At 68.2% G+C, this 55,435-nt stretch carries 55 protein-coding genes, 1 pseudogene and 1 riboswitch (2 of these 57 only partly in view); of the genes and pseudogenes, 25 read left to right on the forward strand and 31 right to left on the reverse strand.

The window, feature by feature from the left end; translation table 11 throughout:
• The 5 genes from OHB49_RS37470 to OHB49_RS37490 all read right to left on the reverse strand — a co-directional run.
• Positions 1 to 843, reverse strand: the beginning of a protein-coding gene (locus OHB49_RS37470; protein WP_329165344.1) for a maleylacetate reductase and hydroxyquinol 1,2-dioxygenase domain-containing protein. It extends 1,119 nt beyond the left edge of the window; 843 of the gene's 1,962 nt are visible here — the first part of the coding sequence; its start codon is at positions 841 to 843; its stop codon lies off the left edge, out of view.
• A gap of 235 nt (positions 844 to 1,078) precedes the next feature.
• Positions 1,079 to 1,981 (reverse strand): AraC family transcriptional regulator, encoded by a 903-nt coding sequence (locus OHB49_RS37475; protein ID WP_329165345.1) that lies wholly within the window; start codon positions 1,979 to 1,981, stop codon positions 1,079 to 1,081.
• Between the two features lie 500 nt (positions 1,982 to 2,481).
• The gene (gene dacB, locus OHB49_RS37480; protein ID WP_443079603.1) at positions 2,482 to 4,104 is read right to left on the reverse strand and encodes a D-alanyl-D-alanine carboxypeptidase/D-alanyl-D-alanine endopeptidase; all 1,623 of its coding nucleotides are present in this window, start codon (positions 4,102 to 4,104) and stop codon (positions 2,482 to 2,484) included.
• Between the two features lie 270 nt (positions 4,105 to 4,374).
• Entirely contained in the window at positions 4,375 to 4,794 is a 420-nt protein-coding gene (locus tag OHB49_RS37485; protein WP_329165348.1) for a hypothetical protein, read from the reverse strand.
• Positions 4,791 to 4,991 carry a hypothetical protein gene (locus OHB49_RS37490; RefSeq protein WP_329165349.1) on the reverse strand — a complete coding sequence of 67 codons (201 nt, stop codon included), beginning with the start codon at positions 4,989 to 4,991 and terminating at the stop codon, positions 4,791 to 4,793. Before OHB49_RS37490 ends, OHB49_RS37485 begins: the two co-directional genes overlap by 4 nt.
• A gap of 391 nt (positions 4,992 to 5,382) precedes the next feature.
• Between OHB49_RS37490 and OHB49_RS37500 the strand changes: the two genes are divergently transcribed.
• From OHB49_RS37500 to OHB49_RS37510, 3 genes are all read left to right on the forward strand, one after another.
• Entirely contained in the window at positions 5,383 to 5,598 is a 216-nt protein-coding gene (locus OHB49_RS37500) for a hypothetical protein (RefSeq protein ID WP_324608694.1), read from the forward strand.
• A 675-nt stretch (positions 5,599 to 6,273) separates the two neighbouring features.
• Positions 6,274 to 6,429, forward strand: coding sequence for a hypothetical protein (locus OHB49_RS37505; protein WP_329165350.1), 156 nt, complete (start codon positions 6,274 to 6,276; stop codon positions 6,427 to 6,429).
• A 634-nt stretch (positions 6,430 to 7,063) separates the two neighbouring features.
• Positions 7,064 to 7,251, forward strand: a riboswitch (cyclic di-AMP (ydaO/yuaA leader).
• Between the two features lie 2 nt (positions 7,252 to 7,253).
• The gene (locus tag OHB49_RS37510; protein ID WP_329165352.1) at positions 7,254 to 8,021 is read left to right on the forward strand and encodes a transglycosylase SLT domain-containing protein; all 768 of its coding nucleotides are present in this window, start codon (positions 7,254 to 7,256) and stop codon (positions 8,019 to 8,021) included.
• Between the two features lie 133 nt (positions 8,022 to 8,154).
• Here OHB49_RS37510 and OHB49_RS37515 read toward each other — a convergent pair whose 3' ends face one another.
• Together OHB49_RS37515 and OHB49_RS37520 are read right to left on the reverse strand one after the other, a co-directional pair.
• Positions 8,155 to 8,769 (reverse strand): GNAT family N-acetyltransferase, encoded by a 615-nt coding sequence (locus OHB49_RS37515; protein WP_329165353.1) that lies wholly within the window; start codon positions 8,767 to 8,769, stop codon positions 8,155 to 8,157.
• A gap of 58 nt (positions 8,770 to 8,827) precedes the next feature.
• A complete protein-coding gene (locus tag OHB49_RS37520; protein ID WP_329165354.1) occupies positions 8,828 to 9,379 on the reverse strand; it encodes a DinB family protein in 552 nt (183 codons plus the stop codon).
• Between the two features lie 381 nt (positions 9,380 to 9,760).
• Between OHB49_RS37520 and OHB49_RS37525 the strand changes: the two genes are divergently transcribed.
• The gene (locus OHB49_RS37525; RefSeq protein ID WP_443079686.1) at positions 9,761 to 11,389 is read left to right on the forward strand and encodes a GMC oxidoreductase; all 1,629 of its coding nucleotides are present in this window, start codon (positions 9,761 to 9,763) and stop codon (positions 11,387 to 11,389) included.
• A gap of 3 nt (positions 11,390 to 11,392) precedes the next feature.
• On the opposite strand, the gene OHB49_RS37530 is transcribed toward OHB49_RS37525, so the two are convergent.
• The 3 genes from OHB49_RS37530 to OHB49_RS37540 form a co-directional block, all read right to left on the reverse strand.
• Complete coding sequence (locus tag OHB49_RS37530; RefSeq protein ID WP_329165357.1) at positions 11,393 to 11,872, reverse strand: carboxymuconolactone decarboxylase family protein; 480 nt, start codon at positions 11,870 to 11,872, stop codon at positions 11,393 to 11,395.
• On the reverse strand, positions 11,869 to 12,948 hold the full coding sequence (locus tag OHB49_RS37535) for an NAD(P)H-dependent amine dehydrogenase family protein (protein WP_329165358.1): 1,080 nt from the start codon (positions 12,946 to 12,948) through the stop codon (positions 11,869 to 11,871). Before OHB49_RS37535 ends, OHB49_RS37530 begins: the two co-directional genes overlap by 4 nt.
• A 182-nt stretch (positions 12,949 to 13,130) precedes the next feature.
• Positions 13,131 to 14,327, reverse strand: coding sequence for an MFS transporter (locus OHB49_RS37540; RefSeq protein WP_329165359.1), 1,197 nt, complete (start codon positions 14,325 to 14,327; stop codon positions 13,131 to 13,133).
• Between the two features lie 74 nt (positions 14,328 to 14,401).
• On the opposite strand from OHB49_RS37540, the gene OHB49_RS37545 reads away from it, so the two are divergent.
• Positions 14,402 to 15,160 (forward strand): DeoR/GlpR family DNA-binding transcription regulator, encoded by a 759-nt coding sequence (locus tag OHB49_RS37545; RefSeq protein ID WP_329165360.1) that lies wholly within the window; start codon positions 14,402 to 14,404, stop codon positions 15,158 to 15,160.
• A 142-nt stretch (positions 15,161 to 15,302) separates the two neighbouring features.
• Here OHB49_RS37545 and OHB49_RS37550 read toward each other — a convergent pair whose 3' ends face one another.
• The gene (locus OHB49_RS37550; RefSeq protein WP_329165361.1) at positions 15,303 to 16,364 is read right to left on the reverse strand and encodes a winged helix-turn-helix transcriptional regulator; all 1,062 of its coding nucleotides are present in this window, start codon (positions 16,362 to 16,364) and stop codon (positions 15,303 to 15,305) included.
• 160 nt (positions 16,365 to 16,524) lie between these two features.
• Between OHB49_RS37550 and OHB49_RS37555 the strand changes: the two genes are divergently transcribed.
• On the forward strand, positions 16,525 to 16,899 hold the full coding sequence (locus OHB49_RS37555; protein WP_329165362.1) for a peptidase inhibitor family I36 protein: 375 nt from the start codon (positions 16,525 to 16,527) through the stop codon (positions 16,897 to 16,899).
• Between the two features lie 242 nt (positions 16,900 to 17,141).
• Positions 17,142 to 17,912: a hypothetical protein gene (locus OHB49_RS37560; RefSeq protein WP_329165363.1), complete on the forward strand. Its 771-nt coding sequence runs from the start codon at positions 17,142 to 17,144 to the stop codon at positions 17,910 to 17,912.
• Positions 17,913 to 18,033: 121 nt separating this feature from the next.
• Here the strand turns inward: OHB49_RS37560 and OHB49_RS45930 are convergent, their stop codons facing one another.
• The 8 genes and pseudogenes from OHB49_RS45930 to OHB49_RS37600 form a co-directional block, all read right to left on the reverse strand.
• Positions 18,034 to 18,657 (reverse strand): LLM class flavin-dependent oxidoreductase, encoded by a 624-nt coding sequence (locus OHB49_RS45930; RefSeq protein WP_443079687.1) that lies wholly within the window; start codon positions 18,655 to 18,657, stop codon positions 18,034 to 18,036.
• Positions 18,602 to 19,264 (reverse strand): annotated as a pseudogene (locus OHB49_RS37565) (transposase family protein); the annotation flags it as partial. The pseudogene OHB49_RS37565 and the gene OHB49_RS45930, both read right to left, overlap by 56 nt.
• 865 nt (positions 19,265 to 20,129) lie before the next feature.
• On the reverse strand, positions 20,130 to 21,707 hold the full coding sequence (locus OHB49_RS37570; protein WP_329165364.1) for a hypothetical protein: 1,578 nt from the start codon (positions 21,705 to 21,707) through the stop codon (positions 20,130 to 20,132).
• Positions 21,708 to 22,287: 580 nt separating this feature from the next.
• Positions 22,288 to 22,506: a hypothetical protein gene (locus OHB49_RS37580; protein WP_030973091.1), complete on the reverse strand. Its 219-nt coding sequence runs from the start codon at positions 22,504 to 22,506 to the stop codon at positions 22,288 to 22,290.
• On the reverse strand, positions 22,506 to 22,904 hold the full coding sequence (locus OHB49_RS37585) for a hypothetical protein (protein WP_030973092.1): 399 nt from the start codon (positions 22,902 to 22,904) through the stop codon (positions 22,506 to 22,508). Before OHB49_RS37585 ends, OHB49_RS37580 begins: the two co-directional genes overlap by 1 nt.
• A gap of 57 nt (positions 22,905 to 22,961) precedes the next feature.
• Positions 22,962 to 24,455, reverse strand: a complete 1,494-nt coding sequence (locus OHB49_RS37590) for a sensor histidine kinase (RefSeq protein WP_329165365.1) — start codon at positions 24,453 to 24,455, stop codon at positions 22,962 to 22,964.
• Complete coding sequence (locus OHB49_RS37595; RefSeq protein WP_329165366.1) at positions 24,452 to 25,159, reverse strand: response regulator transcription factor; 708 nt, start codon at positions 25,157 to 25,159, stop codon at positions 24,452 to 24,454. Before OHB49_RS37595 ends, OHB49_RS37590 begins: the two co-directional genes overlap by 4 nt.
• 202 nt (positions 25,160 to 25,361) lie before the next feature.
• On the reverse strand, positions 25,362 to 27,497 hold the full coding sequence (locus OHB49_RS37600; RefSeq protein WP_329165367.1) for an FUSC family protein: 2,136 nt from the start codon (positions 27,495 to 27,497) through the stop codon (positions 25,362 to 25,364).
• Positions 27,498 to 28,084: 587 nt separating this feature from the next.
• Between OHB49_RS37600 and OHB49_RS37605 the strand changes: the two genes are divergently transcribed.
• Complete coding sequence (locus OHB49_RS37605) at positions 28,085 to 28,864, forward strand: hypothetical protein (RefSeq protein ID WP_329165369.1); 780 nt, start codon at positions 28,085 to 28,087, stop codon at positions 28,862 to 28,864.
• A 179-nt stretch (positions 28,865 to 29,043) separates the two neighbouring features.
• Here the strand turns inward: OHB49_RS37605 and OHB49_RS37610 are convergent, their stop codons facing one another.
• Positions 29,044 to 29,631 carry a TetR family transcriptional regulator gene (locus OHB49_RS37610; protein WP_329165371.1) on the reverse strand — a complete coding sequence of 196 codons (588 nt, stop codon included), beginning with the start codon at positions 29,629 to 29,631 and terminating at the stop codon, positions 29,044 to 29,046.
• Positions 29,632 to 29,728: 97 nt separating this feature from the next.
• On the opposite strand from OHB49_RS37610, the gene OHB49_RS37615 reads away from it, so the two are divergent.
• Positions 29,729 to 30,772: an NAD(P)-dependent alcohol dehydrogenase gene (locus tag OHB49_RS37615; RefSeq protein ID WP_030973104.1), complete on the forward strand. Its 1,044-nt coding sequence runs from the start codon at positions 29,729 to 29,731 to the stop codon at positions 30,770 to 30,772.
• Between the two features lie 46 nt (positions 30,773 to 30,818).
• On the opposite strand, the gene OHB49_RS37620 is transcribed toward OHB49_RS37615, so the two are convergent.
• Positions 30,819 to 31,079: a hypothetical protein gene (locus tag OHB49_RS37620; RefSeq protein WP_329165373.1), complete on the reverse strand. Its 261-nt coding sequence runs from the start codon at positions 31,077 to 31,079 to the stop codon at positions 30,819 to 30,821.
• Between the two features lie 123 nt (positions 31,080 to 31,202).
• Between OHB49_RS37620 and OHB49_RS37625 the strand changes: the two genes are divergently transcribed.
• The 4 genes from OHB49_RS37625 (at position 31,203) to OHB49_RS37640 (ending at position 34,007) form a co-directional block, all read left to right on the forward strand.
• Positions 31,203 to 31,718, forward strand: a complete 516-nt coding sequence (locus OHB49_RS37625) for a GNAT family N-acetyltransferase (RefSeq protein ID WP_329165374.1) — start codon at positions 31,203 to 31,205, stop codon at positions 31,716 to 31,718.
• Between the two features lie 92 nt (positions 31,719 to 31,810).
• On the forward strand, positions 31,811 to 32,308 hold the full coding sequence (locus OHB49_RS37630) for a winged helix-turn-helix transcriptional regulator (RefSeq protein ID WP_329165376.1): 498 nt from the start codon (positions 31,811 to 31,813) through the stop codon (positions 32,306 to 32,308).
• Between the two features lie 119 nt (positions 32,309 to 32,427).
• Entirely contained in the window at positions 32,428 to 32,952 is a 525-nt protein-coding gene (locus OHB49_RS37635) for an SRPBCC family protein (protein WP_329165378.1), read from the forward strand.
• Positions 32,952 to 34,007 carry an LLM class flavin-dependent oxidoreductase gene (locus tag OHB49_RS37640; protein ID WP_329165379.1) on the forward strand — a complete coding sequence of 352 codons (1,056 nt, stop codon included), beginning with the start codon at positions 32,952 to 32,954 and terminating at the stop codon, positions 34,005 to 34,007. The genes OHB49_RS37635 and OHB49_RS37640 overlap by 1 nt, the downstream gene beginning before the upstream one ends.
• A 175-nt stretch (positions 34,008 to 34,182) precedes the next feature.
• Here the strand turns inward: OHB49_RS37640 and OHB49_RS37645 are convergent, their stop codons facing one another.
• The 5 genes from OHB49_RS37645 to OHB49_RS37665 all read right to left on the reverse strand — a co-directional run bounded on the left by OHB49_RS37645 (position 34,183) and on the right by OHB49_RS37665 (position 39,384).
• Positions 34,183 to 35,088 (reverse strand): hypothetical protein, encoded by a 906-nt coding sequence (locus OHB49_RS37645; RefSeq protein ID WP_030973115.1) that lies wholly within the window; start codon positions 35,086 to 35,088, stop codon positions 34,183 to 34,185.
• Positions 35,085 to 36,074 (reverse strand): 3-hydroxyacyl-CoA dehydrogenase NAD-binding domain-containing protein, encoded by a 990-nt coding sequence (locus OHB49_RS37650; protein WP_329165380.1) that lies wholly within the window; start codon positions 36,072 to 36,074, stop codon positions 35,085 to 35,087. The genes OHB49_RS37645 and OHB49_RS37650 overlap by 4 nt, the downstream gene beginning before the upstream one ends.
• Positions 36,075 to 36,140: 66 nt before the next feature.
• Complete coding sequence (locus tag OHB49_RS37655) at positions 36,141 to 36,923, reverse strand: crotonase/enoyl-CoA hydratase family protein (protein WP_329165382.1); 783 nt, start codon at positions 36,921 to 36,923, stop codon at positions 36,141 to 36,143.
• A complete protein-coding gene (locus tag OHB49_RS37660) occupies positions 36,920 to 38,152 on the reverse strand; it encodes a CaiB/BaiF CoA transferase family protein (RefSeq protein WP_030973118.1) in 1,233 nt (410 codons plus the stop codon). The genes OHB49_RS37655 and OHB49_RS37660 overlap by 4 nt, the downstream gene beginning before the upstream one ends.
• A gap of 5 nt (positions 38,153 to 38,157) precedes the next feature.
• A complete protein-coding gene (locus OHB49_RS37665; RefSeq protein ID WP_329165385.1) occupies positions 38,158 to 39,384 on the reverse strand; it encodes an acyl-CoA dehydrogenase family protein in 1,227 nt (408 codons plus the stop codon).
• 458 nt (positions 39,385 to 39,842) lie between these two features.
• Between OHB49_RS37665 and OHB49_RS37670 the strand changes: the two genes are divergently transcribed.
• The 7 genes from OHB49_RS37670 (at position 39,843) to OHB49_RS37705 (ending at position 48,049) form a co-directional block, all read left to right on the forward strand.
• Complete coding sequence (locus OHB49_RS37670) at positions 39,843 to 43,871, forward strand: CHAT domain-containing protein (protein ID WP_329165387.1); 4,029 nt, start codon at positions 39,843 to 39,845, stop codon at positions 43,869 to 43,871.
• Between the two features lie 81 nt (positions 43,872 to 43,952).
• Positions 43,953 to 44,210, forward strand: a complete 258-nt coding sequence (locus tag OHB49_RS37675) for a hypothetical protein (RefSeq protein ID WP_329165388.1) — start codon at positions 43,953 to 43,955, stop codon at positions 44,208 to 44,210.
• A 6-nt stretch (positions 44,211 to 44,216) separates the two neighbouring features.
• A complete protein-coding gene (locus OHB49_RS37680) occupies positions 44,217 to 44,981 on the forward strand; it encodes a DUF6338 family protein (RefSeq protein ID WP_329165389.1) in 765 nt (254 codons plus the stop codon).
• A gap of 294 nt (positions 44,982 to 45,275) precedes the next feature.
• Complete coding sequence (map, locus tag OHB49_RS37690; protein ID WP_329165391.1) at positions 45,276 to 46,043, forward strand: type I methionyl aminopeptidase; 768 nt, start codon at positions 45,276 to 45,278, stop codon at positions 46,041 to 46,043.
• Positions 46,044 to 46,468: 425 nt separating this feature from the next.
• Positions 46,469 to 46,882, forward strand: coding sequence for a hypothetical protein (locus OHB49_RS37695; protein ID WP_329165392.1), 414 nt, complete (start codon positions 46,469 to 46,471; stop codon positions 46,880 to 46,882).
• A gap of 218 nt (positions 46,883 to 47,100) precedes the next feature.
• On the forward strand, positions 47,101 to 47,565 hold the full coding sequence (locus tag OHB49_RS37700; RefSeq protein ID WP_329165393.1) for a hypothetical protein: 465 nt from the start codon (positions 47,101 to 47,103) through the stop codon (positions 47,563 to 47,565).
• A 301-nt stretch (positions 47,566 to 47,866) separates the two neighbouring features.
• Positions 47,867 to 48,049, forward strand: a complete 183-nt coding sequence (locus tag OHB49_RS37705; protein ID WP_030973133.1) for a DUF6381 family protein — start codon at positions 47,867 to 47,869, stop codon at positions 48,047 to 48,049.
• 150 nt (positions 48,050 to 48,199) lie between these two features.
• On the opposite strand, the gene OHB49_RS37710 is transcribed toward OHB49_RS37705, so the two are convergent.
• Together OHB49_RS37710 and OHB49_RS37715 are read right to left on the reverse strand one after the other, a co-directional pair.
• On the reverse strand, positions 48,200 to 48,559 hold the full coding sequence (locus OHB49_RS37710) for a peptidoglycan-binding domain-containing protein (RefSeq protein ID WP_329165394.1): 360 nt from the start codon (positions 48,557 to 48,559) through the stop codon (positions 48,200 to 48,202).
• A gap of 141 nt (positions 48,560 to 48,700) precedes the next feature.
• Complete coding sequence (locus OHB49_RS37715) at positions 48,701 to 49,258, reverse strand: TetR/AcrR family transcriptional regulator (protein WP_030973136.1); 558 nt, start codon at positions 49,256 to 49,258, stop codon at positions 48,701 to 48,703.
• 127 nt (positions 49,259 to 49,385) lie between these two features.
• Between OHB49_RS37715 and OHB49_RS37720 the strand changes: the two genes are divergently transcribed.
• Both OHB49_RS37720 and OHB49_RS37725 read left to right on the forward strand, forming a co-directional pair.
• A complete protein-coding gene (locus OHB49_RS37720) occupies positions 49,386 to 49,697 on the forward strand; it encodes a hypothetical protein (RefSeq protein ID WP_052189678.1) in 312 nt (103 codons plus the stop codon).
• Between the two features lie 54 nt (positions 49,698 to 49,751).
• On the forward strand, positions 49,752 to 50,813 hold the full coding sequence (locus OHB49_RS37725; protein ID WP_329165396.1) for an ABC transporter permease: 1,062 nt from the start codon (positions 49,752 to 49,754) through the stop codon (positions 50,811 to 50,813).
• Positions 50,814 to 51,056: 243 nt separating this feature from the next.
• Here the strand turns inward: OHB49_RS37725 and OHB49_RS37730 are convergent, their stop codons facing one another.
• From OHB49_RS37730 to OHB49_RS37740, 3 genes are all read right to left on the reverse strand, one after another.
• Positions 51,057 to 51,791, reverse strand: a complete 735-nt coding sequence (locus OHB49_RS37730) for an HAD family hydrolase (RefSeq protein WP_329165397.1) — start codon at positions 51,789 to 51,791, stop codon at positions 51,057 to 51,059.
• Between the two features lie 65 nt (positions 51,792 to 51,856).
• Positions 51,857 to 52,297: a CBS domain-containing protein gene (locus OHB49_RS37735; RefSeq protein WP_030973145.1), complete on the reverse strand. Its 441-nt coding sequence runs from the start codon at positions 52,295 to 52,297 to the stop codon at positions 51,857 to 51,859.
• Between the two features lie 184 nt (positions 52,298 to 52,481).
• A complete protein-coding gene (locus tag OHB49_RS37740; protein WP_030973147.1) occupies positions 52,482 to 52,784 on the reverse strand; it encodes a hypothetical protein in 303 nt (100 codons plus the stop codon).
• A gap of 286 nt (positions 52,785 to 53,070) precedes the next feature.
• On the opposite strand from OHB49_RS37740, the gene OHB49_RS37745 reads away from it, so the two are divergent.
• The 3 genes in view from OHB49_RS37745 to OHB49_RS37755 are tightly spaced (at most 46 nt apart) and all read left to right on the forward strand, a layout consistent with a single transcriptional unit that may run on beyond the window.
• Complete coding sequence (locus OHB49_RS37745) at positions 53,071 to 53,808, forward strand: DUF1684 domain-containing protein (RefSeq protein WP_329165398.1); 738 nt, start codon at positions 53,071 to 53,073, stop codon at positions 53,806 to 53,808.
• A gap of 46 nt (positions 53,809 to 53,854) precedes the next feature.
• Positions 53,855 to 55,372 (forward strand): ABC transporter substrate-binding protein, encoded by a 1,518-nt coding sequence (locus OHB49_RS37750; protein WP_030973151.1) that lies wholly within the window; start codon positions 53,855 to 53,857, stop codon positions 55,370 to 55,372.
• Positions 55,372 to 55,435 carry the 5' end (the start) of an ABC transporter permease gene (locus tag OHB49_RS37755; RefSeq protein ID WP_329165401.1) on the forward strand. 902 nt of this gene lie beyond the right edge of the window, so only the first 64 of its 966 coding nucleotides appear in the window; it begins with the start codon at positions 55,372 to 55,374; its stop codon lies beyond the right edge, outside the window. Before OHB49_RS37750 ends, OHB49_RS37755 begins: the two co-directional genes overlap by 1 nt.

Genomic DNA, 55,435 nt, shown 5'->3' on the forward strand with positions numbered 1-55,435 from the left:
CTCGGCGATCCGGCTCATGACGTCCCTGGCCGCAGGGGCGTTGTAGGCCATGGCGTGCGGCAGGATCACCGTGTGTGTTTCGGCGTGCGGCAGGCCGAACGTACCGCCCAGTGTGTGGCACAGCTTGTGGTGGAGTCCCATGCCGACGGAGGCGAGGCAGGTACCGGCCAGCCATGCGGCATGGAGAAGGTCGGCACGTGCCGCGGTGTCGGACGGCTCGGCGACGAGAGCCGGCAGGGCGCGGGCGATCCTGCCGACCGCGTCGAGCGCCATGCCGTCGATCACCGGGTTCGCCTGCGGCGAGTACAAGGCCTCCACTGCGTGGGCGAGGGCGTTGACTCCGCTGGTGACCGACATGCCCACCGGCAGGTCACGGGTGAACTCGACGTCGTAGACGACGGTCTCGGGCAGAATCGCGGGCGAGGACTGGGTGACCTTGCGTCCGCCGTGCGTCTCACCCAGCACGGGGGTGACCTCGGAGCCCGCGTATGTGGTGGGAAGGATCAGCTGCGGGAGATCGGTGCGCAGCGCGAGTGCTTTGGCCAGCCCTGTCGTGGAACCGCCGCCGACAGCCACCAGACAGTCGGCGGAGTGTTCCCGGAGCACGTCGAGCGCTCGCTCGGTCACCTCCACCGGGGTGTGCATCGCGGCACCGTCGAACTCCGCCACGGTGAGGTCTCCGAGGACATCACGCACGCGGGCGGCGGCCTTGGCCACCGCCGGGCCGGCCAGGAGCAGGACGCGGGAGCAGCCGAGCCGCTCGACTTCGTCGCGGACCTGACCGACCGTTCCGGTGCCGAAGATGACCCGCGAGGGGTGGGAGGTGTGGACGAAGTTCCTCATCGCTTTCCGCCTTCGCATGTGCCGTGGGGGTCCTTGGACGTCTGCCACCGAGTGTCGGGGCTGTGGACATCCCGTTTCCTGCACGTTTCGCGCGTATCTTCTGCCGGATCGGCGCGGCGCCATGGTCGTGAGAGGGGCCGCGGACGGGTTTGCGCCACATCGGGAGGCGGAGCAGGGCGCGTACGGTGGGGGCGGGCCGGAGTGAATGCGGCGGCGCGGGACTTGGAATCGAAGGTCAGCAAGCCCGGCGGAAGGCAGCAGGGGTCGTGCCCAGCTTGGCGCGCATCACGCGGGTCAGGTGCTCCTGATGGGAGAAGCCGCAGTGGGCGGCCAGGTCGGCTATGGGCAGCGTTGTGGTGCGCAGCAGCCGACGTGCGTGGTCCAGCCGCAGTTGGAGCAGGAACTGGTGGGGTGACTTACCGGTGCTGGCTCTGAACTGCCTGCTGAACTGGCTCGCGCTCAGACCGGTGACCGAGGCCAACTCGGCTACGGGCAGCGGCTCGGAGAGCCGTGTCTCCATCAACTCACGTGCGGACATGAGCTGTCCGCTCGTCAGTCCTGATGACGCGCTGTCGCGGTCCACGGACCGGCCGGCCGCGTGTGTCCGGGCGAGCTGAGCAGCGAGTGTCCCCAAAAGGTGATCCACGTAGGTACGGGCGGAGGGCTCCCGGAGCCGCACGACGCCGTCCAGAGCCAGGACGAGTTGCTCGATCAGCGGATCGGAGCTGCCCAGCTCCTCGGCGAGTTCCACCGTCCCGCCCTCACCGTGTGCTTCCTGCAGGACCGAGTCGCTGAGATACAGGTGGACGGTGTCGAGTCCCCCTTGGAGCTCGACGTCCAGCGCGCGGCCCGCGGGGTGGAGGAAGATCCCCCCGGCCGGGATCCGCTGGGCCCGCATCGACCGGCTGATGCGGCGCCGGACGGTCACCGGGCCGCCCAGGTGCAGGATCAGCAGGTGGGTGGGTGCAGCCTCGAATGTCGCGTGATACGGCTGTTCCCGCTGGGTGGAGACGTAGGCGTGCTCCCAGCCCAGTCCTGAGCTGGTCCGCTCCGGGCTCACCCCTGGCCGGCGCAGGATGCCGGCGGTGTCGAGGAGCCCCAGCTCAGGCATGGTTTCGCCCGAGGTCGAAAGTCCCATGCGATTCTCCCGTGCGGTCCGCGCCATATCATTTTATTGAATGTTGGATCATTGTGATGTATTCCCTGCCGGGCCGCCAGGGCCTGCCCACTGATCCGGCCGGCCTTCGGCGAGCGTCTGCCTAAGGGCTGTCCCGTAATCCCCGGCGGGCGCGCGACGACGGCCACGGCACCTCGCCGCGTTGTCAGAACGCCCGAATACGACCGGTATGAGGACGCCCCTCCGCCTTGCGATGCACCGCATCCGACGCCAAGCGCCGATCCACCAGGGATTACGGGACAGCCCTTGGTCGCGCGGGTTGCCGTAGGCGGCGGCCCCTTCCGACCTGAACCCGACATCAGCACCCCTGATCACCTCGCGCGTGCTGAGCCGCGCGGGCGGCCGGCAACGGCGCCAGGTGAGGGGCGGGGTGCGCCCCCGCCCCTCACGGTCGACCTCCGGCCGGACCAGACCGGCGCCTCGCGGAGCCGTGCGCTGTCCTGGAGTACTCCGACCGTCGCTCAGCAGCTCACAGGCTTCGTCCAGGAGCATTCGAGGTCGGTGCGCCCGGACTGCGCATCCCTGGCAGTGGGCGTATCGGTCGAGGGACGATCGGACCGGGCCGTACCTTGCGGCTGCTGTGCGCCCTTCACGCTGTAACCCGCGAGCGCCGCTCCGACCGCATCCTCGATGTTCTTGACCGAGCTCGCGACGTAGTTGTTGCTGACGAAGCTGAAGACGAGCTTGCGGCCGTCGGCGTCCGTGACATAGCCGGAGAGCCCCGAGACGCCGGTCAGCGAGCCGGTCTTGCCGTGCAGATTGCCCGCAGCCGAGGTCCCGCACATGCGGGAGCGCAGCGTCCCGCCGGCCATCCGGTCGGACACGCAGGCGATCGGCAGGGCGTCGTACCACTCCTGGAACCACGGTTGATGGCGTGCGGCGACCAGCAGTTCGGTGAACTGCTCGGTGGACACCACGTCCATCCTCGACAGGCCGGAGCCGTCCATCTGACGCAGGTCAGCGGGGTCCAATCCGAGGGTACGCAGGTGGTCAGCGATCGCCGACAGCCCGGCCGACCAGGTGCCGCTGCCCTTCACCTCGTAACCGATGGTCTTGACCAGCACCTCGGCATGGTTGTTGTTGGACAGCTTCAGAAACGGGGTCAGCAGGTCCTTCAGCGGCATCGACGGATGGGACGCCAAAGTCGTGGCACCCTGCGGAACGGCCTTGCCCAGCACCGTCCCCCGGGTCACCTTCACTCCGTGTGCGGCCAGCGCGTCCGCGAAGACGGCGGTCGCATAGCCTGTGGGCTCCCAGACGCTGGTCCACGACGTGGCGGGTGCGCTCTCGACGGGGATCTTGCCGCTGACCACGATGGTGTTGCTGCCATGCATGCGATCGACGGTGATTGTACGACTCTCACCGGCGGCGACCGTGGTGGCACGGTTGTCGATGCGGACGTAGTCGTTGGACGGGGTGGCTTTCACCGCGGGCGCTGCGCCGGGCGCGGAGCCCGGGGTCACCGAGAGGAGCACGGTGCCCGCGTCGTAGTCGGTGTCCGGGGCCACCGTCAGTGGAGAGATCTGCGACGAGTAGTAGGCGGACTCGTCGTCGGCCGCCCAGGACGCGCCCAGCCGGTTGCTGTCGAACCGGGTGTCGTCAGCGACCAGTCGGCCGGTGATCCGGCGGATCCCGGATGCGGCGACCGTGGCGGCCAGCCGGTCGTAGTCCTCGGCCAGCATCGTGGGGTCGCCGGTGCCGCGAAGATACAGGTCGCCCTGGATCACGGACCCGTGTCGGGAGCCGTCCGCGAGTACATCGGTACTGAACCGGTAGTCGGGGCCGAGCAGCGCCATGGCCGCGGTCGACGTCAGAAGCTTCGTACTGGATGCGGGGACCAGACGCCCGTCGCCGTTGTGTTGATAGAGCGTCTGCCCGGTTTCGGCGTCGCTGACGACGACTCCGACCTGGGCGCCGTTCAGCCGGGTGTCGCTGAGGATGTGGTCAAGGGTTTGCGACAGGCCGGGCGCCGGGGTGTCTGCCCCGGCCGGGGCTCCTGAGGTGGCGGTGAGAGTCAGGCTCGCGGCGACGGCCCAGAGCAAGGCCCGATGGCGGAATCTTCGGTGAATCGTTGGCATGCGCATGGAAAGAGATCATCAGGCATCCGGATCCTCGGCGGAAGGCCTACGTCGTTCGGATCCGAGGGCGGCCGGGCCGGGGTGCCAAGGCGTGGCGGTGGGCCGGAGCTGTACTCCTGTCCGCCTGCCCTGGACGACCTTCAGCGGAGGTCCTTCTTCCTGGCCCGTGCCCAACGATGGTCTTGGACGAGCAGCGTCACAGGCTTCTCGGCTGAGCGAAATCAGGGGGGGTGTCGCTGGTTGCCGGGCGGGGACTTCGCCCCCGCCCGGCATGGTTCAGCGCACGTCCTTCAACTTACCGTCTGTGGTGAGTTGCAACGCCCCGGTCAGGGCTTGGTCGCAGCCGTCTTCGGCCTGTTTCAGAGTGATTGTGTGTGAGGCGTTCAGGATTGGCGTGCCCGAATCGTCCGACAGCCGAAGTGTCACACGTGGTGTCCGGTCGTTGAAGCTCTTCGGGAGATCCACCGAGACGTGCACCTGGTCGCCGTACACCCGCAGTGCACCCGTCGTGCAGTGTTTTGCGGCGCACAACCGGTACGTGGTGGCCGTGTCGTAGGGCAGGGATTCGGCCCGCCAGGACACGCCAACCGTCGGGATGAGGTCGAGCGCTGGGCACGGTTCCGGACGCCCACCGCAAGCAGTGAGCGTGGCCAGGGCTGCGAGTGTGACCCCGGCGCAGCGCAGTGCGCGGGTCAATACTTCTTCACCAGGCCGGGCAGTGCGTCCTCGGCCAGCTTGATGTCGGTAAACAGAATCCGGGCCTCGGACTCATTGGCGGCCTCGGCCGGCCCGAGGTCGGGCGCCGGCGGCACGGCCGACGCTGACACTGGCTCGGTGTCCGCCTGTGCTTCGTAGTTGGCCGCTGCTGCGAAGCCACCGGTGAGGGTCAGCACCAACATGGCGGCGGCGGCCCGTTGCCCACTTCGCCATCGGGGTCTTCGCCTGTTGTGTACGTTCGTCGGCGGCATTGTGCCCCTCCCCAATTTGTCCCGAGCAAGATCGCTGGGAGCATGAGTATGCAGGAGTCCCCAGCGTTCATGGACAGGTCAACTGAAGAAGCGACACCGACCTGAGAGGGCGTTTGCGCAGGTAAGTTCCAGAAGGCGGCTTTGCTCATTGTCCTTCTTGCTCAGGTTCGGGGAGTACGCGAACTTCGTCGCCTCCTGCCGTGCAGGCCCTGCAGTCCGTTTCGCTCGCTTCTGTCCGACGCCCGATGGACCCTGATCGAGCCGCCCCTGACGGCGTGGCGGAAAGCCCGGCTCCAGGGCCTCGGCGTGAAAGCGAATGAGTGGGTTCACGGCACTGCACCACGTCAGAGACACCACCTTCGCCGAGGACGCCTCACAGCTCCGGACGGGCAACGGGCCCCGCGCCATGGCTACCTGGCGCAACCTCGTCATCGGAGCCCTTCTCCTTACCGGCCGCCACGGCATCGCCGCCGCCCTCAGAAGGAACACCCGCGACGCCACCCGGCCGCTGCACATCCTGGACATTCCATGATCAGAAAGCGGTCGAACCGGCTTCACGCCGAGGCCCTGTGTCCGCAACCGGTACAACTTCCCGTTCATGTGGTGAACATGGTGGATCTGGAGGGCAGCTGATCGGGATTCAGGTGACATCGGCTGATTCAATCGGTTCGGAATAGACCTTGCCCCGACTCCGTCACGACGCACCTGATACGCGACGTAATTCTTGCCGGATCGAATCGATTACGAGGGCCGCGCAACGTGGGAACACACCAGGCGCCAAGGGGTGCACGCGAGCGCATGCCGACTTGCAGGGTTTGCTTCAACACGGCGTCTCCTCTGATGAATGGATGGAGTTGGACAGGGTTGTGGTGGAAGGAATCGAAGGGTGGAATGCTTGCCTCTCGACTCCGTGGCACTTCCCCTTCTTCCAGCGGTCGCTGGATCAACGCCAACGCAAGGCGGAAAGTGGGGCGTTACCGTATTGCATCCGGAGCAGGCGTGCGCACTGCCGGTTTCGACGCGCAGGATGAGGACGGATTCGCATGATCAGCCGAGGCACTGACTGCCGTCGAAGGCTGTCCCGCATCGCCGAGCAGAGGCCTCGCTGCATTGCTCCGGCCTGTCGTGCGACCGATTCCGAATTCCTCCGCGAACCGGGCGGGCCCGAGGAGTACTCGTCCGAAGGGGCGAAGAGAAGGATCTTGCGGTGTGCTCCCGCATTGCCGAGAAGCTGAAGAAGGTCGATCCGGCAGCCTTCGAAGGCCGCGTCGGGTTCATCCGGCCGGAGCTCCTCGACCGCCGGCTCAGCGATGGTGATCACGATGCGCCTCGTCCGGACGGCTGGTGTGCGGCAAGCCGGTGACCGGGCGATGGTCGCGCGGCGAGAGCGACGCAGCGACACGATGATCAGCACCCCGGGCTCCCCATGGCCATCACTTCTCTCGTGCTGCCGGACGGCCCCGGCGGGCGGGTAGGGCGTTTGCGCACCGTGACAGCCATGCCGATGGGGCGTACGGCACCTCCTGCGCCCATCGGGACCGTCGTTCGCGTGAGCCTGCGCGCCCCGGCCGGTGCGCGGCCGCTCGTGTGCCGCAGCCGGTGGAGCGCGTGACGCGCTGCCGCATCAGCTGTCGCCTCCCGCGGGGGGACGCCCGTCCCGACGAGTCGATGGACGGTCGCCCGCCCATAGATGTCTTAAATGTCGGAATTCTGGCAATGAATAGGAATTGCTCGCTTTGCCAGTGAATGCATGATCCGCACAGGTCGAGGTCCTGCCTGCCGGGCAAATCGCCCATTTCGGGCCGAGTGGTGAGAGTCACTTTCCCGGCCCGCGGACGCAACGGCGTACCGCTCGGTTCCCTTCCCCGCAAAGAAAGTTGGCTTCGCGGGCGGGTGTGGATTGCGGATAATTCCCCGACTCGATCTTGTAAATGAATTGTGATCGAAAAGTGGGGGCTTGTTCAGGTCGGAGTTTCTCGCTTACGGTCACCGTCAATCCGGATGGAACGCCGAATCCTGCCGCCGTCCGGGAATCCGACCACCCACGTACGGCAGGAGCGGGGGACCCAGGTAAGCAGCCGATCCGGTATCCGGAACGGCTAGGGGTGAAGCCGTATTCCCATACGGCCAGGCAACTCCAGCCTGAACCCGACAGCTCACCTCGTAGGCGACGGAGAGGAATGCATCATGCCCGCAACGGGTAACCACCGTCGTCGTAAGTCCAGTTCGCTGAGTCGCGGTTTCATCGCCGTGACCGCGGGCGGAGCCGCTCTCGCACTTCCTGTGATCGGTGCGACCACTGCTTCGGCAGCGCCGGCACAGTCCGTCGCCACCGTCACAAAGACTGTGGCGCCCGCTGTGGCCCCGGCCAAGGGAATTTCCGCTGTGAAGGCCACGCCCTCCGTCTATTCCGTGATAGCCGGTGACACTCTTTACAAGATCGCCACTGGACATTCCGTGAGTGGTGGCTGGCAGCAGCTGTACCAGGACAATCGCGAGGTCATCGGAGCCAACCCCGCCCTGATCAGCCCGGGCATGAAGCTGACCCTCGGTGCCAAGGCTGAGACCCCGGCTGTCGAGTCCAAGCCCGCCGCGAGCAGTGCCACTCCCGCCGCCGCGAAGCCCACGACGTACACGAACGACCTCGACGGCTGGATCAAGGAGTCGCTGGCTGTCATGGCGCAGCACGGCATCCCCGGCAGCTACGACGGCATCCACCGCAACATCATGCGCGAGTCCTCGGGCAACCCCAAGGCCATCAACAACTGGGACTCGAACGCCGCCAAGGGCACGCCGTCCAAGGGGCTCCTGCAGGTCATCGACCCCACGTTCAAGGCCTACCACGTGTCCGGCACGTCGATGGACCCCTACGACCCGGTCGCCAACATCACGGCTGCGTGCAACTACGCCGCCGCCAAGTACGGTTCGATCGACAACGTGTTCGGGGCGTACTGACGCCCGGTTGCGTTGATACCGGTTCAGGAGTGACGGGTGGCGAGGGTCCGAGGGGGCCTCGCCACCCGTTCCTGTCTCTGCTCGATGGATTCACATGTCGACCGCCGCGATCAGCAGGGGCGCGGGGCGACGATCAGAAGTCGATCCGCATGACGGCCCGCCTGGGTGTGGGCCTGCTCACCTCGACGAACCCTGCGTCGGCGAAGACGTCACGGCTGCCGACGTGGAGTTCGCCCCAGGTGATTTCCACCCCTGGCCGCGTGATCATCGGGTAGCCCTCGACCGCGCGGGCCCCGCGGTCGCGCGCGAAGCCGATCGTGGCGCGCGCGAGTGCGTACGTGATGCCGCGCAGACGGAAGCCCTTGCGGGTGACGAAACAGGTCACGGCCCAGACGCTGTCGTCGGTCCTGTCCTCCTGCCGTCCGGTCCAGGGGACGCGGGCGCGGAGCAGGCGGGGGTAGGACGTCCGGGGCTCGATCGCGCACCATCCGACCGGCTCGTCGTCCAGATAGGCGACGAGACCGCTTGTCGAAGGCGCACCGGCATTTCCGCAACCGGTCTGCTCACGCAGGCGCTCGGCCCGTTCGGCCAGGGGGACCGAACCCCACTGGGAGCCCGTGATCTTGAAGCGCTGGCACTGGCACATGGACGGATAGTCCGTGGTGCCGAAGATCGTCTGCAGGTCGTCCCACGATGCTTCTTCGGCGGGGACGATCGCGAGCTGATCATCCGGGATCGGCTGGGCCATGCCTGGCATCATCACCGCCCCGCCGCTACCGGAACCGGCCTGTCCGAGAGTGTCGGTCTCATCGTGGCGGGTCCTCCCCGACGAGCCCGTCGATGGATTCGCGGATGAGGTCGGCGTGTCCGACATGGCGTGCGTACTCCTCGATGAGGTCGATCAGCAGACGCCGGAGACTGGGTGACTGCCCGCGGGAGTTGGTGAACGCCGCGAGGTGTCCGACGCCACCCTCGGCCAGCGCCTGCCGGACGTTGGCGCGGGAGCGGGCCGCAGTGTCCTGCCAGAGCGCCATGAGTTGCTCGGGGGTGTCCCCGGCGGCCGAGGACCACTCCCAGTCGGGATCGGCGTCCCAGTCCACCGTGTCCCACGGGGGAGCCGGCTCCCGCCCGAGCAGCTTCTGGGACAAGACGTCGTCCTCCACGAGGGCCAGGTGCTTGAGCAGCCCGCCCAGGCTGATCTTCGAGGCGGCGGCCGTCGTCCGCAGGCCGGCCGCGTCCAGACCCGCGCACTTCCACGCCAGCGTCCTGCGCTGGCGTTCCAGGGAACCCACCAGGGTGTCGATCTCGTTGCCCGCGACCGGTGGTTCCTCGAGCAACGGCTCGTTGTTCTCGCTCATGGCGGGCAGGCTACGGCCAATTCCGGTCGATCTGCTTCCGGAATATGGGGAGTTGTTGTCGGAGCGTGAGGAGTCACGATCGAATCCGTCCGAACACCTCATGGGGCTACCGCATCGGCCGTGGATTCCAGCTTCCTCGCCTGATGTTCGCGACCCGTCACCGGGCCCTGCTGCCTGAGTCGCTGCTTGGCGCTCGGCGGCGGTCGAGCGGCACCGAGCCGGGACCGGCCCGCTGTGCGCTGACGCACGGCGTGGTGTGTCCGGGGCGTGCCGTGAGTGGGCGCAAGTTACCCACAGGTATGTAGTGACTTGACACGCAAACGGCAGTAGAACCAGTTTCACTCTGTCGAGAGTGAGGCGTGTCACATGAGTGACTCTACCATGCGTGATGTAGGCCCCAAGGGCGTATCGCGTCGAAGATTCATCACAGGAACTGGTTCTATTTTAGGAGCCGTGGCCCTCGCGGGTCACAGCACCCCGGCCCAGGCCGGGCTCGGTTCCGCAGCCGCTCCGATCGACTCCGGGGCCCATGTCCCGGCCCTCGTGATCGGCACCGGATACGGCGGATCCGTCGCCGCTCTGCGTCTCGCCCAGTCAGGCGTCGACGTGCACATGATCGAAATGGGGATGGCCTGGGACACCGCGGGCCCGGACGGCAAGATCTTCTCCAACACGACATCCCCGGACAGCCGGTCGTACTGGCTCCGCACCAGGACCAAGCAGCCCCTCAGCAACTTCCTCGGTTTCCCCATCGACAAGGACGTCACCCGCAGCACCGGAATCCTCGACGCCGAGGAGTTCGACGGGATCACGGTCTACCAGGGCCGCGGCGTCGGCGGCGGCTCGCTGGTCAACGGTGGCATGGCCGTCACCCCCAAGCGCGAGAACTTCGGAGCCGTACTCCCGTCGGTGGACGCCGACGAGATGTACGGGATCTACTACCCGCGCGCCAATGCCGGCCTCGGGGTCGGCATCATCGATCCAGCCTGGTTCGAGACCGCCGCGTGCTACCAGTACGCCCGGGTCGGGCGTAAGCACGCCCAGCGTGCCGGCTTCCCGTTCGTCTTCGTGCCCACGGTGTACGACTGGGACTACATGAAGCAGGAGGAGGCCGGAACCGTTCCCAGGTCGGCGCTGGCCGGCGAGATCCTGTACGGCAACAACTACGGCAAGAAATCGCTGCAGAAGACGTACATCGACCGGATCAGGGCCACCGGCAGGGTCGCCATCTCGCCGCTGCACAAGGTCACTTCGGTCGCACCGGTGACAGGCGGCGGCTACACGGTCGTCATCGACCAGCTCGACACCGGCGGTGCCACCACGGCCACCAAGACGGTGACCGCGGACCGGGTGTTCTTCGCGGCCGGCAGCGTGGGCACCAGCAAGCTGCTGGTCAAGCTGAAGGCCACCGGCGCGCTCCCCGGCCTGAACAACGAGATCGGCAAAGGGTGGGGCGACAACGGCAACGTCATGTGCGGCCGGGCCAACCACCTGTGGGACCCGACCGGCAGCCTCCAGGCTTCCATCCCCACGGGCGGTATCGACAACTGGGCCGCCGGTGGTGCGTTCGCCGAGGTCGCCCCGCTGCCTACCGGGATCGAGACGTTCGCCTCGTTCTACCTGTCCATCACCAAGAACCCGAACCGGGCCGAGTTCGCCTGGAACGCTGCGACGGGCAAGGTCGACCTGAACTGGCAGACCGCCTGGAAGCAGCCGTCCATCGACGCCGCCAGGACGATCTTCGACAGGATCAACCAGAAGGAGGGGACGATCTACCGGACCGATCTCTTCGGTACCTACAAGATCTGGGGCGACCACCTGACGTACCACCCGCTCGGCGGCGCGGTGCTGAACCGGGCCACCGACAACTACGGCCGCCTGCACGGCTACTCCGGCCTGTATGTCATCGACGGCTCGCTGATCCCCGGCAACACCAGCGTCAATCCGTTCGTCACCATCACCGCGCTCGCCGAACGGAACATCGAGAAGATCATCGCCACCGACCTGTGACGATCAACGGCCGGGCAGCGCGCACACGGTGTCGAGGCCCAGCACATGGTTGAGCCGGCCGAACGCCAGCCATGATCCGATGCTCATGCTCAGCTCCACGATCTCGAGCTGGCTGTAGTGCGCGCTCATCCGGGACCAGAACGTTTCGTCGAGGTTGTGGTGATCGAGGGCGTACCGCTCGGCGTATTCGGCGGCCAACCGGGTCCGGTCGTCGAAGACGTCGGTGGTACGCCACTGGGTCACCGCGTCGGCGAAATCCTCCTCGACCTTCACGCCGTCCCGTTCGGTCCGCCAGTCGAGACAGAAGACGCACCCGTTGATCTGGGCGATCCGCAAACGCGCGGCTTCGAACTCGCGTAGTCCCAGGGTCGTATGGGCGTACACCGCCAGCGAGAAGTTCGATGCGGCGATCCCGATCCCGGGCACCATCTCGCCCCACACGTACTCGATCGCGTCCTTGCCGTCGGGGATGTCGATGTTCATGGTTCTCTCCTTCCGAGCCTGCCGACTGCGGGGCGCAGCGGGACGTCGAGCGCGTCGTAGAGTCCTGGTTCCGCGTTCACGAGCCAGTCGATGGCGTTCACGAGCCGGCCCACCGCGGTGGCGTTCCCGCCCGCGGATCTGTTCTCGCCCTCGTCGGTGGCTTCGACCGTGACCTCGATGCGCGGGCGACCCTCGATGATCACTCGATGCGCACCGTCGCCGTCGGGCGGTGTCGGCCAGTCCGGTGCGCAGGAGGGGTGAATGCGCGTGATGTGCTCGATGACGATGCGGGGTTCGCCTCCGACGATGCCCTGCACTTCGAACCGCACCGCGCCCTGGGTGCCGCCCTCGAACGAGCCCATCGTCCTGGTGCTCACCGTGGCGTCCAGCGGGCGCCGTTCCAACGTCTCCCGGATGTCGTCGAGTTCGGCTCCCAGGGCTCTGGCCATCAGCCGTATCTGCCCACCCCACACCATGGTCGGGACGGTCGGTGCGAGCATCAGTGGCTCGTACTCCATCGGCTGGCCCATGCCGACCAGGTACCGGACCGATTCCTCCTGCTCGTAGGTGGAGTAGTCGAAGATCTCCTGGCAGCGGATCACGTCCACGGAGGTGCCGAGTCCGCTGATCAGCAACGGGAGTACGTCATTGCCCCAGCCGGGGTCGACACCGGAGACGAACAGTGAACCGCCACCGTCCGCGATGGCGGCCAGCACCGGATCCCGCAGCTCAGGCGGGGCGCCCAACTGGTCGTACAGGGCGTACAGCGCCGGGGTGACGACCACGGCCCCCGCCCGGATCGCCCTGCTGATGTCGGCGAGGGCGTCGTCGGGGCGGATGTCGCCGGACGCGGCGTACACCACGGCCCGGGGGCCGGTGGCCAGCACGGCACCGACGTCGTCGTTCGCCACGACCCCCAGCGGACGACCGAGTCCACCGAGCTCGCCCGCGTCACGTCCCACCTTGTCCGGGTTGTGGACGAGCACGGCCGTGAGCTCGAGCGCCGGATGGGCCTCGACAGCGCGGATTGCGGCGCGGCCGACGTTGCCCGTGCCCCAGACCACCGTGGAAATCATGCGCGGAGGGTAGCGAGAGGGCCTATCAGTTCCTAGTGCCGTGACGCGACGAGTTTGCCGGGCGCGGACAGGGGAGGCGGCTCCACCGGCACGTGGCTCGGGCTGCGCGCTACGTCGTCAGGGCGATGGATACACCGCGGCACCGGGTGTGCTGCGCACCGGGCTCGCGGGGTTGGTTCCGGTCATGCTGCCTCGGCCTCCAGACGACTGGGAGCGGCGTGCGGCGAGCGGAGTATGTGGGCCGAGCACGCGGCCACGACGCAGAACCCGAGAGGCAGCAGGAAAGTCAGGTTGAGCGGCATGAAGTGCGTCAGCGGTCCGATGACGGCGGGGCCGGCGAGCATGCCGAGGTAGCCCAGGCCGGCGACGCGCGAGACGTTCGTTCCGGCGGCGCTCGGATCGGCGTGGCCGGCGGCGCTGAAGAGCTGGGGGATGCAGCCGGACAGCCCGGCCCCGAACACGGCCCAGCCGGCCAGGGCCAGCGGGATCCACGTGGAGAAGGTGGCCGTCGTCAGACCGACCGCGGCCAGGGCCGCCCCGTAGCGGAGGATGGCCACCGGCCCGAAGCGCATGGCCACTCGGTCGGCCAGCAGTCGACCGATCGTCATGGCGGTCGAGAACGCACCGTAGGCGAGAGCTGCGACGGCGGCGGAAGCGTTCAGGACATCCCGCAGATGCAGAGTGCTCCAGTCGTTGGCGACGCCTTCGCAGAGCATGAGCATCAGCGCGAGCGCGGCCAGCGCCCAGATGCGGCGGGATGTCCGGTGCGCCGGCTTCGTCGTCACACCGGCGGGAGCCTTCGCGGCAGGGGAGGGGGCGTGTGCGGCAGGCAGGAGCCCGCGGGCGGCGAGCGCGGCGACGGCGAGACCGAGCACGGCCACTGAGCCGAGGGTCACCGCCGGGCTCCAGCCCCAGCTGAGCGTGCGCGCGCCGAGCAGCGCGGCAAGGACGCCGCCGATGGAGAACGTGGCATGGAAGGCGGACATGACGGGGCGTCCGTAACCCCGCTCGACCTGGATGGCGTGCGCGTTCATGCTGACGTCCAGACAGCCGTTGCCGAGTCCGAGCAGCGCAAGTGCCGCTCCCAGCGTCCACGCGTCCGTGGCCAGGCCCGGCAGGACCACGGCTGCGCTGCACAGCGCCGCGCTCAGCGGTACGACGGTGCGGGCGCCCCACCTGTCGGTGAGCGGGCCCGTGATCCGCATCCCCGCGAAGGCTCCCGCGCCGAGGAGCAGCAGCAGCCAGCCGAGCACGGCGTGGCTGATGCCCACGTGGCGCTCGACGGCAGGGATGTGGACGACCCACATCCCCAGGACGAAGCCGTTCAGGGCGAAGTAGGCGGTAGTGACCAGTCGGCCGGTCCGCAGCGATCTCTCCATGCCGATGAACATAACGAACATCTTTGATGTTTGAAAGATTGCATTTTGAACATCAATGGTGTTCTATCGCTGATGTGGCAAGTACGGATCGACTGAGACGGATCACCGAGGCGGTACGCGACGCGGGCAGTGCCGGCGTCGCGGAGCTGGCTGCCCTGACCGGCGCGTCGGAGATGACCATTCGCCGCGACCTGGAGACCCTGGCCGGGCAGGGCATCCTGGAGCGGTACCGCGGAGGAGCGAGGAGCCTGCTGCTGCGCGGCGACGAACCGCCCTTCGGGCTGCGGGCGACGGAGGGACTGGAGGCCAAGCGGCGCATTGCCTCCGAGGTCGCCGGGCTGATCGCCGACGGGGAGTCCGTGGTCCTCGACAGCGGTACCACCTGCCTGGAGGTGGCCCGGGCGCTGGAGCACCGGCGCCTGACGGTCATGCCGCTCTCCCTGCACGCGGTGAACGCGCTGACCGGAGCGCCGGACCTCACGCTTCTGGTGCCGGGCGGCCGCCCCCGGCGGGGCGAGCTCGCACTCACCGGCCCGCTCGCCGAGGCATCGCTGGCCGCCCTGCGTTTCGACACCGCGGTCATCGGCTGCTGCGGACTGAACGCGGCGAACGGCCTGACCGCGTACGACTTGGACGACGCCGCCACCAAGCGGGCCGCGATCGCATCGGCCCGCCGGGTCATCGCGGTCACGGACGGCGCGAAGTTGTCCCGTACCGCCCTTGCCTTCGTCGCGCCCGCCACCGCACTGCACGCCGTTGTCACCGACGAGACCGCGCCCGAGGACGAGGTCGACGCATTGGCTGCCGCGGGCGTGCATGTGCGACAGGTATGACCTGTGCGTCAGTTGAACGGCACGCGCCCCGGCGTTCCGTGCTGATGCTGTCCAGATGTGAGTGCTCGCCGCGGTGAGCGCGCTGCGGAGCAGCAGCCTCCGCTGCCCGGTGGGCCGGTCGCCGCTGCTCCACCGCACATGGTTATTCGTGATCGAGATCCATTCCTGCGGCAGGCCGCGAGGGTCGACGACCGCCGCTATTGGCCCTGGTCCGCGTGGCGTTGGCGGCGAGCAGGGCCAAGCCGAGCGGCGTGAGTGTGTGCAGCACGCTGGTCGCGTAGCGGACGCTGGCGATCAGCTGCGAGTCGCGCAGCGCCTTGGTGTGGAAGGTGACGGTGCCAGGGGATATGCCGAGAGAACGGGCCAGTTCACTGCCGGTGGCCCCGGTGGCGGAGGCACGCAGTACAAGTGCACGAGTGCGGCCCAGCAGCGTGGTCAGCGGGACCGCGTCGGCGTCGGCGATGTCTGCCGTTGCGGCCGCTCGCTCGTGGCGCATGGGGTAGACCAGCACGGGCGGTAACTCGGGGTCGGCCAGCACCACGGCTGAACCCCAGCAGAAGTACGAGGGCACCAACCGCAGTCCTCTGCCGCCCAGATGCAGGTCCGCGTCGACGGTGGGGTGGTCCGCCTCGAGGACGGGGCTGCGCCAGCGAAGGCCCGGACCCAGGCCGGACAGCATGTCCTCGACTCCTCTTCCCAGCAGGGAACGGGTGCGGAAGACCCGCTCGGCCTCGATGCGGGTGCGAATGGTCGCCTCGTGCGGCGCGATGAGTGCGTCGTAGTACGCCCTCAGCCCTGCGGTCAGCTCGCTCCTGTGCTCAGCGGCGGCCAGCCGAGTCAGTCCGCGCGGAGTCGAGGTCACCACTCTGGTCAGTTGCTCGACTTCGGCCGCGACCCGGGCGGACGGGGTGGCGCGGATGGCTTCGAGACCGGGAGAAAGCCCCTCGCTCGCGGCGGCGGGGGTGAGGAAATCCGGAAAGTAGGCGGCGCGCGGAAACAGTGGCAGCAGCAAATGCCGCACCGTGCGCGCCAGTGCGGGATCGTTCAGCTTTTCGCAGGCGAAGCGCAGCCATGCGGCGTAGGTCCCACGGCCGCGCTTGGTCTGCAGGCGGTGGAGTGAGGCCGCTGTCTCCCACAGGGGATCGGGCTCGGCGGTCAGGCGGGTCCGGCCGAGATCGGGTCCGGAGAAGTGAATGCGGAGCACAGTACTCCTTCACGTGAGGTGCCCGTTTCAACAGAGCTCGAACAAGGTAGCTGCCCGTGAACAGCGGTGGCAATCTCTGTGAAGGTGTGGTTCAACCGGCTTCACAATTAAGTGATTCGGTTGGATTGCGTGTTTCGGTATCGATCGAGAAGGGGAGAAAATGAAGCTGGCCAAGTTCTTTGCTGCCGCGGCTGTGGCTGGAATGTCCATTGCCGGTCTTGCGGTCCCCGCGGGCGCCACGGAGCACAATGGCGTGTGCGAGTCGGGCGAGTTCTGCCTCTGGTACAACCCGAACTATGCGAACGGCATCTGGGACATGTACTACTCGGACCTCAACCTCAACGACAACTACTTCATCGGCAACTCCAGCCAGCGGGTCGGCAACAACTCCGCCTCGGCCAAGAATCTGGACTCCCTGCGGTGGTACGTCTACTTCGGGACGAACAAGACCGGTACGTCCGGCTGGTACGACTCCGGTGAGGCCAACTCGCAGATGACGAACTTCCGGAACCAGATCGAGTCCGCCTCGTACTGATCCCCGGCCCGGCCGGCCGGCGGGGCTCGCAAGCCACGTCGGCCGGCCGGGGTGCACGCACCCACCCCTGGAGCCTGGAGACAGCCATGTTCGCACCCGGGCGCAGAAAGCCCGCGCGCCTCCCGTCCGCTGCCGCTGCCCTCCTCGTGGCCTGCGTCCTTGCAGGTTGCTCGGCCGGTGCGGGGCAGTCCGGGAAGCATCTCGAAAACCCCGCGGCGCAGTCCCTCCGTATCCCCACGGCCGTGGAAGCCGCTCGCATGGAGGTGCCGTTGGCCCGTTACACCGTCGGCCTGGCCGACGGCCGCGCCATCAACGCGGCCGAGAGCCGCCTCGTCGCGCAGTGCGCGGCGCGCTACGGCCTCACCTTGGCACCCGAGCGGCGGGACGGCGGCGCGGAGCCCGGCACCAGTGTGGAGCGCCGGTACGGGATAACCGACCGGAAACTGGCCGCGGTGAGCGGGTACGGAATGGGCGACAAGCCCGCGAAACGGAGCGCCGAACCACATACGAAGATCCCCGAATATCTCCGGACGGCAATTCTTTCCGGCCGCGGACCGGCCACCGTGAACGGCCGCAAGGTGCCGGACCAGGGGTGCAGCGGAGAAGCCCGCGAAACGCTTGCGAAAAGAGCGGCTCCCAGTCGCGACCAAAATCTTGCCCTCAGCCTCATGGACGAGAGTTTCTATGTGTCACAACGCGACCCCCGGGTGCGGAAAGTGATTTCCGGATGGTCGGCCTGCATGCAGCGCAGTGGTTACGACTACAACGATCCGCTGGACGCGGCAGGAGATACCCGTTTTGGTACCGGAAAGACCCGGCTGGAGCGCGATGTGGCATTGGCGGACATTGACTGCAAGGAAGCGGTGAATCTCACCGGCATCTGGTTCGCGGTGGAGTCCGAATATCAACAGGGACAGCTCGCCGAGAACCGGGCACAGCTCGAGGACGCCTCTCGAGCGGGTCGGGCACGGGTCGTCGCCGCACGAGGGATTCTCGATCGGGCCGGGAGCTGAAGGGGGTCGCCTGGTCCGCTGGGTCGACCCCGCCCGAAGCCGTACCGAGTTCGTCGTGGCCACGGTCAGGTCGTGGGACCGACCGCTCTCGTGTCGCGTACCGTTCAGTTACCGCGTGGCGTCACTCGACTGTGCGCCCTCTTCGGCAGACGTTCCGTCGCCGACGAACAAGGAAACCGGGCCGACTCAGCACAGCTCCGACAACGCGCGGGTCAGCGGCTCCAGCACGGCCGGTGTGTACGGCGGACGCAAGTAGACGATCGCGAGCTCCGCGCCTGCCGCGTGGCGAGCCGCGGCTGTTGCGGCCGGTCGCTGCCAGGTCGCCGGTGAACTGCACTTGGCCGGACAGCAGGATCTCCGCCGGGTCACGACCGACGTCCGTACGGTGCTGATGCAGCACGTCCCGCGCCCCGCCGAACCGTTCTGGTGTGCCACTGTCGAAGTTCCAGTGCTGGGCGAATCGGGCCGCGGTGCGGAGTCTGCGTTTCTCCCCACTGCCGCCGATGCAGATCGGCGGGTGCGGCTGCTGCACAGGCTTGGGGTTGCATCGCGCGTCGGTCAGTTCGTAGCAACTGCCTTTGAAAGTGATGGTCTCCTGCGGCGACAGCAGTCCGATGAGCACCTCGCAGGCCTCTTCGAACGGGTCGCTGCGCTGCCACCCAGCTCGATGCCGTAGGCGCCGGAAGACTTCCTGCTCGTTCCAGCCGGCACCGAGGCCGAGCGCCAGTCGTCCGCCGGAGAAGATGTACGCGGGCGCGGATCTGCTTGTGGGACTTGTTGTGGGCCTGTTTCCAGCTGGGCAGTTCTACGCCTTTGCGGCGGCGGTAAGGCATCACGCGCCCGGTGCCCGGATAGCCGCCGTCGGCGATCCTTGTGGTCTTGCCGACGGCAGCCTTCGCGCCGGACTCCTTCCACGCCTTGCAGTCGTTGCGGTTGCCCGGCAGGGGTCGGTCGACCACCACGACGAGCCGGGTGTCGGCGGCGATGACGACCTGGTGGTTTGTGGAGTACCGATAGTTCTTGGACCGCTCGGCGATGGTGTGGTCGCGGGTGGGTGCCAGGGGCCTCCACGATGAGCACGGTATCCTTGCGGAACCGTTTGCGCGGCTGGAGCGCGAGAGATGGGCCGAGGTGGTCGATGATGCGTTCGACCGCGGACTGCGAGCTACTGAAGAGCGGAGCGAGTTGGCGCGTCGTCAAGTTCGTTCGCCAGTAGCCCGCCACGAGCAGCACCCGGCCCTCCAGCGGATGAGCTCACAGGCGCCCCTTCGGACCGGATCTGCAGCTTAACGGCGCAACGTGGTCACCGGCATACCGAAAGGACGCAGGCTGAGCTCGGTGAACGAGGCTATCCAGACAACTCAGGGCCGCAGCGCGTCAAGTTCGGCCGCGGTCAGGCGACTTTGTTGTCGAACGCGGACTCCTCGATCTGAGGTGCCCGGCGAGGGCGAATGCGGCCGGAACACCACGACTGACGACCTCTGAATGGACCTGGCTGCTTGGCGGCAATAGACGGAACACCATTGAGGAGGGCGTTCTCGGTGGGGCGGGATCAATTGTCCCGCAGCCTCCGCATCGCCGGCGGCGGTACCGTGCGACGCGTCTGCAGGCAGCGGACCAGGCCGAACTGCCTGCCTGGAGAGCGGAACACAACACCTCCCGCCTCCGCGCACAGGAAGAGTTGCCGTACGGGGCCCGACGACGACGGACGGGGGCGGCTGAGGCTGGGTGATTCGTGGCACCGGCGGTGTTCGGCGAGGTGGTGTTCGACGGGGATGAACTGGCCTGGCCTGGCCAGGCCGAGGTCTGGCCGCAGTAGCTGTTCCAGCCTCGGTCGTGCTGCTGTCTGATCTGACCAGGTAGATCACGACAGCTACGTACACGATTCCACTGCCGCTCGGGTGATCTTCGACTACGACACGAGCGGCTCGCGATCATCAGTTCGGCGGCGTTGAAGAATAGCTCTACCCGTGCCTATGGGCGATGTGACACGCATGCAAGTTGAGCACACCCACGATATGCGCGCAATTGCGGTGTGTTTACTTCAAGTTCCGCAAGGAAGGTCCTCTGGTGAGTCGCAAAACCATCCGTAATTCCCGGCTGAAAACAACCACGTTGGTATCGGCGAGCACACTTGCCGTAGTGCTCAACGTTGTTCCGAGCACGGCGGCCATGGCCGACGCGATCCACAGATCTGGTACCGAGCACAGCTTCGGACTACCTGGCCCGAACGGAGCCATTTCCGCTGACCGGGACCGGGACCGGGACCGTGGCAAGGACAAGGACAAGGACAAGCACCGTGGGCCGAAGGGAGACCGAGGAGAGAGGGGTCCGCAGGGTCCGCAGGGTACCCAGGGCGGTACGGGTGTGCAGGGTCCGCAGGGCACTCAGGGTGATACCGGTCTGCAGGGTGGTGCGGGTGTGCAGGGTCCGCAGGGCACTCAGGGTGATTCCGGTCTGCAGGGTGGTGCGGGTGTGCAGGGTCCGCAGGGTACCCAGGGTGATACCGGCGTCGGGGTGCAAGGCCCTCAGGGTGATTCCGGTCTGCAGGGTGGTGCGGGTGTGCAGGGTCCGCAGGGCACTCAGGGTGATTCCGGTCTGCAGGGTGGTGCGGGTGTGCAGGGTCCGCAGGGCACTCAGGGTGATACCGGTCTGCAGGGTACCCAGGGTGATACCGGCGTCGGGGTGCAAGGACCTCAGGGTGATACCGGTCTGCAGGGTGGTACGGGTGTCCAGGGTCCGCAGGGTGACACGGGGGTTGGTGTGCAAGGCCCGCAGGGCACTCAGGGTGATTCCGGTCTGCAGGGTGGTACGGGTGTCCAGGGTCCGCAGGGCACTCAGGGTGATACCGGTCTGCAGGGTACCCAGGGCGATACCGGCGTCGGGGTGCAAGGACCTCAGGGTGATTCCGGTCTGCAGGGTGGTACGGGTGTGCAGGGTCCGCAGGGTACCCAGGGTGATACCGGCGTCGGGGTGCAAGGACCTCAGGGTGATTCCGGTCTGCAGGGTGGTGCGGGTGTCCAGGGTCCGCAGGGCACTCAGGGTGATACCGGCGTCGGGGTGCAAGGACCTCAGGGTGATTCCGGTCTGCAGGGTGGTGCGGGTGTGCAGGGTCCGCAGGGCACTCAGGGTGATTCCGGTCTGCAGGGTGGTGCGGGTGTGCAGGGTCCGCAGGGTACCCAGGGTGATACCGGCGTCGGGGTGCAAGGACCTCAGGGTGATTCCGGTCTGCAGGGTGGTGCGGGTGTCCAGGGTCCGCAGGGCACTCAGGGTGATACCGGTCTGCAGGGTACCCAGGGTGATACCGGCGTCGGGGTGCAAGGACCTCAGGGTGATACCGGTCTGCAGGGTGGTACGGGTGTCCAGGGTCCGCAGGGTGACACGGGGGTTGGTGTGCAAGGCCCGCAGGGCACTCAAGGTGATTCCGGTCTGCAGGGTGGTACGGGTGTCCAGGGTCCGCAGGGCACTCAGGGTGATACCGGTCTGCAGGGTACCCAGGGCGATACCGGCGTCGGGGTGCAAGGACCTCAGGGTGATTCCGGTCTGCAGGGTGGCACGGGTGTCCAGGGTCCGCAGGGCACTCCGGGTGATACCGGTCTGCAGGGCGGTACGGGTGTCCAGGGTCCGCAGGGCACTCAGGGTGATTCCGGTCTGCAGGGTGGCACGGGTGTCCAGGGTCCGCAGGGTACCCAGGGCGATACCGGCGTCGGGGTGCAAGGACCTCAGGGTGATACCGGTCTGCAGGGTGGCACGGGTGTCCAGGGTCCGCAGGGTGACACGGGGGTTGGTGTGCAAGGCCCGCAGGGTGACCCGGCGGCCGCTGGCACCTTTTACGTCACGGTCGCCGACACCGCCACCCCTAATCTGTCGACCGCTTCCTGTGCTCCCGGCGACATCGCCGTCGGCGGCGGCTGGGACACCTCAGTCGATACGGTCGTCAACTATGATGGGCCAATCCCCGCCACGGAGGGTGCCGCACCCACTGGGTGGCAGGTCACGAGTGACTCAGGGGTCCCTCTCACTGCCTACGCGATCTGCTCAGGCACACCGTAGCCACGTGTGAGCGACGACGTGGGGAGCACGACCGCTTCACCCGCGGATGAGTGACGGTGCCCTGGGGCCTTCGGCTTTTGCGGGCACCGTCAGCATGTCCCGCGAGTCGGGTCAGCGGCGTAGCGGGCCTTTGGTCCGTTCGATGACCCATCTGCGACGGCCGAGCCGTTGGCTGGACTCGATGCCATTGCGGGCGATGCGGACTCCGATCCGCTTGTCGCCGTCCGGCCCCACGTCCTCCTGTCTGCCGACTTCCAGGTCGACCCGGAGCGATACGTAGCGCCGGCCACGGCAGAGGGCGATGGACCGCGTCCTCGGCCGGTCAGTCCTTGCTGTCTTCTGCCGCCGCGGATTCCGCTACGGCGGCGGCCGATTCGGCGGCATCCACGAGTTGTTTCATGTGGGTGACCTCTGCGGGGCCGGTGGTCACGGGACGGTCGGCGCTTCCGCTGCCCTTCTCGTCACCGCCCTGACTGCAGCCGGTGACGGCAGTGAGAAGCAGGAGGGCGGCCGCGACAGCGGTGGCGGTGCTGCGGGCCATCAGTTCTTGCTCCCGTTGTTGTCGGCCTTGCACCAGGTCTTGACCGCGGTCAGGTCCTTCCGGCGCTTCTCGAGGGTGGGAACGAGGGAGCGGCGGAAGGTGAGCTTGTCGTTGAGGTAGGTCTCGATCTCGGTGTGACCGGCTGTCTTTGCGTTTTCCACCCGCTTCGCCAGCCGGGCGATGGAGCCGCGCCGTGTCGCGTCCGCGCCGAGGCGGTTCAGGGCCCGTTCGAGACGCTTCTCGATCTTCGGTACCCGCTTGCACAGTACCTGCGCTCCGTCTCCGGTCGGCGTGGCGTTCGGCGCAGGCGTTCCCCCGCCGGCCGAGGCCGTGCCTGCGGCGGCGAGCAGTGCGCTGACAGCGGTGAGAGCCAGGGCAGCGGTCTTGGCGGTCCTCATGACGGTGTCTCCTCCGGAAGCGGGCGCAGGGCCCACGTGCCTGCGCATGCGGAGAAGTTAGGAGCCATCCTTGTGGAAACCTTGTGGGCGCTCGGCGGTTGTGATCAGCCAGTCCCGCTCGGCCGGCAAGGGGATCGCGGTCTGCCTGCTGTCTCGCACGGGGAGCCGGACCTCGATCCGCGTGCCCCGGTCGCCAGGGCAGTCCTGAATCCGGACGTGGCCTGTGTGAAGGGCGGTCTGTTGCGCGACCAGGGTCAGGCCGAGTCCGGAGCCGGGGCTGTCAGGTCCGCGCTCGAAGCGATGGAACACGGCGTCACGCTGCGAAGGAAGGATGCCGGGGCCACGGTCGTCGATCGTCAGCACGGCGGTCGATCCCGGGGGGTGTCCGCCCGCTCGAAGGCCCAGTTCCACTCGTGCGCGTCCGTCCCTGCTCCGTCCGTGAATCAGGGCATTGGCCAGGAGGTTGTCGATGATGGTTCGCACCCCGGGCTCCCAGGCGTGCACAATGAGACGCGGCATGACCGGCACAGTGATCTCCGCCGTGGGGTGCCTGCGCCTGGCATCGGCCGCGGAGGCGTCGATCACTTCGGTGAGGTCCACCGGACCGAAGGCCTCGGCCTCGACCAGGTCGCCCCGTCCGAGTTCCCTGAGCATCACCAGCAGGCCCAGCAGCCGAGCGTGCTCGGCCTGGAGATCTCCCAGGACCTCGTCCTGGTCCGCCGATGCGAGGTCGGGATGCTGCGCGAGGATCTCCAGGTTCGTCTGCATGCTCATCAGAGGGGTGCGCAATTCATGGGCCGCGGCGGCGGCGAACGACCGCGCGGTGGTCAGGGCCTCCGTGGTCCGCGCGGCCTGTTCGTCGTAGCGGGCCAGCACGGTCTGAAGAGTCCGGGCCAGATCGTCGACCTCGATGACCCCGGTCCGTGTGTGGTCGAGCCTGGCCGCGTCCACCCTCGGGTCGAGGCCGCTGGTGCGCTGTTGCAGTCGGCGCAGCGGGCGGCCGGCCCGTGAGGCGACAGCCAACGCCATCAGACCGGACGTCACGGCTGCCAGCAGCGCCACGGTCACCACGCGTCGGCGTACGAGGGCCAGTTGGTCCTTGCTCGCGGTGTCGGGGGAGAACAGCCACAGTGTGCCCTGGACGCCGGGGCGAGAGCTCTGCACGCGGACCGACAGCACGCGCCAGCTCCTGGCCCCGTCCTCGACGGTGACCGGCGTCCGCGCACGGGTCGGCAGGGGTACGGAGCCGTCGGGCTGCGGGCCGCCCGAGACGGTGCCGTGCGGTCCCGTCAGCCGGATGCCGACGTCCAGGCCGGAGGCGTACAACTGCCGCTCGCGGGCTTGCTCGACCGCTGCGGGACGGTCGGCGGCGGTGACCCGCAACAGCTGGCGGGCGTTCACGGCGGCTACGTCGGCGCGCTCTCGTAGATGAGCGTCCTGCTCAGCATGCAGGTCATGGGCGACCAGCAGGAGCAGCAGCCATCCTGCCGCCAGCACCAACACCGGCACGGTGGCACCGACGGCGAGCGCAATGCGCGTGGCCAGCTTCACGTGTTTCCGCCCCCGTTGTCCGGGCGCAGGACGAAACCGACTCCTCGCACGGTATGGATGATCCGTACCCGGCCGCCGCTCTCGAGCTTGCGCCGCAGATAGCTGACGAAGGTGTCGACGGCATCGGTACGCACCTCGACGTCGTATCCCCAGACACGCTCCAGCAGCTGGTCCCGGGTGAGTACGATCCCCGCATTGCGCGCGAGGACCTCCAACAGCTCGAACTCCCGCCGGGTCAGCGCCAGCATCTCGCTGTCCCACCGTGCCTCACGGGAAGCCGGTTCCAGCACCAGACTGCCGACGCGGACCGCGTCCGTGTTCCTCGGCGGCCGCCGGCGCAGCAGAGCATCCAGCCGCAGCACCAACTCCTGCAGCGAGAACGGCTTGATCAGGTAGTCGTCGCCGCCCGCCTGCAGCCCGGCGATGCGGTCCGCCGTCTCGTCCAGCGCCGACAGCATCAGCACGGGCAGGTCGTTGCCGTCCTCGCGCAAGGCCCGGCACACCTGGATTCCGTCGAGATCGGGCATGGAGATGTCGAGGACGACCACATCGGTCGGTTCCCGGCGCACATGAGCCAGAGCAGGCCGCCCTCCACCGGCCAGGGCTACCGCGAAACCGGCCAACCGCAGTCCCCGCTCCAGCGAACGCCGGATCGCCGGATCGTCGTCCACCACCAACACCTGTCCGCGACCGATGCCACTCATCCGGCCCTCCCTCTTGCGGTCCCTGCACCGGAGCGGTGCACACCTCACGGTGACTACCGGGACAATGCCAGAGATGTGTCCCGCTCATCCCTGGATGCCTGATCGAGGATGTGAGAGGGAGCGGTTGTCCGGTCGGGCACCGTGCGACTGCGGTGAACGGGCGGCCTGCTCAGAAGGTCGTTTGGAGTGAGACTGTCCTGAGTCAGGACGGACTGCCCGGCCTCGCCGCAGCTGCCAGTGCCGGCTGGAGGCGGCGGGCGGCGTTGAGGTGGTCGGCGGTCCAGATGATGCGGACGGCTGTGCCTGTGGCCAGCCCGTTTTCGTCACGCAGGTCGTGGCGGAGGGAGTGGACCAGGCGGGCCTCGGCGGCAGGATTGCGCGGCAGCGGATCCGGGGGCGAGGTGTGCCGACCGAGGCTGATCGCCAGGTCGCGGTACCAGCCGGACACTCGGCCGGCGACGTCCAGTAGTACGAGGCCGGCTTCGGCCCGGTCCGCTTCGGTGTGCTGTTCGCTGCCGCGCCATAGTCCAAGCACGGCGTCGGCGGCGAGGCGCAGTCCGACGATGCCGGTGACCAGGGCGGTCATGTCCGCCAGCGGCACACGTTTCGGGCCGCGTTCGGCGAGGTAGCTGCGGAAGGCGTCGTCGAGTCTTCGGGCGGCGGCCGCCGCCTGGCGTCTCTCCTGCAGTGGGGCGTCGGCCCGCGCAGGCGCGGAGCTGCAGTGGCTGACCGCGTAATCCACCGCTCCGGCCAGATACCGGGCGCTGTCCGTGTACGCCTCGGCGAGGGCCTGGTTGACGGCGGCGGCGGCGCCGTGCGGCCAGAAGAACAGGCCTACCAGGACACTTACCGCGCAGCCGATGCCGATGTCCTGGATCCGTAGCAGCGCGATGTGCCAGTCCGGGTTCTGGTCGATGTTGAACAGGATCACCAGGGTGATGGTGAAAGCCGCCTGGCCGGCGGCGAAGGAAATGGCTGAGGGGGCGATGCCGGCGATCAGCACGGCGAGCGGCAGCAGGAACCAGAGCAGGGTGCCGTGGTGGCCGATGAGATGCAGCAATCCGGCCCCGATGAGCGAACCCGCGATCGTGCCGCCCAAGGCGCGGACCGCGTTCTGCCCGGTGTTGAGCGCGTTCGAGCGCAGCACGGAGAGCGTCCCCAGGAGTACCCAGAACGAGTGCTGAACGCTCGTCAGGTCAGCGAGGGCAACCGCGATGCCCAGGCCGACCGCTCCCCGGAGGCTGTTGTGCAGCCAGACCGAGTTCGGCCGGAGATGGGCGGCTGCCCGCTCGCGGGCCGACGCCAGCGGTCGAGCCAGGGCGCCGGGCTCGCGGCCGAGCAGCCGATCCCGCCAACTGCGTCGTTGGGCCGCCGCTGCCAGGTCCACGTTGCTTGCGATCTGGAGGGTTGCGAAACCCAGTTCCTGGGCTCGGAACGACACGTCCAGGGTTTCGATGAAGGCGCGGGGCTCCCACTCCGTGCCAGGCCCGGGCAGGTGCATGGGCAGCCGGGTGGTCGCCCTGCGTTCCATGGCGGTCATGGCCTCGTGCAGGTCGACCGAGGCGGTTCGGAGCGCGTCGGGTGCGCCGTACGGTGCGTCGAGCAGGCCGGCCGCCTGGTCCAGGACCGCGGCGGCACCCTGCCGGACGGCGTATGCCTCGGGATCGCAGGTCAGGCGGCCGCTGTGCGGGGGGCTGCTGTCGGCCACGATGGTGCTCAGCCAGGTGAGTTCGTCGACCAGACGGACCAGGGCGCGGGAACTGGTGGACAGTCCGGTCGGCCGATAGGGGGTGGCGTCGAAGGCAGTACGGAGGTCGGATGCCGCTGCAACAGCCTGATCGGCGGTGTCCTTGCACTGCCGGGTGCTCGGTGCGTCAGGCTCTTCGGTCAGCCGGTGGGTGTCGGCACGTAGTTGTGCTGCGGCGGTCCGGCAGACACGGGCGGCGTGCGCAGCGAGCGGGTCGGCGGCGGGCCGGGGCCACAAGAGGGAGACCGCGAGCAGGGCGCCGGCCGCCGCAAGGCCCGCTCCGGCGAGTCGGTCGGCCAGCTGGGACAGCGGTGCGGGCGAGGTCACCGGCAGGACGAAGGCCAACAGCAGAGCGGTCGTCGCCTCCGCGAGGACAGAACTGACCACGCCGGAGAAGAGCACCAGGAAGCCGACCACGACGGTGATGATGACCGCGAGCCAGGTCTCGTCGGCCACGAGCGTGCCCAGGCAGATGAGCGCCGCCCAGGCCATCGCGAGGCCCAAGTGCGCGCGCAGCCGCTGCACCATCGGGCCGGTGAACTCCACCAGCAGCAGCATCGAGAACGAGCCGAAGGCTGCGAAAGTTGCCATCGTCGGCGAGTGGAGCACTTGGCTGCAGAATGCGAACAGTGCCGGCATCACCAGTGCAGTGCGTGCGGCCCGGCGGGTCGCAGCCAACTCCGGATCGTGGGTACGCAACCACTCAAGGGGCCGCCCGAGCCGGACGTGGCCCGGTGTCTGCATTCGCTCGCACACCTCCTGCCGCGGGGCGCCCGCGTATCCCATCGATCGAGAGTATCTGCCGAGCGGTCCGCCCGGCCCAGGGCTCGCAGAGCGTTGAGTGACGCTCCACCTGTGGGTCGTCGCCGCTACTGCCCTATTGGGTGCACGCCCTGAAGAAGCAGCAGGCACACGAATTGTCGGAAGACGGTCCCCCGCCAGATATGTTGCAGCGCCCTCCGGCCGCTTTCTGTCCCGGCGAACCGTCTGTGGTCGGGCAGGCGGTTGGCGTCGCGCGCATCCTGCACGACGACGGCAGTCGCCCAGGCCGAGTTACCGGCTCACCAGGACCACGACATGGGGCGGGGATCTTACGAGGCATCTCACCGCAGGCGCTCCCGGGGCCCTGATATACGCTCCGCGCACCACATCGGGGCCGGGGAGAGGGACATGCACGTATGCGCAGGACAAGAGGCGTAGCTGTGGCGGCGGGGGCGGCGGCGCTGACGCTCGTCACCGCGACGGGCGCGCACGCCGAGGGGCGGGGCGACATCCGGGTGACCAAGACGGTCGTCGATCACGGGACCAACGTCATCGTGGGGACGTCGAAGACCATCAGGTACCCGATCGTCATGACGATCAAGGACAACTCAGGGGTGAAGGGGGTGACAAGGGTCAGCACGTTCAGCTCCAGCAGCGGCAGTGGGGTCGTGGAGCAGGACGGTTCCGTGACGTGCGTGAAGCAGAGCGCCACGACGTCGGTCTGCACCGCGATGATGAAGATCGTCCCGGGCTGGATGCCCGGGTACTCGACAGACGACGCCAACGTGATGGCCGGGGTGTGGACGGTGAACGCGACGGTCAAGGCCAACGACGGTGACTACTGGATTTCCGACGGCATCGCCTCGTACAAGGTCAAGCGTGCCGCGACCCTCGTCACCAACGCCTCGCCCGAGCCGGTGAAGAAGGGCGGCAAGATCACCGTCACCGGCAGGCTCACGCGGGCGCACTGGGAGGACCTGAAGTACTACGGGTTCACAGGGCAGCCCGTGAAGCTCCAGTTCAAGAAGGCCGGCGCCACTTCGTACACGACGGTCAAGACCGTGAAGACCGGCAGTGGCGGAAAGCTCAGCACCACCGTGACCGCGGCTTCGGCCGGCAGTTGGCGCTGGTACTTCGACGGCACGACCACGACGATGCAGGTCGCTTCGGCCGGCGACACCGTTCAGCTGAGCTGAGCTGACGAAGGCCAAGGCGTACGTCGCAAGGGGCCCGGTGTGTTCACCGGGCCCCTCCGTATGGGCCCCGCCATCGCCGGCGTCCTTGTCCCGCAGTGACTGGAGGCGGGGGTGAGGGTGAGGACGTCGGCGGAGTGCACCGTGGAAAGCAGCCCGGGCCGACGTCGTCTGATTCTCTGTCAGTCAGCCGCCATGGCACGCCGGACGCATTCGCGGAGGAGGATGCGACGCGGCTCGTGTACTTCGGGGGGTTCCTGAGCGGTTGCCGCGTAGACGTTGCTGACCGGTGACCAGGCCATGGACATGGCAATGACCATGGCCATCACGTCGAACGGGTCTCCCTGGCGCACCAGACCGGCGGCTTGGGCTTCGGCGATGGCGCGCAGCTTGTGGTCGTCGAGGCGGTCGCGGTCTTCCACCAGGTGACCGGCCGGGCGGCGCTCCAGGCGCGCCCAGGTGGCCAGCCGGATGAGGTCGGGGCGGCGGAGGTACTCGTCGTAGAGGCGTACCGCCCAGTCCGCAAGGTCGGTGGCGTCGATCGGGACAACGTTCGTGATCCGCTCCAGCGAACCGAAGAAGATGGCGTCGAAGAGCCCTTCCTTGCTGCCGAAGTAGGTATACAGCTGCGCCTTGTTGGTGCGGGCCGCGGCCACGATCCGCTCGATGCGTGCTCCGGCGATCCCGTGCTGGGCGAATTCCTGGGTGGCCACATCGAGGATGCGCTGGTAGGTCGCCGCACCACGCGAGGTCAGGGGCTGGTCTGCCATGCCGGCCAGGCTATCAAACAGAACAGTTGGTTTGCCTTGAGGTCCCGGTTGCGTCTACCTTGAAATAGACAGAACAGTCTGTTTGAGGAGATGTGCTGTGCGAACGACACTTGGCTGGCAGGCGGACGGTACGACGGCGGCACTGCGGCGAACGCCGCTGAAGCGGCGTGATCTGCGTCCGGAGGACCTCGCGGTCCGGGTGGACTACTGCGGCGTCTGCCACACCGATCTGCACGCCCTCCGCAGCCACGACGGCGACGAGGCCCGTCCGCTGGTGCCGGGGCACGAGTTCACCGGCGTGGTGACCGAGATCGGACCCGCGGTCACCCGCTTCTCCGTCGGCGACCCCGTGGCGGTCGGCAACATCATCGATTCATGCGGCCGGTGCCCGATGTGCCGGGCCGGTCAGGAGAACTTCTGTCACGCCTTCCCGACCCTGACCTACGGCGGCGTCGACCGGCAGGACGGATCGACCACCCTGGGCGGCTACTCCCGCGAATACGTCGTCCGCGACCGATTTGCCTACCCCCTTCCCGCCGGTCTGGATCCGGCCGCTGCCGCTCCACTGCTCTGCGCCGGGATCACCGTCTGGGAACCCCTGCACACCCTGGGTGTAGGACCGCACAGCCGCGTCGCCGTGGCGGGACTGGGTGGCCTGGGTCATCTCGCGGTCAAGATCGCCGTAGCGCTCGGCGCCGACACCTCGGTCATCAGCCGCTCACCCGACAAGGCCGACGACGCGCGCCGGCTCGGCGCCCACGCTCTCATCGTCTCCACGGACCCGGAACAGATGGCCGCCGCCCGTGACCGGTTCGACGTCGTCATCGACACCATCTCCGCCCCGCACGATCCCGGCCCGTACCTGCGCCTGGTCGCCATGGACGGCACCCTCAGCCACCTCGGGCATCTCGGGCCCGTCACCGTGGAGACCATGGACCTGCTTGTGGGACGCAAGAAGCTCAGCTCGGCAGGCAGCGGCGGCCGGCCCGCCACTGCCGCGATGCTGGACTTCTGCGCCGAGAAGGGCATCACCGCCGAGATCGAACTGCTTCCCTCGGCGCAGGTGAACGAGGCCCTGGACCGCCTCGGACGCAACGATGTCCGCTACCGCTTCGTACTCGACATGTCGGACTTGGGTTGAGCGGTGAGGGTGTAGGGGGCTCAACCTGCCTCGGCGTGGCACCCTGTCACTGAACCACCTTCTCACTCCCGGGAGTTCGAGTTCTCCAGTAGGCCATGGCCTCCGCGCCGAAGCCGGCCACTACGAACAGGCATCCCAGCCGGAAGAACGACGTGCTCTGCCGCGCCACTCCGCCAAGCAGTATCCCCACCATGCCGAGGACGGGAAGAAAGACCGCGCCGATCGTCCACCACTGGCCTTTACGAGCTTTGCCGATCGCGGAGGCCAACCCGAGCACGAAGGCCGGCGTTACCGCTGCCATCCACATGGCAGCCGTCCGCCGCGTCCTGGCCTGCCGTGTAACTCGAGGACCGCCTGGCGGAGTTGCTCATGGAATACGTTCAGTGCTCCATCCGCAGATCTTGATGGTCCGGATCGGTATCTTTACCGTGTGCCCGAACTGATCGCGCCCACCACCCGCCTGTACGCCGCCTGGCGGGAAGCACATGACGAGTGGGGTCCTGGCCTCCACGAGGACGGATTCGGGCTGGGGTCGTCCGACGAGGTCGACTCGCCGGACGGGTTCGCGGCCTGGGTGGCGCTGCTGGCTGACGAGTCGGGTCCGAAAGCCGTCGAGACCGGCCGGGGTTGTACATATCGATGGATCGTCGAGGGCGACCGGGTGCACGGCGGGATCGCGTTGCGGCACGGGCTCGACGACTACGTGCTGCAGTTCGGCCACATCGGCTACGGCGTCCGGCCGTCTTCGCGTCGGCGCGGGCTGGCCACCTGGGCGCTGGGCCGGATACTCGACGAAGGGCGGACGCTCGGCCTGGAACAGGTGCTGATCGTCTGCGAAGTCGACAACCTTGCCTCGGTGAAGACGATCGAGCACCAGGGCGGCGTCCTCGAGGGCGTCCGCGACACCGAACACGGCCCCGTGCGGCGGTACTGGATCAAGATCTAGTCCGTGATCTTGCCGGAGGGGTCTGAGTGGACGCGGCTGCGGCTGCTCCCGCCTGCTGGGTTGCATTTCGAGACCAACCGTATGCTGGCACCATGAGGCGGACATCCTTTGCCCACTGGCCCTGCTCGGTCGCTCGCACCATGGATCTCCTGGGGGACTGGTGGACACCGCTGGTGCTGCGGGAGGCGTTCTACGGGATCCGGCGATTCGACGCGTTCCAGGAGTCGCTGGGAATCGCGCGCAACACGCTCAACGACAGGTTGCGGCGGCTGGTGGACGAGGGGCTGCTCGTCAAACAGCCCTACCAGACCGACCCGGTGCGCTACGACTATGTACTCACCGAGAAGGGCCGCGACTTCTACACCGTGCTGCTGGCGATGAGTCGGTGGGGGGACCGCTGGCTGGCAGGCGAGCAGGGCCCGCCGGTGACGCATTTCCACGACGTCTGCGGACAGGAAAGTCACGCCGAAGTGGTCTGTGCCGCCTGTGGCGAGCCGATGACCGCCGAGAACACCCACCCTCGGCTGGGTCCGGGCTATCCGCCTCACCTGGCGGAACGGCCGGACGTGCAGGAGCGGTTCGCGGACTGACACAGCGTTTCGGCAGAGACCGCGCCAAGCCTTGACAGGTAAGTCTATCTACGCAACTTTGGTGGTCAGGCCCTGTTTGCGGCAGGGATCTTCGGTATTGACAAGGGAGTTGTCGGGCCATGGAGTGGACGGGCGCGCGCTATGCGGACACACCCACGGTCGAGGTGCAGGCCTGGATCGCCGCCCCGCAGGAGCGGGTGTGGGAGCTGGTGTCCGACATCGCACTGATGCCGCGCATGAGCTCGGAACTGCAGTCGGTGGAGTGGCTGGACGGGGCGACCGGTCCCGCTCCGGGGGCCCGTTTCGTGGGCCGGAGCAAGCACAAGGCGCTGGGAGAGTGGGCGACCACCTCCCACATCGTGGAGTTCGAGCCGCCGCGGGTGTTCGCCTGGGCGGTCGAGGACCCCGAACACCCCACGGCGATCTGGCGGTTCAGCCTTGAACCGCGGGACGGCGGCACGCGGCTGCGCCAGTGGATGCAGATGGGACCGGCCAGGTCCGGCCTGTCCTTCGCGATCGACCGGATGCCGGACAAGGAACAGAAGATCGTCTTCGTGCGGATGCGGGAATTCGAGGACAACATGGGCGTCACTGTCGACGCGATCAAGAAGCTGGCCGAAAACCCCGGAAAGACGGGTGCGTGATGCGCACGTCGACCACGATCGAGGCGTCCGGGGGCAACTGGTCGGAGACGGTGGACTTCGTGACCGAGGCCGAGAAGCTCGGCCTGGACATCTGCTGGGTGGCCGAGGCGTGGGGCTCGGAAGCGCCGTCACCCCTGGGGTACCTGGCCGCGCGGACGGATCGCCTGCTGCTCGGCTCCGGGATCATCCAGCTCGGCACCCGCACGCCGATGGCCATCGCCCGAGCAGCGATCACCTTGTCCCAGATCTCCCAGGGGCGGTTCGTGCTGGGGCTGGGGCCGTCAGGTCCGCAGGTGATCGAGGGCCTGCACGGTGTCCCGTTCACCCGCCCGCTGTCGCGGATGCGGGAGACCGTCGAGATCGTGCGGAAGGCGATGGCCGGCGAGAAGCTCTCCCACGACGGGCGGGAGTTCCAGATCCCGCTGCCGGGCGGGGACGCGAAGCCCATGCGCCTGTCGATGCGCGCCGAGCACGACATCCCGATCTACCTGGCAACCCTCTCGCCGAAGATGCTGCAACTGACCGGTGAGATCGCCGACGGCTGGCTGGGTACCAGCTTCGTACCGGAGGGGGCGAAAGGGGCTTACTTCGACCATCTGGACGCAGGTCTGGCCGCTGCCGGGCGCTCGCGCGCCGACCTCGACATCTGCCAGGGCGCCGAGGTGGCCTTCGCCGAGGACGAGGACGCGTTGCGCGCGATCGTGGCGGGCCGCAAGAAGGAACTGGCCTTCAGCCTGGGCGGGATGGGTTCCGGCGACAAGAACTTCTACAACGACGCCTACAGCCGTCAGGGATGGGCCGAGGTGGCGGCTGAGGTCCGGCAGCGCTGGCAGGCCGGGGACCGGCAGGGGGCGGCCGGGCTGGTCACCGATGAGATGGTGCTGGGCACCACGCTGATCGGCACCGAGGACATGGTGCGCGAGCGGCTCCGGGTATGGCGCGACGCCGGGGTCGACACCGTCCGCTTCTACCCGGCCGGCGAGACGCTGGACGCCCGGCTGGCCACCCTCGGCCGCGCCCTCGACCTGGTCCGTGACATGACTGGGACTGCATGACGGCGTCATCCGCGGTGGAGTCGGACAGGCGTCAGCCGGGGTGGTGCGGGTCGAGGCCCGCGCGCGAGCGGGCACAGCGCAAGCCGCTCGCCGCCGGACTGATCGGCCGCTCGACAGCGAAGGAAACACCCCGGCTCAGCCCACCCGGCCTTTGCCCCAGGGGGCAAAGATCAAGTCAGACCCGCGTTCCGGTCGGCAACACGGCACGGGCGATGCCGGTGAGGTTGCCCTGCGCGACGAGGATCTCGCGCCGGTTCGATCCGTCGATACCGGCCGCGTAGACGCTCCCGCCCAGGTCGGTCACGTACACGCGGCCGCCGTCCGGATCGAGGGCGAGGCCGATGCCTTCCATCAGGTGGGTCAACAGGATCTCGGGCGTCCGCTGCCCGTCCGGGGGCTCCATCGGCGAGCGGTTCAAGCTGTTGCCCCGCGGCGGATCGCCGCGATCCGTCCAGTACAGCATGTGCTCCGCGAGGTCGAGCTCCAGGTCGATCGGCTCCGGCAGACCCTCGAACAGCACCTCGATGTCGCCGCGTTCGGCCGCTCTCTGCCCGGCGGGCAGATCGATTCCGGCTCGTAGGATCTTTCCGAGCCCGGCGTCACTGGGGCCTTTCTGTGTCCAGTAGAGGTGTCCGCCCACAGGGTCGACGGCGACTCCCACGCACCATCTGGTCTCGTCGCGACGGTCGTCCTCTCCCTGGCCCGTCTGCACGAGGGTTTCGACGTTCGAGCCGTCGAGGTCGCAGCGCATCACGCGCATGCCCTCGCGGTCACCCCAGTACAGCTTCCGGCCCGCGGCCTCCAGGTGGAGTTGCTTGGGCGTGTGCGTGACGCCGCTGGGGACGATCGTCGTCCGGTTGCCTCCGTCCAGGTCCACGCGTTCGATCGAGCCGTCGTTCTCCGGTGGAAGGCCCATGTTCGTCCAGTAGATGTGCCCGGCCGCGACATCGACGGCGACCCCGTCGGGGATCCTGCACCCGGTGACGACAACCTGCTTGTCGGAACCGTCGGGGTTCACGGAGAACAGCCGACCGCCACTGCTGGCCTCGAGCACGAACAGTTTCTCCCGGGACCCCGTCACGGTCCCTCCTGCGCCGGTTGATCGGCTGCGGCGCTCGGCGGGCCGGACGGGTCGTACTGGGCGCGCACGGCCAGCAGGGCCGAGAGCATCGCGTCGCGCCGGGCGGCCAGTTCATCGACCGAGCGGCCGCCCGCCTCCTCCCGGACGCCGCCCACGATCTTCTCCTTGAGCTCGGGCGTGAACTCGGGCGTGCCCAGTTCCTGCCAGGACGCCACCATCCGAGGCATGAGGGTGTCCATGAAGTGCTCGATGCCGCCTTCTCCTCCGCCGAGATGCCACAGCAGATGGGGGCCCATGACGCCCCATCTGAGCCCCGGTCCCCAGGACACCGCGTCGTCGGAGTCCGCCACGTCGAGTACCCCCTCCTGGACCAGGTGGACGACCTCGCGGTACAGCGCGGCCTGGATACGGTTGGCGACGTGCCCGGGAAGTTCCTTCTTGAGGTGGATCGGCTTCTTGCCGATCGCGGCGTAGAACGACATGGCGTCCCGGATCGTCTCCGGGGCGGTCTTCGTGCCTCCGACGACCTCGACGAGCGGGACGATGTGCGGGGGGTTGAAGGGATGGCCGATGACGGTCCGCTCCGGACGCCGGCACTCGGCCTGGATGACGCTCATCGTGATGCCCGACGAACTCGACGCGATGATCGCGCCCGGCGGCGTGGCGTCGTCGATGTCGGCGAACAGCGGGACCTTGAGCTCCGGGCGCTCCGGCGCGTTCTCCTGTACGAAATCGGCGTCCGCGACGGCCTGATGCAGGTCCGTGGTGAAGCTCAGGCGATCGGGCGAGGCACCAGGCGCGAGCCCGATCGAGGCCGCAGAGTCCCATGCCGCCTCCACGTACGAACGCAGGGCCGCCTCCGCGGTGGGGGCGGGGTCGGTCGCCGTCACGTCGAAGCCCCGGACGAGATAGTGCGTCGCCCAGCTCGCACCGATGGTGCCGGTACCGACGATTGCCACGCGGTGGACGGGTCTGTGCGCATTCATGTTGGTCACTGCTCCTGGGAGTCGTACGCGTGCTGCGAGGGAGGTGGGCGGCCGACCTGGCCGGCTTCAGCGGCCGTGCCAGACAGGGGCGCGCTTCTCGGCGAACGCCTGTGCGCCCTCCTGCGCGTCCTCGCTGGAGAACAGCCCGCTCGTGAGCTCGTCCTGGCGGGTGAAGGCGTCACTCTCGTTCAAGCCCTGCGTTTCACGCAGAACCTCCTTGACGGCCGCCAGCGCCAGCGGTGCGTTCCGCGCGACGCGCTCCGCCAACTCGCGGGCCGCGTCCAGCGCGGCGCCGGGTGGGGTCAGCTCATTGACGAGGCCGTACTCCTTGCCTTCGGCTGCGGTCAGCGGCTCGCCCGTGAGCAGTACGCGCGCGGCTACGTGGTACGGAAGGCGGCGCGGCAGCCTGACCAGTCCGCCCTCTGCCGCCACGAGACCACGCTTGACCTCGGGAAACCCGAACCGGGCGTCCTCGGCGGCGACGATCAGGTCGCAGGCGAGCACCATCTCGAAGCCGCCGCCGAGCGCCCAGCCCTCGACCGCGGCGATCAACGGCTTGCGCACCACCGCGCGGGTGAGCCCGCCCAGTCCCCGGCCCGGCAGCAGGGGCAACTCGCCCTTGGCGAAGGCCTTCAGGTCCATGCCCGCGCTGAACACCCCGCCCGCGCCCGTGAGTACGCCGACCGACAGCTCCGGGTCCGCGTCGAGCAGATCCAAGGCCGACGCGAGGCGTACCGCGACCTCGTGGTCCACGGCGTTCTTCTGCGCCGGGCGGTTGAGGGTGATGGTCAGCACGCCGCCGCGGCGCTCGTGGAGCACCGTGTCGGACGCTTCGGACGTCGTGTTCATGGCGACGCCTCGCCTTCCGTGGTGCCGGGGATCGTTCCCTGGGCGCGCAGCTCGGCGATCTCGGCAGGGCCGAATCCCAGCTCGGCGAGGATCTCGTCGTTGTGCTCGCCCAGGTCGGGCGCTCGCTTCGCCGCCACCTTCGGCACCCCTCGGAGGTTGACCGGACTGCTGATGGTTTCCTCCAGCCCGCTGACTCCTTCGAGCGGCACCACGATGTCGTTCGCGCGCAACTGAGGGTCCTGCGCGGCCTGCTCCGGCGTCTGAATGAGGCTGTAGGTGACGCGTTCCCGGCCCAGGGCGTCCTTCCAGTGGGCGAAGGGCTGCGTGCGGAACTCGGCGTCGAGCAGTTCGCTCAGCGCGGCGGAGTTCTTGACGAAGCCCTCGATGTTCGCGAAACGGGGATCCTCGAGCAGCTCGGGGTGCCCGATGGCCCGCGCCAGTCCCGGCCAGTGCGGGGGAGAGGCGACCAGCATGAACCACTCGTCGTCCGCGGTCCGGTAGGGGTTGATCAGCGGGTTCGCCGGGGTCTTCCGGTCGTGCAGCTCGAACGGCGTGCCGCCGGCGAGCGCGCCGGCGACGAGCGTTCCCGTGGCCCAGACGCCCGCGGCGAGCAGCGACGTCCCGACACTGGCTCCTTGTCCCGTGCGCTCACGGCGGTACAGGGCGGTCACGATCGCCGCGTAGATCGCGATCGCCGACATGTAGTCGCCGCTGCCCCAGACCGGCACGGTCGGCGGGGCTCCCGCGTCCCGGGTGGAGGCCAGCAGGCCGCTGCGCGACCAGGCCGCGGTCAGGTCGAAGCCCGGCTGCCCGGCGTCAGGGCCGGTGTCCCCGAAGCCGGTGATGTCGGCGTAGACGACCCGTGGGTTCCAGCCCGCGACCTCTTCGTAGCCAAGGTGCAGCTTTTCGCGTGTGCCGTGCGGGAAGTTGGTGATCACCACGTCGGCCCACTCGACGAGGCGCTTGAGGACCGTGGTGGCCGACGGCGACTTCAGGTCGATCACCATGCCGCGCTTGTTGCGGTTGGCGAGGTGCCAGCTGTAGTTGGCCTGCGCCCGGGGACTGGGCGGCACGGAGCTCAGCCGCCGCTGCGGATCGCCCGTCCCCGGCGGCTCGATCTTGATGACGTCCGCTCCGAAGTCGGAGAGCACGGTGGCCGCGGCCGGTCCTGCGATGAAGCTCGACGCGTCGAGGACCTTCAGGCCGGTGAAGACGGATTCGGTGGTCATCTTCATCACCTCACGAAGGCGCTCAGGCCGCCGGTCACGGCACGGCCGACGATCAGGGTCTGGATCTCCCGCGTGCCCTCGTACGAGTAGATGGCCTCCGCGTCGGCGACGAAGCGGCCGATCTTGTAGTCGAGGATGATGCCGTTGCCGGCCAGCAGCTCCCGTGCCCACCCAACGTTCTCGCGCATCCGCACGGTGCAGTAGGCCTTCGCCAGGGCGGACTGCTCGTCCCTGTACACCCCGGCGTCCTGCAACTGGGCCAGGCGCACCATCATCCCGCACGAGGCCGTGGCATTGCCGAGCATCTTCACCAGCAGGTCCTGCACGAGCTGGAAGCCCCCGATCGGGCGCCCGAACTGCTCGCGCTCCTTCGCGTACTGCAGGGCGATCTCGTAGGCGCCGAACATCACTCCTACCGCCTGCCACGCAACGCCGCTGCGGGTCTGGCGCAGGATCTTGGCGGTGTCCTTGAACGAGTTCGCGTTCTGCAGCCGGTTGGCCTCCGGGACGCGGCAGCCGTCGAGCACGATGTCGGCGTTCTGCACGATCCGCAGCGCCATCTTGTTCTCGATCTTCGTCGCGGTGAACCCGGGGGTGTCCTTCTCCACGACGAAGCCCAGCACGTGCTGTGTCTCGACATCGCGGGCCCAGATGACGACCAGGTCGGCGAACGTCGCGTTTCCGATCCACCGCTTCGCGCCGTCGAGGATCCATACGTCGCCGTCGCGGCGTGCGGTCGTCCGCAGGCCGCCGGCCACGTCGGAGCCGCCGTGCGGCTCGGTCAAGCCGAAGGCGCCGATCTTCTCGAAGCGGCTCATCGCCGGCAGCCATCGCCGCTTCTGTTCGTCGGAACCGCAGGTGAGGATGGTGCCCATGGCCAGACCCGTGTGCACGCCGGCGAACGTCGCCACGGACGCGTCGACATGTGCCAGCTCCAGCGCGATGAAGCCCGCGAGGAGGTTGCTCGGCCTGGATTCCGGGGAGTCCGGGTCGGCCCAGTCCATCAAGCCGAGCTTCCCGAAGCCCTCGACCAGCTGGAAAGGGAATTCGGCCCGGGCCCAGCAGTCGTCGACGATCGGGGCGACCTGCGTGCGGAGGAACGCGCGAAGGGACTCGACCTTCTCCCGCTCACTGTCCGACAGCAGTTCCTCGTACGCGTAGAAGTCGGCGGGCAGCAGCCCTCCGTCCAGGTAGGGACCGGACGGTGTCGGCAAAGCCGCTGTGCCGCTCATGGCAGTCTCCCTCAAGCGCTGTGGGGCGTGGCCCGGGGATCCGCGCCCGTCAGCGCTCTCCGTGCCCGGCGTTCCGGTTCTCGGACGCGATTAAACGCGGATCCGGAGCCGGTCCCTCGGACCCGAGCCGCCCACGGGTGCCGTGTCGCCACGGACCACCCCAGTGGCCCGTAAAGGTGAGGCAGGACCGCTCGGGCTGACGGAACGTCATGTCAATGGTGGTGCTGCTGCCGGTGGGCTGTTTCTGCTGCGCATGTGAGCCGGACATTCGTCCGGTCGGTCAGCTCGGCCGGCCGAGTCCGACTCAGGCGGCCCCCGCATCCGGCGGCATCTCGCAGGCGATCGCTGCACAGACCGTGCGCGCGCCGAGGCGGCGGTGGGCAATGCCGGCGACGGCCGGGAACCTGACATGTCCGGTGCTAGCGTCTGAGAGAAGTTCCGGGACACGGGAGAACCGAATGCAGGAACTGAATCGGCTCACCACACTGCGGCGCCGAATCATCCAGTACGAGCAGGGCGTACGCGACGCGGTGACCGACCCGACGGCAGTGAGCGCCGCCGAGGAACTACTGGCCCAGGCACCTCAACTCGACCTGGAGGCGGCCGCCGTACTGGCCTGGTTCTACTGGTATCTGCGTCTGGAGGTCACCGAGCACGCGCACGAGGAGGCGACAGGCACCGCTGTACGGCTGTTCTTCCGGGTGCGCGACCTGGATCCTGATGTGGTGCTGCCCCCGCTGATGGAGCAGCAGTATGCGGCCCGTGGCGCTGCCCGGGAGCTGGACACAGCCTTGGCAGCGGCGCTCGCGCGCGATGCCTCGCACAGGCGGGATCCGGACGCGATGTATTGGGCGATCGCGGTCCTGACCGAGGCCGAGGTACTGGCCATCGAGGCCGGCGCGCACGCCGACCGCGTTGTCTACCGGTGCCTGCGCGGCCATCAGCTGTGCGCGCTCTACGAGGTGCTCGGCCGGGCGGAGGACCTGGACAGAGCTGTCGCCGATCTGAGCAACGCGGTGCTGCATGCCCCCGACGACCCGGCGATGGCGGCCGTGATGCACGGTTACCTGGGCCGGGCCTACTTGCGACGCCACCAACTGCAGGGCCGGCCCGAGGACCTGGAGGCGGCCTTGGCCGAGCTGCGCCAGGCCCACCTAGGGCTGGCCCCCCTCGGTCCGGACGACCCCGAGTGGCTCGTGCCGACCCAGAATCTCGGCGCCGCGCTGCTCCTGGCCGGTCACTACGAGGAGGCGGCAGCTGTTCTGCGGAGCCTGCTCACCGTCTACCCTCAAGACAGTCCCGAGGCGGCACGAACGCACCACATGCTCGCCGGCGCCTGCCGAGCGCTGTACCTCGGACACCATCGTCGACAGGACCTCGACGACTGCGTGCTCAGCCTGCGGGCCGCCTACGGCACGTCGCTGTCCGCGCCCGGGGCCGCAGGGATGGGGGCCGAAGTCGCTCAGCTGCTCGCGGCCGCGCTGCTCGACCTGTATCGCGTCGACGGGGAAGGCCGGTACCTCGAGGAGGCCGCCCGGACAGTACGTGAGTGTCTGGAGCGTGAGGACAGGACAGAGGCGCGTATGCGCCTTCTGGTCCGCCGGTCAGAGGTGCACCACGCGGCCTACCATCACACCGGGGACCGCGACGAGTTGGATGCCGCGATCGCCACCGCCGACGAAATTCTCCTCGAAGCCGCGGCCGACGCCGATGCCTCCCGGTCCGTGCAATGGGAGTCCGCCATCGGCCCGACGCTGGCGCAGGCCCTGTGCGAGAGGTACCGCCTGGAGCCGGATCCGAATGACCTCGACCTCGCCGTCGAGATGGCACACGACGGCGTGGAGTGGTCGGCCGAGGACGGCCGGAGCGTCGCCGGATGCGCCTCCCAGCTGCTCGTCCTCGGCTACGCGCTGACACTTCGCGGGGAAGCATTCGGTTCACCATCGGACATGGACCACGCCGTCGAGGCCCTCGACGAAGCCCTCGACCTCCTTCCCGCCGACTCACCGCTGCGCGCTCGTACCCACGCCGAGCTGGGCAACGCGCTGCGGGCCCGCGCGGCCATCTCCGGGGACGTCGGTGACCTCGACGCCTCGATCGCCGCGTACCGTGAGGCCGCTGCGGCCGACGCCGATCACTTCGCTCTCACCGGGTTCGCGACCGCGCGCCTCGACCGCTTCCTGCGCCGCGGCGGGCGCGCCGATCTCGACGAAGCCGTCACGCTGAGCCGAGGCGCCGCACAGGTCGCTCCGGAACACGAACGGCACACCGCGCTGCACCTGGCCGGGATAGCCCTGCGGTTGCGTTTCGACCACTTCGGCGACCTGACGGACCTGGACGAAGCGATCGAGACAGGCGGACAGGCCGTGCGGGTGATACCGCCCCGCCACACGCTGCGCCCCGCCTATCTGTCGAATCTGGCGCTGGCCCACAGCAGCCATTTCCACGAGCTGGCGTCACCGCTCGATCTCGACGGCTCGTTCAGCATGTCCGCCGACGAGACCGACATGCTGACGTACGACATCGACACATCGATCGGCCTGTTGCGTGAAGCGGTTGACGCCGTTCCCGTCGGCCACCGCTTTCGGCCGGGCCTGCTGGCGAACCTGGCGGACGCGCTGGCCGCCCGCTTCTCGGCGACCTCACGGTGGGCTGACCACCGAGCGGCGCTCACCAGCGTCGTCGACGCCCTGGAGGAGTGCCCTACGGGGCGGCCGGAGCGAGCCCAGCTGCTGTACCTGCGGGCACGGCTGCTGCTCAAGGGGGCCGAGGCGTACCCCGGCCCGGCCGCGGCAGCCGACCGGACATCCGCCTCCGAAGCGCTGCGGGAGGCCGCTGAGGCGGCGACGGCTTCCCCCCTGTTGCGGATGACAGCACTGCGCGAGCTGGCTGATCAGGCGCCCGGACCGGCCGCCGCCCTGGCCGTCTACGAGCAGGCGATGACCTGTGTCCCGCTGGTCGCCTGGCACGGCCTCGGCCGCCGTGACCGCGAGCGGCACCTGACCCACATCGGCCCCCTCACCCAGGAGGCTGCCGCCGCGGCCCTGGACGCCGACCGTCCGGAACGGGCCGTCGAACTCCTGGAGCACGGCCGAGCCATCCTGTGGAGCCAGTCCCTCGACACCGATCCCGACCTGGACGCGGTACGCCGGACGGCGCCCGAACTCGCCGAGCGGCTGGACCAGGTGCGCACCCGTCTGCTTGCCCTGGACGCCGGACCGGACCACTTGAACGTCCCAGCTGACCACACGGACCTGCGCATGGACCTGGCCCGTGAATGGGACACGCTGTGCGAGCAGGTACGACAACATGTCACCGGATGCGGAGACTTCCTGCTCCCGCCCGGCTTCGCCCACCTGCGCACCGCTGCCACGAACGGCACGGTCGTCCTGATCAATATCGCCGAACGCCGCAGCGATGCCCTGGCGCTGAGCCCGGACGGGCTGACGGTGATCCCTCTGCCGCAGGTCAACCCGGACGTCGTGCAGCAACGCGTGACCACGTACATGAGCGCTCTCGAATCGTACGAGTACGTGGATCTGCTGCCGGCTCTTGACATGAAGCGCGATGCGGACGGACAACTCGACCTGCTCGGCCTGATGATGCGGGACGTGCTGAACTGGCTGTGGGACGCCGCCGCCGAACCCGTCCTGGACGCGCTCGGCCACACCGGCGAACCGACCGACGACGCCTGGCCGCGGGTGTGGTGGTGCCCCACCGGCCCGCTGACCTTCCTGCCGTTCCACGCCGCGGGTCGCTACCACCCAGGACCTCGGCCGGGGGACCCACGGCCCCGACCGGGTGCCTGCGTACTGGACCGGGTCGTATCGTCCTACACACCGACACTGCGCACCCTGATCAAGGCGCGTACTCGTCCGTCTCCCCGGCCCGGACGGCGCCGCATGCTGCTTGTGGCGATGCCGGAGACACCTGGGGGGCAACCGCTTCCGGACGCGGAAGAGGACGTGGAGGCCGTGAACGCCTTCTTCCCCGACCGGACCCGCGTCATCACCGGCCCCCAGGCCACTCGCGATGCCGTGCGCCGGGCGCTGGGCGACCACAGCTGGGCCCACATCACCTGCCACGGCGAACTGAACCCTCTCGACCCATCGAACAGCGGGCTGCGACTGCACGACGGGACGCTGACCGTCGCCGATCTGGGCCGACTGAGCCTGGACGACGCGGAGTTCGCCTTCCTGTCCAGCTGCAGTACGGCGCTCACCGGCTACGGTCAGCCCGACGAGGCGATCCACATCTCCGCCGCGCTCCAGTTCGCCGGATACCGGCACGTGGTAGCCACCATGTGGACGGTGCTCGGCCGCTATGCTGGTTTCATCGCCGACCATCTGTACAACTCCCTTGCTATAAAAGGGGAGTTGGCATCAGAGGAGTGCGCGCTCGCACTCCACTACGCTGTGCGGGAGCTGCGTGCCCAGCCCGGTATGGAACTGGCGATCTGGACACCCTTCATCCATACCGGCCCGTGAAGGCCCTCGGTCTGCACAGCGGCTCACGAGCCAACAAAGAGGATCAGTACGCACGTTCGGATGATGCGCAAGGAGGCGCTGATGGTGAGCGATGACGCAGGCACCGGCGCCGCCACTTCCACCCCGCCACCGAAGCCGCGCGGACGGCGGCCGCTCCCCAGCCCGCGCGAGGAACTCCTCAACGGCCCCAAGCACGGCGGCCAGGCCGTGGTCACCGGTGTGGGCCTGCCTGCACCGGCCTCCGACATCCCTGACGCACCGGCCGGCCCTGCCGACAGCACTTCGGCAGACAGTGCCGGGCGGCAGGGGGAGCACCGTACGGACGACGCGGAGAGCTGAGGCGCCATGCCCAGTTCCCTTCTCGGACTGGTTCTCTTCGTCGTCTGCCTGGTCCCGGGATTCATCTATGCGGCAGCCCGCGACCTGCACCTGCCCGAGCGCACCTCGTCCGCATTCCGCGAGACCACCCGCGTCGTACTGGCCAGCCTCGCTCTCGACGGGATCGCCCTCGCGGTATTCGCGGTGATCCGTACGGCGGCACCCGGCCTCACCCCCGACACCGGCCGCCTCGTACGCGAAGGCTGGGGCTATGTGCGCGACGACTACGGGCGATTGACACTGTGGTCCTGCGCGCTGCTCGTCGCCGCGGCAGGTGCCGCGCTGGCCGCCGCCCGGCTGCTGCCGCGTGGTCCCGGCCCACTGTCGGTCGAGTCGTCGTGGTGGCTGCTGTTCGGCCGATACCCGGCACTCACCGGGGCGAAGTGCACGTACGTCGGCTGCGAACTCGTCGACGGATCGTACCTGGCCGGGGTGCTCAAGCATTTCGCACACCAGGCCGAGGAGACGGGTGATCGCGAATTGGCCCTGGTCGCTCCCCTGGAATACCGGCCTCATCCCGGGGTGCCTTCCCGACCGCTCACCGATCACCAACTGGTGTCGGTGAGCGCACGCCAGATCAAGTTCCTGACCGTGACCTATCTGGATCACATCCCCCGGCCAGGGCCAGGGCTGATCCCGGGCGTCAGGGCTGAGCAGGACGAGCCCACACGATCGATGCCGGCCGGCTCGCCGACGTCCCCCACGGTTACCGGCACCTCTTCCCCTTCCTGATCGAAGGGGCCCGGCAGCGTCACCGGCGCGAGGACCGTCATCGACCCGTACGGTGCTTCCGCGGAAGTCGACTGCCCGGACGTGGAGCGCCGTCGCTGAACAGTGACGGACCGGCCCAGCCGTGAGCTCCATCAGAAGCCTCCGCCATGCTGCGGCTGCCGCGCGCTCGACGCGGCAGCGCGCCGAACCGCTTGCCGCGTTTCCGTTCCCGTGGTGTCGGAGGAGTCCGCACCGCGACCGTGATACTAATACCGGTATAAGTATTGGGTTGATGTGCTGCGGGGAGACTGACACATGGTGGAGATCAAGACCGATGCCGCATTGGACGCGATGCGGGAAGCCGGACGTGTGGTGGCCCGCGCCCTGGCCGCCGCTCGAGAAGCAGCCGGCGTGGGGGAGTCCCTGCAAGAACTGGACGAAGCGGCCCGGTCAGTTCTGGCCGAGGCCGGAGCCGGCTCCCCATTCCTCGGATACCGGCCGTCCTTCGCCCCGGTCGCTTTCCCGGCCGTGATCTGCACGTCCGTCAACGACGCCGTGTCGCACGGCATCCCCACCGGCTACCGGCTGCGCGACGGCGACCTGGTGAGCATCGACTGCGGCGCCCAGCTCGACGGCTGGACGGGCGACGCGGCCATCACCTTCACCGTCGGAACGCCACGCCCCGGCGACCTCGATCTGATCGACGCCACCCAGCAAGCCCTCGACGCCGGCATTGCCGCCGCCCAGGTGGGCAGTCGCATCGGCGACATCTCCCACGCCATCGACACCGTCGCCCGCAAGGCGGGCTGCGGCATGCCCGCCGACTTCGGCGGCCACGGCATCGGCCGCCGCATGCACGAAGACCCCCATGTCCCCAACCGTGGTCGCCCCGGCCGCGGTTTCCCCCTCCGGCACGGCCTGGTCCTCGCCATCGAACCCATGCTCATGGCCGGCGGGCAGAACACCTACCGCACCGATATCGATGGCTGGACTCTGCGCACCACCGACGGCAGCAGGGCCGCCCACATCGAGCACACCGTCGCCATCACCGACCAGGGCCCCCGCATCCTGACCCTGCCCTGACGTTCTCACGGACGCCGCCGGATCCGCCGCCCTTCCGTGCCATCGAACACGGCCTGACGGGAGTTGATGCGATCCTGCATGTATGAACCATCTCGGCGACGCGCACCTGCGCACCTGGACGCTGCGATTCGTGGCCCTCCTCGCAGCCGAGACCCAAGATCCCGCTGCTCCATTGCGATGACAGTTGACGATCGCCCCTCCCCTCAGGACAGTCGTGATCCCCGCTGAGCGACGCGTGCCGAAGGTCTGGATCCGCCCACTGGTAACGACTTCGCATGACTCGGCCGTCCACCGCCGACCTGCTCCTATCCTGTGCCTCCGCGGCCATCGCCACGACCGCCCGTGCGCCGGTGCACGGGCGACGACGGGTGGCCGGCAGCGCAGTGTGCGCCGCCACCCAGGTGAGCCCGTTCAAAGGAACCCGCATGGTCCAGATGCCCGGCACCGTCAAGTCCGCCCGCGCCCTGCTCCTCGTCGTGGGCGCAGGGAACATCGTCGCCGCCCTGTGGCTCATGACGGCCGCTGCCACCCTGCAGACCGGTGCCATGGGGCAGTTGATAATCGGCCTACTGCTCCTTGCGGTCCTCCCGTTCGGGTCGCTCGCCGCAGCCGCGATCGTCATTGCCGCCAAGTTCACCACCGGCGGCCACCGCGTCCGCATCGGCGCAGTTGTCGTCGGAACGTTGGTCATCGCCGGATCATTGATCATCACCAGCACCGCGATCAGCGCGAAGCTTCACGACGGCGCGTGGGGGATCGGCGTCACAGCCGGCGCTCTCGTGATACTCCTCTCGACCAGACAGGACACCAGAGACTGGTTCGACCGTCCGCGCCGGTAGTGGAGACGTATTCCATTGGCTGACTGCGGGTCCGCGCCAAGAACTGGTGAACTGAGCCAAGTACTGCCCCATTTGCGGCGCCGAGGCGAGGTGAAGCTAGGCTCAGGCACTGTGAAGCTTCCTACCACGGTGAGCGGTTGGCGATATTGGGCAGCCAATTCATGACCCAGCGACCTCCTCGCCCCTTGCGGCGGTGCCTCGTCCTCTGCGCTTCCCTGTTGTCCGTTGCCCTCGCCGCCGGGTGCACGAGTGAATCCGGCGAGCCGAACGGGCCCAGCGCACCGGAGAGCAGTTCAGGGCAGCAACGGAAGCAACCCTCCGAAACGTCCGCCCACGCCGAGGAGAGACTCGGTAAGCAGGTCGAGGAAGCCCTCGGCACGGAGGAGGTCGGCGATGATCCGCTGTTCGTCGAGGCGGGTCTTGAGCGTGTCAGCGACGGGTTCCACACCGTGCCGGAACTGACACGTGGGCGCTCGTACACGTTGGCCGTCGCCTGCGCGGGGAAGGGAAAGATCATCCTGTCCATAACCCTGAAGAATCCCGTCCGCCGGACCGTGGTCTGCGACGGCGTACCACTTCGCCGACGCCTCACGGCCTCAGCGGCCAAGATAAAGATCGACACCGAGGCGATGCCGGGGGCCACAGGGATGGTTGCGTGGCGCATGGACAAGGTCGACAAGTAAGCCGCAAGCGCACCCCACAGCACAGCACAGCACAGCACGCCCAGCACTGCCGAATCTGATGCTGCTGTACGGCCGCAGGCGACAGCGGCCGGCGCCGGGCGCACAGGCATGGCCGTTCGTACTGCTCAACCGGCTTCCGTGGGCAGCCGCTTGTCCGTCGGTCCCGCGGATGCGTCCGAACCCTCATGTGCGCGCCGCGGCCTGCGCGGATAACGGTGGGTGAGCCTTCGAGATGCGCGCGCACAGGCGCGCTGCTTCGCTGGTGTGGCCCGCTCTTCCCAGATGACACCAAGGAGTGATCATGAGCGTTGCAGGCGAGTCCGGTGCCCGTGCCCAGCAACTTCTCCAGAAGGCGCAGGAGATGGAACAGGCCGCGGAGCGTATCTCCGACCCGCAGGAGCGTCAGCGGCTGAAGGACAAGGCGCGCGAGCTCAAGCAGCAGAGCAAGCAGGCGAGCGGCGGGGACATCGACCCCATGGTGTAACAGCCGTGTGCATGCGCCAGCCGGTGGCTGCCGCGCGACCTTCCAGCCGCGCGAGGCCATCGGCTGGTCATTTGTGCGGGCCAAGCCGGCCGCATGCCTCCACTCGGCGCGTGATTTCCGCGTCGGCCGCCGTGGCCAGACCTGGGCAGGTCACTTCGGATATGGGTCGTAGCAGTCCAGCGCGGGGTGGTAGAGCACCCGCCAGGTGTCCTGGTCGACGACTCCGGTTCGGCCCAGGCCGTGGCATCCCTGAATCCAGATGATCTTCTTCGACGTGGCGGTGCCGAATACCCCGTCGACCGCGAGTTTCGGAACGCCGCCCCATACGTTGCTGAGACACTGCGCCTGCTTCACGGAAGGACCGGTGTTCACGTATGTGAGCGCGGGACGATCGATGGAGGACGTGTAGGGGCATGTCTTCTCAGCGGCGGCGGCCTCGTGCGTCGTCGTCGCCAGGGCCCCGGCGGTCAGCAGCGCTGCGCCGAGGACCGAATACTTGCGGCGGATCATCTCGGGCACTCCTCTCCGTACGGGCCATGTGCACACCCATCCAGCATGGGGGCGCAAGCGTCCTCTCGCGCATTTTCGAACTGTCGCGCCCGTGCAAAGGGTCCTGGCAAGCGTGTCGCTGGGTGACGAGGCCCGAGTGGGTCAGCTGTCGTCCGACAGGGCCGCGTGGGCGGCGTGGAGGATTTCGTCGGACAGCGGGGAGCCGTTGGTGGCGCGGGCCAGCAGGAGAGCGCCGACCAGGGTGGCCAGGCGGGCCAGGCCGTCTTCGTCGTCGGTGGCGAGCCACTGGGCGAAGTCGCGTACTCCCTCGATGTAGACGTCGTGGGCGGCGTCACCCGCGTCCCGGGCCATGTCGGCGGCGAGCGCGGCGGTGGGACAGCCGTCGCCTGCGTTGTCGCGGTGCCGGGTTGACAGGTAGTGGTCGATCAGGCCCTGACGGGCGGCGTCACGTCGCCCGTCGTGCGCGTCGAGCTCCGCCGCGCGGCGTGCCTCCAGCTGGGCGAAGGCGTGCACGGTGGCCTCGCCGACCAGGGCGTCCTTGGAGGCGAACTGCTTGTAGAAGCCGCCCTGGGTCATCCCGGCCGACTTCATCAGGTCCACGACGCTGACGCCGGTGCCCTGCTCCCGGAACAGCCTGGAGGCGTTGGCGACCACGCGCTTCCGGTTCTCCTGCGCCTGTGCCTGTGACACGCGGCCCATCGGGCCACCTCCTCCGCATGGATGTCGGTTGCAATCTACCGTACGACCCTGTTTAGATTGTCAGTGAAATCTATTTGGTTCGCTGCGCTCACGAAGGGTGGCCGTCGCGGCCGGCACAGGGAGAAACATGGGACCGAAGGACTCCGTCACCGGCGGCCGCCCGCCCGGGTACGGGGCCCGTTCCGCGGCCAAGGCCGCCTCCTGGGCGCTGACCGGCTCGGTCGGCCAGGAGCTCGATCCGCGCGGCATCGCCGTAGCCACCCTGCGCGCCGGCCTCATGAACATGGCCGGCCACGTCGCCGCCGACCAGAGGACCGACCCGGCCTCGAAGGCCACGCAGGCCCTGGACGGTCTGCAGTGCGGACTCCCCGAGTTCGTCGCCGACGACGTCAGCCGCCAGGTCGAGCAGAGCCTGGCCACGAAGCCGGCCGCCGCCTGACACACCACCGCCCCCGCGGCCCCATCAACTTTCAGAACACCGGAGTTACCTCACATGACACCCACCGTCGGTCCCGCCTCCGTCCGCAGCGAGGGAGCGACCGCATCGCCCGGCGCCGTACCCGGCGAGGCGTCCGTGCCGCGTCACCCGGGCCCGAGCAACCGGCCGCCGCTGCGCACGCTGCTGCAGCCCGCGGTGATCGCCCTGGTCCTCGTCTCGGCCTTCATCAGTTGTTACGTCGGGCTGCAACGCGACCCGAAGCCGCATCAGCTGCCGGTGGCGGTCGTGGGTAGCACCCTCGCGCACAAGATGGAGCTGTCGCTCGGTGACAGCGTCGACGTGCGCCCCACGGTGAGCGCGGCCGCAGCCCGCCAGGCCGTGGAACAGCACGACGTGGTGGCTGCGCTGAGCTCAGGCGGCGCCGGACAGCTGAACCTGGAGGTGGCCGGGGCGAACGGCCTGTCCACCACGGGCGCGGTCAAGAGCGTGGTGTCCGCGTACGCCGCGGGATCCGGCCAGCAGGTCACGACGACCGACGTGGTGCCGCTCGCTCCCTTCGACGGGCGGGGTCTCGCCGGGTTCTATGTGTCCTTCGGCGTCACCCTCGCCGGATTCGTCCTGGCCCAGAACGCGCTGGGCATGGCGAACGTGCTCCACCTGCGGCACCGGTTCTGGCTGATCACGGGCGTCTCGGTGGCGACCGGCATCGTTGCCGCGATCATCGCGGGCCCTGTCCTGAACGCGGTCCCTGCCCCGTTCCTCCCGCTGGCGGCCACACTGGCGCTGCTGGCGGCCGCGGCAGCGTTCACCACGAAGCTGCTGGGCACCTACCTCGGTCCCATCGGCGTCCCGGTGGCGACATTGCTTCTGCTCACGGTCGGCAACTCCACCAGCGGCGCCACCATCAGCTCCGACCTGCTGCCGGCCGCCGCCCGTGCCGTCTCCGCCCTGTTGCCGCCCGGCGCGGCGGTACGGGCGGTGAGTGACCTGAGTTACTTCGACGGTGCCCACGCGGGAGTGCCACTGCTCACCCTCGCCCTCTGGGCGGTGCTGTCGGCCGTGCTCGTGGGCATCAAGTCCCGTCTGCGCTCCACCCGTCGCACGGCGCACGCCTGACCCTGCCGAATCCCTGCTTCCTCCGCGCGATGGCCGCCCGGAGGAAGCTGCCACCGTACGACGGGTGCCACTCGGACCCAAGGGCTGTCCCGTCGTCCCCGGCGGGCGCACGACGACAGCTCTACGGCACCTCGTCGTGTAGTCGGAACGCCCGAATGCGCCCGGTATGAGGATGCCCCTCCGCCTTGCGATGCACCGCATCTGACGCCGCGCGCTGATCCACCAGGGATGACGGGACAGCCCTTAGGCGGAACCCTTTCGTATCAGGGCAGGAAGTTCGTGAAGAGAAGTGATCTCGTGTGACGGGGGACGCAGCAGGGGGTCGCGCACCATGTGCGACCGGTTCAGCCATACCGAGGCACCCAGACCCGCGTTGAGCGCTCCGCCGACGTCGGTCACCAGACTGTCGCCCACGTGGCAGACATCGGCGGGCCCGAGCCCCATGCGTTCGAGGGTGATCTCGAAAATCCTCCGGTCGGGCTTGGACACGGCTACCTCGCCCGAGATCACAGTGAGGTCCAGGAACCTGTCCAGACCCGTCGCCGTGATCTTGTCCCGCTGCGCATCGCCAGGACCGTTGGTGACAAGCCCCAGCCGGTACGAGTCGCTGCGAAGCGCACTCAGTGTGTTCGCCACGTCGGCGAACAGGACGTAGCGCCGACAACGCTGCCGCCTGTATTCGTCGGTCGCAGGACCGGCGAATTCGGCGTGCCCGCACTCGTCGAGTGCCTGCCGCCAGCACTCTCTCCAGATGGAATCGGCATCCGGTATCCGGCCGGGCGGGTGCTGCGCACCGTCCCCGCCCGCGCGCATGTGGTCGAGATAGCGGCGTGTGTATGCGCTGTGGAGTGAGTCGGCATCGAGGTCGGGGGCCGACCGGACCAGGGCGTCGCACACGGCCCGCACAGTCGCCTTCCAGGCGGGCATGCCGTAGTCGAGCAACGTTGCGTCGAGGTCTAGCAGTACCGCCTGGATCATGCGGAGAGCATACGCACCGACCGCGTCATGAGAAGCCTGTACTGCGACGGCAGTTGAAGGATCTGTTACGCCTGAGCAGTCGCATACACGCAGCTCACGAATTCAGCGATCTGTTCGTCGCTCAGGTTCTTCGCGAGATCGGCCTCCGTGATCATGCCGACCAGGCGGTGGCCGCCCTTCACGTCGATCACCGGCAGTCGCTTGATCTGATGTTGCTCCATGGTCGTCAGGACATCGGCGGCGTCCGCTTCGGCATCGATCCAGTGGATCTTGGCGTTGAGGGATCCGGCCTGCACGGTTGCGGGGTCGATGCCCTCGGCGCAGCACTTGACGACGATGTCCCGGTCGGTGATCAAGCCGGTGAGCCTGTTGTTGTCGCCGCAGATGGGAAGGCAACCGACGCCCAGATCGCGCATCGTCTTCGCCACATCGAGCAGCGACTCGTGTGCACCGACGCACTGCACGCCACCGGTCATGATGTCTCGGGCCAGCAGCTTCTCGGACATGATGTCCTCCCGTCCTCGACCGGCGTGTTTCCCTGTCTTCGATCACAACACGAATGGCTCAACCCCGCTTGCCGGCTGCGTCGGCGAGGTAGAGGATCCCGAGTCGCCCGCGATCGGGCCAGGGCAGGGCGCCTGCGATGTCGGTCCGGCGACTCTGCGTCGCCATCAGCGCCTGGTGTGCTGACTACGACGGCTCCACATGACCGAAGCCCACCTCGAAATGCTCGACCGAGGCAACGCGCTGGCCTTCCCTGTGGGCGATCTCCTCGCGGAGCCGGGCGGCACTGTCCTCGCTGGCCTGCATGGCCTCCTCGTCCTCCCACAGAGTCAGCGAGGCAGCCTTCCCGGAGGCCCGGTCGACGAGGTAGAACACGCCCCGGAAGCCCGAAGCCTCCTGGATCTGCTGGAGAGTCGCTTCCCAGTTCGCGGTCAGGTCTCCCTCTGCCGGAACCGGTGAACCCTGATAGGTGCTCAGCCTCGCGAACATGGCTGCCACCCCTTTCCTGGCCGGCTGCCGGTCGGGCGGACAGGCAGCTTCAGGACCAGCGTGCTCCGGCGCACCGCGTGTCGCATGCCGAGCAACTCGGGATGCTCCCGCCAGGGCCGGCACAGCGCGCATTCTGGGCTCTGACCTGCCCGAACAGGCAGATGCATCTCGGCCAGTGGCCCGAATTTGACATTAGCTTGCCTTATGAAAGATAAAGAAGGTCCTTTGGGCTGAACTTCACGCAGCGTGATATTCGACGTGTGACAGCCGACGATCGTCTACGCGAATGAGTAAAGCCGTGTCCCACGCCGACGTCCCGGACCAGCCGACCGACCCCGCCGCGGACTGGGAGGCATGGCGCGCCGAACGGCGGCGCTCTGTCACTTCGCCCTCCGGGAACCTCGCGCTCGTGGAGACCCGCTGGGCCCCGGCAGGTGAGCGCCCCGACCTCGACGCTGCCCGTGCCGGACAGCCGGAGAGCGTGACTGTCACCACGGTCCAGCGCACCGACCTCGTCACCGGCGAGCCGGAGCACGGTCTGCGCTTCTGGGACGCGCAGTCGCCCGCGATCCAGAACTTCGATCGCACCGATGTCTTCGCGTACGACCCTGCCTGGGTGCTGGAGGCCTCGTACACCCCGGTGCCGGGCGCCCGGCGGGTCGGTTTCGAGCACATCCGCGACAACGGCGGTACCCGTGACCTCGCCGTGCCGGGTGACATCTCACTCACCCTGGACGGACAGGAGTACGTGCTGAGCGCATTCGACGACGACGGCACTCTGCTTCTCGTCTTCGGTGACCCCACCAACGGCGACATCACCTACGGCGCCGGGCGCTTCCTCTTCGTCACCCACACCGGCGAGGGCCGTGTCCTCCTCGACTTCAACCGCGCCTTCGTGCCGCCGTGCGGATTCTCCGACCAGTACAACTGTCCGATGCCGCCGCGGCAGAACCGTTTCCACCTGCCCGTCGAGGCCGGCGAGAAGCGCCCCGTCTTCCGCGACGGCTTCCCCGCGCAGCACTGATCAACCCCCGCACTCCCGCCTCGCAGCACGAAAGCGCGTACTCCTCATGAGCATCAAGAAGACCTCTCTGTACGGCGGCGCCACCGCCGCTGCCCTCGCTCTGACCCTCACCGCCTGCGGCGGGGGCTCCAACGGGGGCGGCGCCGCCGGAGGGGCGTACGACAAGAACGCCACGGTCAACATCGGTTCGCTCTACGAGCCGCAGAATCTCGACAACACCGCGGGCGGCGGCCAGGGCGTCACCGAGGCGCTCAACGGCAACGTGTACGAGGGGCTGTTCAAGCTCACCGACGACGGCAAGGTCGAGAACCTGCTCGCCCAGGACTACAAGCTCAGCGGCGACGGACTGACGTACACCTTCACCCTGCGCGACGGTGTGAAGTTCCACAGCGGCAAGAAGCTCACCAGCCAGGACGTCAAGTACAGCCTGGAGAAGGTGATAGCCAAGGACTCGCAGTCCGCGCGCAAGAGCAATCTCGAGGTCATCAAGTCCGTCGGGACACCGGACGCACGCACGGTGAAGGTCCAGCTGTCGAAGAAGTCGATCTCGTTCGTCTACAACCTCTCCTACGTGTGGATCATCAACTCCGACGCGAAGAGCCTCAAGACGAGCGAGGACGGCACCGGCCCGTACCGGCTGAACAAGTGGACCCGCGGTTCCGCACTCGGCCTCGACCGGTTCACCGGGTACTGGGGTGACGCGGCCAAGAACAAGCAGGTCGTCTTCCACTACTACAAGGACGCGACCGCTCTCAACAACGCGCTCCTGACCAACGCCGTGGACGTCGTCACGAGCGAGCAGTCGCCCGACGCCCTCGACCAGTTCAAGAGCAACCAGAACTACAAGGTCAACGACGGCAACTCGACGACCAAGCTGCTGCTCGCCTTCAACGACAAGGCCAAGCCCTTCACGGACGTCAAGGTCCGCCAGGCCGTCTCCTCCGCCATCGACGACAAGAAGCTGCTGGAGTCGGTCTGGGGCGGCTACGGCAAGCTCATCGGCTCCATGGTGCCGCCCACCGACCCGTGGTACGAGGACCTCACCAAGGTCAACGCCTACGACACCGCCCGAGCCAAGAAGCTGCTCACCGAGGCCGGATACAAGGACGGCTTCACCTTCACCCTCGACACCCCGAACTACGACCCGCACCCGACGGCGGCGACGTTCATCAAGTCGGAGCTCGCCAAGGTCGGCATCACCGTCAAGATCAACACGATCACGCCGGACGAGTGGTACACGAAGGTCTACAAGAACCACGACTTCACGGCCACGCTCCAGGAACACGTCAACGACCGCGACCTGGTCTGGTACGGCAACCCCGACTTCTACTGGGGCTACGACAACAAGCAGGTCACGAAGTGGGTCGAAGAGGCCGAGCAGGCTTCCGGCACGGCTGAGCAGACCGAACTGCTGAAGAAGGTCAACCGCCGGACCGCGGAGGACGCGGCCAGCGACTGGCTGTACCTGTACCCGCAGATCGTCGTGGCCGGCAGCAAGCTGTCCGGATACCCGGTCAACGGCCTCAACTCGCAGTTCTTCGCGTACGACATCGAGAAGGGCTGATGGCGCAGTATCTCCTGCGCCGCCTCGCCTTCCTGCTGGTGTCGCTGGCGCTCGCGAGCGTGG

Origin of the sequence: Streptomyces sp. NBC_01717 (assembly GCF_036248255.1) — a bacterium.
Taxonomy (GTDB): domain Bacteria; phylum Actinomycetota; class Actinomycetes; order Streptomycetales; family Streptomycetaceae; genus Streptomyces.

What these genes read in the sequence shown, in the direction of transcription:
- OHB49_RS37475 (WP_329165345.1), bottom strand. Translation starts at nt 1,981, where the DNA reads ATGGGACTTTCGACCTCGGGCGAAACCATGCCTGAGCTGGGGCTCCTC.
- dacB (WP_443079603.1), bottom strand. Translation starts at nt 4,104, where the DNA reads ATGCGCATGCCAACGATTCACCGAAGATTCCGCCATCGGGCCTTGCTC.
- OHB49_RS37500 (WP_324608694.1), top strand. Translation starts at nt 5,383, where the DNA reads ATGAGTGGGTTCACGGCACTGCACCACGTCAGAGACACCACCTTCGCC.
- OHB49_RS37510 (WP_329165352.1), top strand. Translation starts at nt 7,254, where the DNA reads ATGCCCGCAACGGGTAACCACCGTCGTCGTAAGTCCAGTTCGCTGAGT.
- OHB49_RS37515 (WP_329165353.1), bottom strand. Translation starts at nt 8,769, where the DNA reads ATGGCCCAGCCGATCCCGGATGATCAGCTCGCGATCGTCCCCGCCGAA.
- OHB49_RS37520 (WP_329165354.1), bottom strand. Translation starts at nt 9,379, where the DNA reads ATGAGCGAGAACAACGAGCCGTTGCTCGAGGAACCACCGGTCGCGGGC.
- OHB49_RS37525 (WP_443079686.1), top strand. Translation starts at nt 9,761, where the DNA reads ATGCGTGATGTAGGCCCCAAGGGCGTATCGCGTCGAAGATTCATCACA.
- OHB49_RS37530 (WP_329165357.1), bottom strand. Translation starts at nt 11,872, where the DNA reads ATGAACATCGACATCCCCGACGGCAAGGACGCGATCGAGTACGTGTGG.
- OHB49_RS37535 (WP_329165358.1), bottom strand. Translation starts at nt 12,948, where the DNA reads ATGATTTCCACGGTGGTCTGGGGCACGGGCAACGTCGGCCGCGCCGCA.
- OHB49_RS37540 (WP_329165359.1), bottom strand. Translation starts at nt 14,327, where the DNA reads ATGGAGAGATCGCTGCGGACCGGCCGACTGGTCACTACCGCCTACTTC.
- OHB49_RS37555 (WP_329165362.1), top strand. Translation starts at nt 16,525, where the DNA reads ATGAAGCTGGCCAAGTTCTTTGCTGCCGCGGCTGTGGCTGGAATGTCC.
- OHB49_RS37580 (WP_030973091.1), bottom strand. Translation starts at nt 22,506, where the DNA reads ATGGCCCGCAGCACCGCCACCGCTGTCGCGGCCGCCCTCCTGCTTCTC.
- OHB49_RS37585 (WP_030973092.1), bottom strand. Translation starts at nt 22,904, where the DNA reads ATGAGGACCGCCAAGACCGCTGCCCTGGCTCTCACCGCTGTCAGCGCA.
- OHB49_RS37595 (WP_329165366.1), bottom strand. Translation starts at nt 25,159, where the DNA reads ATGAGTGGCATCGGTCGCGGACAGGTGTTGGTGGTGGACGACGATCCG.
- OHB49_RS37600 (WP_329165367.1), bottom strand. Translation starts at nt 27,497, where the DNA reads ATGGCAACTTTCGCAGCCTTCGGCTCGTTCTCGATGCTGCTGCTGGTG.
- OHB49_RS37605 (WP_329165369.1), top strand. Translation starts at nt 28,085, where the DNA reads ATGCGCAGGACAAGAGGCGTAGCTGTGGCGGCGGGGGCGGCGGCGCTG.
- OHB49_RS37610 (WP_329165371.1), bottom strand. Translation starts at nt 29,631, where the DNA reads ATGGCAGACCAGCCCCTGACCTCGCGTGGTGCGGCGACCTACCAGCGC.
- OHB49_RS37620 (WP_329165373.1), bottom strand. Translation starts at nt 31,079, where the DNA reads ATGTGGATGGCAGCGGTAACGCCGGCCTTCGTGCTCGGGTTGGCCTCC.
- OHB49_RS37630 (WP_329165376.1), top strand. Translation starts at nt 31,811, where the DNA reads ATGAGGCGGACATCCTTTGCCCACTGGCCCTGCTCGGTCGCTCGCACC.
- OHB49_RS37635 (WP_329165378.1), top strand. Translation starts at nt 32,428, where the DNA reads ATGGAGTGGACGGGCGCGCGCTATGCGGACACACCCACGGTCGAGGTG.
- OHB49_RS37640 (WP_329165379.1), top strand. Translation starts at nt 32,952, where the DNA reads ATGCGCACGTCGACCACGATCGAGGCGTCCGGGGGCAACTGGTCGGAG.
- OHB49_RS37650 (WP_329165380.1), bottom strand. Translation starts at nt 36,074, where the DNA reads ATGAATGCGCACAGACCCGTCCACCGCGTGGCAATCGTCGGTACCGGC.
- OHB49_RS37655 (WP_329165382.1), bottom strand. Translation starts at nt 36,923, where the DNA reads ATGAACACGACGTCCGAAGCGTCCGACACGGTGCTCCACGAGCGCCGC.
- OHB49_RS37660 (WP_030973118.1), bottom strand. Translation starts at nt 38,152, where the DNA reads ATGACCACCGAATCCGTCTTCACCGGCCTGAAGGTCCTCGACGCGTCG.
- OHB49_RS37665 (WP_329165385.1), bottom strand. Translation starts at nt 39,384, where the DNA reads ATGAGCGGCACAGCGGCTTTGCCGACACCGTCCGGTCCCTACCTGGAC.
- OHB49_RS37670 (WP_329165387.1), top strand. Translation starts at nt 39,843, where the DNA reads ATGCAGGAACTGAATCGGCTCACCACACTGCGGCGCCGAATCATCCAG.
- OHB49_RS37675 (WP_329165388.1), top strand. Translation starts at nt 43,953, where the DNA reads ATGGTGAGCGATGACGCAGGCACCGGCGCCGCCACTTCCACCCCGCCA.
- OHB49_RS37680 (WP_329165389.1), top strand. Translation starts at nt 44,217, where the DNA reads ATGCCCAGTTCCCTTCTCGGACTGGTTCTCTTCGTCGTCTGCCTGGTC.
- map (WP_329165391.1), top strand. Translation starts at nt 45,276, where the DNA reads ATGGTGGAGATCAAGACCGATGCCGCATTGGACGCGATGCGGGAAGCC.
- OHB49_RS37695 (WP_329165392.1), top strand. Translation starts at nt 46,469, where the DNA reads ATGGTCCAGATGCCCGGCACCGTCAAGTCCGCCCGCGCCCTGCTCCTC.
- OHB49_RS37705 (WP_030973133.1), top strand. Translation starts at nt 47,867, where the DNA reads ATGAGCGTTGCAGGCGAGTCCGGTGCCCGTGCCCAGCAACTTCTCCAG.
- OHB49_RS37710 (WP_329165394.1), bottom strand. Translation starts at nt 48,559, where the DNA reads ATGATCCGCCGCAAGTATTCGGTCCTCGGCGCAGCGCTGCTGACCGCC.
- OHB49_RS37715 (WP_030973136.1), bottom strand. Translation starts at nt 49,258, where the DNA reads ATGGGCCGCGTGTCACAGGCACAGGCGCAGGAGAACCGGAAGCGCGTG.
- OHB49_RS37720 (WP_052189678.1), top strand. Translation starts at nt 49,386, where the DNA reads ATGGGACCGAAGGACTCCGTCACCGGCGGCCGCCCGCCCGGGTACGGG.
- OHB49_RS37725 (WP_329165396.1), top strand. Translation starts at nt 49,752, where the DNA reads ATGACACCCACCGTCGGTCCCGCCTCCGTCCGCAGCGAGGGAGCGACC.
- OHB49_RS37730 (WP_329165397.1), bottom strand. Translation starts at nt 51,791, where the DNA reads ATGATCCAGGCGGTACTGCTAGACCTCGACGCAACGTTGCTCGACTAC.
- OHB49_RS37735 (WP_030973145.1), bottom strand. Translation starts at nt 52,297, where the DNA reads ATGTCCGAGAAGCTGCTGGCCCGAGACATCATGACCGGTGGCGTGCAG.
- OHB49_RS37740 (WP_030973147.1), bottom strand. Translation starts at nt 52,784, where the DNA reads ATGTTCGCGAGGCTGAGCACCTATCAGGGTTCACCGGTTCCGGCAGAG.
- OHB49_RS37745 (WP_329165398.1), top strand. Translation starts at nt 53,071, where the DNA reads ATGAGTAAAGCCGTGTCCCACGCCGACGTCCCGGACCAGCCGACCGAC.
- OHB49_RS37750 (WP_030973151.1), top strand. Translation starts at nt 53,855, where the DNA reads ATGAGCATCAAGAAGACCTCTCTGTACGGCGGCGCCACCGCCGCTGCC.